We start from the raw sequence: 56,704 nt of genomic DNA, 5'->3' as shown, positions 1-56,704 counted from the left end.
AGTACGGTATTCCGCAGTCACCTGAAGATTTATCTCATCACCGGGCTATTCATTATTTTTCCGGACAAAGCCGGCGTACAGACGAATTGCGTTTTGTAAAGGGAACAGAAACGCTGTCCGTACCCGTCAGGGGGCAGGCAGCCGTCAACGAGACGGGACTCTATATAAAAATGTGCCTCGAAGGATTCGGGCTGGCGCAGCTTGCTGAGAACGTTGTAGCAGAACACCTTCAGAAAGGAACGCTGGTTGAAGTCCTGGCCGACTGGCAGCCGTCGTCTGTTCCTGTCGCATTGCTTTATCCCCATCAGCGTTTTCTTTCACCCGCCGTACGTGCATTTGCAGACTGGATAGATGAAATATTCAGTTGATACGTCTGTCACAGCTCCCCGTTGCATACTAAAAGTCAGCAGTATTCAGGGGACCTGAAAGAACGGCAGACTTTATTTCGCGGATATGAGCATCCCGGAGCAGCGACTTCCCGGAGAAAGGCTGTACCCAGAAATTCACATCTCCGGTTTACGGGGGGACGCCGGCTAAGAGCGCCAGCCACATCCGGGCCCTCTTTTAACTAAAGTGTCTGAGTAAAATATTTTCAAGGATGTGAAAAACGGTCCTGATGCGCTGTGGTACCAGGGTCTGATAGGGCCGGTAAAGATAAAGCTGCCAGGTTTCCAGTTTCAGTTCCGGCAGGACATTCACCAGCCTGCCGTCTTCAAGGTATTCCCTGCAGGCCAGATTACTCGACTGAATCACGGCTTTACCGGTTAACGCAGCCTGAATCTCAGACTGGGAGTCGGTGGTAAAAAACTCCAGGTGCCGGGGAATAAAGGTATTGACGCCGTCGAGCATAAATTCAAACACCTTGCCGGTTTCAGGGTTAAGCAGACCGCTGAAAGGGTAACGCTGACGCAGGTCTTCAAAATTTTTCGGTGCGCCCAGCCTGTCAATGAGCCGGGGAGAAGTCATCAGGGCATGATGAACCAGCGTAATGGGCCTGACGATAAAATTCGGGTTTGGCTCCCGCTCTATACGGATCCCCATATCAATACGGTTCTGGACAGTATCCAGCTTCATCATGTCTAACCGCCAGTCAATAAACAGCTCAGGATAGGGATCGAGAGCGGTCAGAAGCTCATATAACACCTGCTCGTGGCCGGGAAACCGGAATAGCGTGATCCTCACAACACCCTTCATCTCATTGTCATCTCTGGCCGTCTGGAAAAGGGCCTCTGAGTCTTCAAGCAGCCGCATGGCACGGGGCAAGAAAAACTCACCAAAGCTGGTCAGCACAATGGATCGGGTATTGCGCTTAAAAAGCGGTTCGCCAAGCTGATGTTCCAGATCAGCAATCGTGCGTGTCACCACGGATGGAGAAATGGCCAGCCTGACTGCCGCTTCGCGAAAATTCATTGTTTCTGCAGCAGTAACAAAAAATCTCAGGGCATCGACTTTATTCATAATAATTGTGATTTTAGCAATTCTGATTTTCTAAATTAACAATTTTTCAGCAATAAATCCAACCGTATACTTAGCATCTAAGAGTAGTTAATACCTTAAAGAAGGGTGAAATAATCGTGAAAATTAGAAGGTTAGGTAGCCAGGGGCTTCATGTCTCGGAAATGGGGCTGGGGTGCATGGGCATGGACCATGGCTATGGCTATTCAGTTGAGATCCGGGAAAGGACAAAGCTGATAGACAAGGCTGTAGAGCTGGGCTGCAACCTTTTCGACACTGCCCCCATTTACGGATTTGAAAACGAAAAACTGCTGGGGGTAGCGCTCAGCAAACACAGGGACAACGTTGTCATCGCGACCAAATTCGGCGTGACAGGAATGGAAAATAGTGATGGACAGCTGGTGCCGGTATTAGACAGCCGTCCGGCATCTGTCAGAGAGCAACTGGAAGGTTCCCTCAGGCGCCTGAAGACCGACCATATCGACCTGTTTTATCAGCATCGTGTCGACCCAAAAGTTGAGCCGGAAGTGGTGGCAGGATTAATGAAAGAGCTGATCGCGGAGGGCAAAATAAAGTACTGGGGCTTATCCAATGCGCCCGTATCTTACATACGCCGGGCTCATGCCATCTGCCCGGTCACTGCGGTTGAAGACCAGTATTCAATGATGTGGCGTAAACCTGAACAGGATCTGTTTAAGGTCTGCGATGAACTTGATATTGGTTTTATGGCCTACAGCCCGCTGGGTAATGGATTCCTGAGTGGTCAGGTCACAGCTAATACAACCTACGGGGAAGGCGATTACCGGGGCATGATGGGGCGCTTCAAACCAGAGGTGATGGAAAATAACCAGACGCTTCTTAAGCTAATCGCTGAAATTGCAGAAAGAAACAACGCAACTTCAGCACAGATTGTTCTTGCCTGGGAGCTGGCTCAGAAGCCTTACATTGTGCCGATCCCGGGAACAACAAAACTACACCGGCTGGAAGAGAATTTTCACGCCGCAAATGTTCAGCTCAGTGACGCCGAATTAAATGATATCAACGAAGCCTTATCCCGGCTTGAAATTGACGAAACATTCTTCTGAAAAAATAAGAGATCGCTATGAAAACAACAGTATTTGTTACCCATCCCAACATTAATCAGTCCCGGGTAAACTCAGCCCTGGCAAAAGGTGCAGCATCACTGACAGGCGTTGAAGTGCGTTATCTCTATGACCTGTATCCGGATGGCAAAATCGACGTGGCCGCTGAACAGGCTGCCCTGGAGAAGACGGATCGTGTCGTGCTGCAGTTCCCTATGCAGTGGTACAGCACGCCGCCACTTCTGAAACAGTGGCTTGACGATGTACTGACGTACGGCTGGTCACATGGTGGAGAAACACAGGCGCTGCACGACAAGCAACTCATGCTGGCAGTTTCGCTTGGAGGTGCTGAGTCTGCCTATCAGCCTGATGGCGCTGCCGGACATACGGTAGGAGAGTACCTGCTGTCTTTTGAAACCATCTCCGGGTATCTGGGTATGAACTACATCAAGCCGTTCATTACAGGCGGAAGCGCGACGATAACTGACGAAGAAATCGCAGCTCAGGCCGGACGATACAAAACGGTATTAGCCTGATTATCTTCAGGCGATCATCAGTGTATTAAAACGCCTTCAAATGTGCCGTTGCTGATAACGGCACATTTTTCATTTATGGGAAGGAGAAATCGTGTGTCTTTACAGCCAGTCGAACTGAACAAAGCATATCGATTATTGCAGGTCGGCCCAACTACAATGATTTCCGCTAAGCATAATGGTAATGCCAATGTGATGGCCGCTGCCTGGGTGAGTCTGGTGGGGATCAATAAAGTCATGGCGTATATCGGTCCGCAGGCTTATACCCGTGGATTGGTGGAAGAAAGTGGTCTGTTTGCCGTACAGATCCCCGTAGTCAGCCAGATGGAAACCGTTTTGTACGCAGGTGAGCACAGCTACCGTGACAGGCCTGACAAGAATCATAAAATACCGACGTTCTACCTGAAAGAGTTCGATGTTCCGCTGGTAGAGGGTTGTGCTGGCTGGCTTGTATGTAAGGTAATACCCAACGCGGCATATGAGCTGGAACATAATCTGTTTATGGGAGAAATTGCCGGCGCGTGGAGTGACGATCGGGTTTTTCGCAATGGACACTGGATATTTGATGAAGCACCTGACGAATTACGAACCATACATTATGTCGCCGGGGGGCAGTTTTATGCCATCGGCAAAGGAACCCGGTTTGACCATGGGCCGGGCAAAGACTGAGACGCGAGTGCTTTTTGTACTGATACAACAAACTGCAGGGACTTGTTGTTAAAATGCCTTGCTGTTCCCTCATGGCCAGCAGGCGATACCGCCTCTGAGCCAGCAAGGGAAGTCGCTTTTCGGCGCCTGCAGCCTGCCTTCTTATATGCTCCTGTTAGCCCGCAGCACTCATAAATGAACAATGGCATGTCACATGGAAGGATCAGTGTCTTTAATCAGAAAGTGACAGTTTTGTTCTACCCACCGGTTGAGTTCATTCGCTGCCTGCCAGAGGGACGTTCCCAGTTCCGTGAGTGCATATTCGACTTTGGGCGGTACTTCACGAAAGACAGTGCGCGTAACAAGATTCCTGCTTTCAAGTTCCTTAAGATTCTGTGACAGCACCTTTTCTGATATACCCTGAATTTTTCTTCGCAAATCACCCGGCCTTGATGCACCGTCAGAAAGGGCATGAATAATGAGCAATGTCCATTTGCTCACCAGAACCTCGAGAACTTCACGGGCAGGACATGCCTCCCGCAAAACATTACCGGGTTCTTTGTTGTCCAGTGTAAAACAGTCGTTGAATTTTTCCATACTTACCTTGAGGTGGGTACTTGAAGATAAGTTAGTCTAAATCTACTATAGCGCTGAAATCAAGAGATTTGCATGTGCCATGCTGCTGCGGCTTAACCATCGTAATTATTGAAATAACCAGATAATGAGTTGGTAATGCTGAGTTTGTGACACGATAATGTCATACGTTACGAACACTGATAGCCATTAGCCGCCAGCACGAACAAATAATTTTTTTGTGTAATAACGAAAATTTTATCAAATAAGCCGGCTTGCTATATAAGCGCCTGCGCTAATAACAATCAATCCTTATGAATCGGGTTATATCAATGAAATATCATGTACTTTCTGCTTCACTGTTATTTTCACTTCTCTTTACTACTGCTGCACAGGCGAAAACAGCGAGTTATAAACTTGATGAATCGCATACGTCTGTGGTTATTAGCTGGAACCACCTAGGTTTTTCGAACCCGACGGCATCCCTTCATCATGTAGATGGCACAGTTAAGTTCGATCCGGCAACAAAAATTTTATCACTGGTTGATATCAACATTCCTGTAGCCAGTATTGATACCGGCGTTCCAGCACTGAATAAAGAGTTTGGTCAGCCAGATTATTTTGATGCGGAGAAATATCCGGTCGCAAATTTTAAAAGCACCAGCATTGAAATGAATGGTGATAAGTATGACGTACGGGGAAATTTAACCATTAAATCCATAACCCGGCCGGTTATTCTTCATGCAACCCTGAACAAAGCAGGTTTTCAGGCTATGGAGAAGAAAAATGCGGTAGGTTTTAACGCCACCGGTGTGATTAAGAGATCAGACTTTAAAATTGATAAATACGTTCCTTATGTAAGCGATAATATCACACTGACCGTGTCTTCGGAGGCGTATTCAGATTAATAAGATGCGGAGCCGTTAATGCTTCAGAAGCGTGGGCTGATGAAGCATCTTTACTTCCAGTCCAAACTTTTAACAATGTCGCATCCTGTCCGTAATCCTTCGGAAAGCATGCACTAATGAGTCAGCGTGTATTATTGCATGCTGACCCTATCAGTCCAGTCAGAGGGCAAGACGGGGCAAATTACGATGTCAAACAATTCATCTGAGGGCTAATTCATGACAGGTAACTTTTTAGAGCTTGCCAGAAAACGACGCACCATTTATGTACTTGGAAAAGATATTCCTGTCCCGGAGAACGAGCTGATCGGCACTGTCATTGAGGCAGTGAAGCAGGCTCCTTCTGCTTTTAACTCGCAAAGCTCAAGGCTTCTGATTTTACTGGGTGAGCAGCACGCTCGCTTATGGGAACTCACGCGTGAACAGTTACGCAAAATCGTGCCTGCAGAAAGTTTCTCCGGCACCTCAGATAAAATAGACGGGTTTGCAGCGGCTGCCGGCTCAATACTTTTTTTCGAGGATCAGGATGTTGTCAAGTCACTACAGGAGCAGTTTGCGGCCTATGCGGACAATTTCCCGGTATGGTCTGAGCACAGCACAGGTATTGCACAGTATGCTGTCTGGCTGGCGCTGGCTGAAAAAGGAATTGGTGCCAACCTGCAGCATTATAATCCTCTGATCGATGAAGATATTCGCACTGAGTGGAATGTTCCTCCATCATGGAAACTCCGCGCGCATATGAATTTCGGTGCCATCCTTTCACCCGCCAGTGAAAAAGCCTTTATGAGTGATGAAAAGCGATTCATCGTTGCCAAACAGTCATAAGGCTTGTTTATTATATTATTACTGACCGCGATCGCCCTGAGCTTCAGGGCGGCCGCTGAATGTTACGCTCGCCCTGAGCGGCCTTTTCACCGAAAAGTCCGCTCATCGGGATAGTACAGATGGCTCCGGTACCATTAAGACGCTTCAGAACCTCGATGGAAAGCATCCGCCGCAGAGGATCAGCTGGTACCTTGCTGTGTAAACCCATTCAGCCCGGCTGCTGTACAGGTTCCAGGTGCGCATCTCGTCCGGCAGCCATTCCGGTGCAGGCTCCTGCAACTGAGATTGCTGTGGTCATCAGTAATGGCACCGTCCAACCTCCGGACAACTCCTGTACTTTACCCAGCAACAGCGGTCCCATCGCCGCCATCAGATAACCGATACTCTGCGCCATACCTGACAGCGCGGCAGCATCACCAGCGTTTGTAGTGCGCAACCCGATGAAGGTCAGACCCAGCATCATGCTGGCACCCGAGCCGAAGCCGAGGAGTGCAGCCCACAGCATCGCCAGATTTGGCAAATAAAGGATGCCAATAAAGGACACTGCGGTTAACAGGCTGACGCCAGCAGCGGCTAATTTCTGATCGTTAAGACGACGCAGCGTGGCTGCCAGAATCAGGCCGGGAATGGCGGTGGTGAGCTGAAGGATGCCATGTACCTCACCAGCCTGAGCTGAGGAGAGCCCACTGTCTGTCAGAATGGCTGGCAGCCAGCCGACCGCAACATAAAACGGCATCGCATTCAGGCCCATAAACAAGGTGACCTGCCACGCCAGAGACGAGCGCCAGACCGCAACGGTCGCTGCTTTTTTCTCACCTGCTACTGGCAGTTGATGCTTTTTCTTCAACTGCGGCAACCATAAAAGCAACGCAAGGAGCGGTGCAATAACCAACATGGCTAACGCGATGTTCCAGCCCCAGCTCTGCGTTAGAGGAATGACAATGGCAGATCCAATGGCGCCAGCGGCGCCCATGGTGATGGAATATGCTCCCGTCACGGAAGCCACGTTGCCGGAAAAGTCACGTTTGATCAGGCCAGGCAGCAGGACATTGCCCAGGGCAATCCCGATACCAATTAACACTGTTCCGCCATAAAGCGCCCAGACGCTGTCTGTTGAGCGAAGCAGAATCCCCGCTGAAATCACGACCAGGGCACCAAAAAGGGTGCGTTCCAGGCCGTACTTGCGGGAAATCGATGCGCTCAGTGGAGAAAAGGCGGCAAAGGCCAGTAAAGGAAGCGAGTTAAGCAACCCAACGGCTGTGATACTTAGCCCAAAATCATGGCGAATGGACTCTAAAACGGGTGCTATAGCGGTAAAAGGAACACGCAGGTTAATGGCGATAAAAAGGATGCCGGTCACAAGTATGATTGAAGACCACTTGTTCGTAGTGTGGGACATAAGTTTTGCTTTCTCTGAAAAAAGAAAGACTTTAAAGGACGCATGAGTTACAGAATATAGATAACCTGACAACATATAGCTAAATCATGCCAGTTAATAAAAAATCTGTGACCTCGCCGGAAGAGTTTAATGCCGATGATTTCAGTCAGGCCGCTATCGCCCTGCATGTATCATCGTCAGGTGAGTATGCCGGGCAAAGTCCGCACGCTCATCGCAAGGGGCAACTTATTCTCTCTTTGCGCGGTGCAGTGCGCTGTGAGGTTGAGGATGCGCTGTGGCTTGTTCCACCAGGACATGCCGTCTGGGTTCCGGGAGAAATCCCCCACCGTTGCCGGATCACGAAGAATGCAGACACGTGCCTTTTATTCATCGAGCCCGGCACGGCAGCGATGCCGAAAATCTGCTGTACCATAGCGATTACACCTCTGGTTCGCGAGCTTGTTCTGTATCTTGCAGAGCAGGAACATGCTTATTCTCCTGACAGTAAAACCGCCAGGCTTGCAGCGGTGCTGCTGGAGCATATTCCGGATGTGCCGGTTGAAGCACTCCATCTTCCTGTATCAGATCATCCTAAAATCCGGATTATGGCTGAGGCACTTTTTAATGAGCCAGATGACCGGCGAACGTTAAAGCATTGGGCTGCTCATCTGGCCATCAGCGAACGATCTCTGGCCAGGCTGATAAAAGAGGCGACAGGAATGAGCTTTGGTCGCTGGCGTCAGCAGCTGCATTTGATGATTGCCCTGAGCCATCTGTCTGAAGGTCAGCCCGTGCAGCGCGTAGCCGGAACGCTGGGATATGATTCGGTCAGTGCGTTTATTACGATGTTCAGAAAAGCGCTGGGTAAATCACCGACGCAATATTTTTCTTCCCTGGATTAGTGCACAAGCACAGAAGCCGGATTTATTCAAAGAACACCAGCGTCCGCTTCACGCCCTGAGACATTCAACAAGCTTTTTATGGCTTCAGTAAGGGCGAGTGTCGCGCTTCGAGAGCCAGCAAATACTTCGCTTCATCGTACCGAGTTTGGTCTTCCAGCAGCGGTAAATGATCGTTATCCATTTGAAAGCAAGAGCCCGGATTGCAGATTGGTGCGATTTCTCTTTTTCTCGCAGTCCCTGATAATAAAGTCTGGCCCAGTATGATGAGTTAACCGTCTTGGCAGCCCATTCAACAAAAGTCTGCCTGACGAACTTAGCACACTGCCATCGCCAGTGAACCCAGGATTTCTGGCCACTTCGTTCTGTCACCGGTGCAATACCTGCGTAGTTTTGAATTTCTTCAGCGCTGTTGAAGCGGTCGCGGTTATCACCCAGTGCGGCAAGCATCCTTGGACCCATGCACGGTCCCATTCCAGGAAGTGATTTGAACAGTTCTGCATCCGGAAGCGTACCGAATAAGGATTCAATACGTTCGTCGTAGGTTCTGATTAGGTCGCCTGCCAGTTTGATTTGAGATGCGAGTGCTGTTGCCATCAATGCATTTGCCTCTATTACACTTTTATCTGTGGTCAGTGGAATAGCATTGGCAATACTTGCAACCCGCTGTTCGGTATATGCAACAGCAGGACCACCTTTAGCGTTCATAAAATGACGAACAGTATCGCTGCGAGCCCGTTTGAGTTGTTGCAGGCTGGGCCAGCGAATGATTAGCTCGCAGAACAGTGAATTGTCCCGATGGGAGAACCATTCCAGGGGCAGGGGGTAATACTGCTTAAGCGTGTTGATGAGCCGATTTACAAAGCGACGCTTGTCTTCGACCAGCAGTCGGCGCTGCTCAACTAATTGCTGGAGTAACCGGATATCTGCGTTGTCGGGTTCAATGGCTTTTATCTTTTGGGGATAGCGTAGCATTAACTCTAATGCTAGCTCGGCATCCTGCGGGTCATTTTTAGCGCCGCTGGGTGAGAAGGCTTGCCGGTAACGAGCCAGGGACAAAGCGTGGACGGAGAAAACGGTGATAAAGGGATATTTTTGAAGAGCATATACCACGGGGCCCTTCTTCAGCTCGAGAGCTATTGCGATTCTGCCTTTTACCTTCTGGTGTAACTCAGTAAGCCAGATATCAAGCGCTTCTGCCGTATGTTCAATCACATGGAATACGCGTTCACCGTTTTTGAACTGAACACAGACATCGTGTTTTTTATCTGCCCAGTCCAGACCAACATGTGCAGCAAATTGATTAGTCGCAGTCATCACCAACTCCTTTCATCGGGGATTGGTATGCATTCCACGCTCTTCGAAAGAAATATAGTCAGCAGTGTATCTGCATGCCCTGAGTATTCGTTAGCGAACGCGGAGCACCTACTGGTTCGAAAGAGAAGCGGCGATCATCACATGATTCTCGCTCAATATTCGTAACCAGTAAGCGCATACCCTGAATCACTCAAAAGTGTAATTCTCAGGGTTAGAATGACTATAGTTCGCTCATAACTGACCCAATCCGTTTCCGTGGATAGATCTAAATGATAAGCGGACCTCACACTTTCGATTCACGCAGGTCAATTCGGTTAAAGATGCTCATAAACGGCTTAACAATTTCTCCGAGTTGAAGCCAGAAAAATGCCCTACCAGTACAGACTGATACGGCTTTTTTTTGTGGCTTATTCTGTCAGAGGGGTTATCCCATTGTGTAACTGATTTCCTTCCCACAAATATAAGGTGGGGCATACGCTTTCCTGCACATATCCAGATAATCCGACCACCATTGCATCATCGCTTTACGGGAATCGAGATATTCTGCTTTATGGATGTAAGCCGCTCGAACGCTGTTACGCTCCTGATGACTCATCTGCCGTTCAACCGCATCCTGTGCCCACAGGCCAGACTCCATCAGGGCACTACAGGCCATTGCCCGTAATCCGTGGCCGCAGATTTCATTTTTTGTGTCATATCTCATCAGGCGCAACGCCTTGTTGACGGTGTTTTCACACATTGGCTTATACGGATTATGGTCACCGGGGAATATCAGCACGCGATGCCCGGATATTTCCCGTATCTGTTTCAGAATAGCGATGGACTGACGGGAGAGTGGAACGATATGTGGAGTGCGCATTTTTGCACCACGCCCAGAGTAGCGGACACCGGAGATGGCCTCGCGAGTGGCAGGAATGGTCCAGATTCTATTTTTGAAATCGATCTCAGACCAACGGGCGAAACGAAGCTCGCTGGAACGGATGAATAGGTGAAGGGTGAGTAATACGGCCAGGCGGGTTAACTCTCGTCCTTGCTTGTAGTCCTCAATGCGAGCCAACAGTTCCGGTAGCCGCTCCAACTGAAGGGCGGGGTAGTGACGTTTAACGGGCGGGGAGATGATACCCTCCAGATTTGCTGCCGGATTGTTCTCTATCAACTCCTGATGTATGGCATGACGCATGATGTTGCACATATGCTGCCGGGTGCGTGCTGCGACTTCCAGCAGACCTTTTTGCTCAATGCCTTTTAGCAGGTCAATAAAGTGACGAGGTTTTAGTTCTGCTACGGGCAAGTGTCCAATCACAGGGAATATATGATTGTTCATGCTGGCAAGCAGACGGGAGGCGTGGTTCTCTGACCATGTTCGGTTGCTTTTATGCCAGTCCAGTGCCACATACTTGAAAGTTTTGTCTGGCGAGGAAGTGGATCTTTCCGCAGAGCGCTGTTGTGCAGGATTGATATTATGCGCCAGCAATTTACGGATACCATCACGCTGTTGACGAGCATCAGCCAAAGACACATCAGGGTATGCGCCTAAGCCAAGGCGAGATTCTTTTCTATTGATACGATATTTGAGATACCAGAGACGTGAACCGCCTGGATTAACCAGCAGATACAGACCATGGGAATCGGAGACTTTAAAGGGTTTTGCGGATGGTTTTAAGTTGCGGATTTTTGAGTCGTTAAGAGACATTTGGGGGTCACTCCGTCATCGAACCAACTTGACCCCAAATCTGACCACCAAATTCTCCCGATGCGGAGGGAAAACTAAAAATACATCGGGAAGACTTTTCACGCTAACTTATTGAATCTAAATTACATAAGGATTCGCAGAGCGGCATGAAAACAAGAGTTTGGCTCCTCTGACTGGACTCGAACCAGTGACATACGGATTAACAGTCCGCCGTTCTACCGACTGAACTACAGAGGAATCGTGTGAACGGGGCGAATAATAGCGGGGTGATGCGGGCTTGTAAAGTCTGAAAACGCCTTGCCGTTTCGTTTGCTGCAAGATTATTCAACCTGCTGCTTTTTATGGCTTTTATTGATGCTCTGCTGCGCAATGGTTCAGGAGCGACCACAGGCTGCACTCCGCGTGCTTCACGCTGGTGCAAACCTTCTCCGTTCTGGGTCGCCCAACGCAGGGAGGCATTGAGCACCAGCATCATTTTTTCTTATTTTTCCTGTGATTAGTTAACGGCTTCTCTTATTTCGTCGGTCTGGCCCGGATCTTGCTGCCGTTCTGTCAACGCAGTTCAGCGGCATGACGGAGGCAATATGAATTTCAGACGTCTGAAGTATTTTGTGAAAATCGTCGATATCGGCAGCCTGACCCAGGCGGCGGAGGTGCTGCATATTGCGCAGCCGGCGCTCAGCCAGCAGTTGGCCACCCTGGAAGGGGAGCTGAAACAGCAACTGCTGATCCGCACCAAGCGCGGCGTGATGCCGACCGAGGCCGGAAACATCCTGTATGCCCATGCCCAGACCATTTTGCGCCAGTGCGAACAGGCGCAGAGCGCGGTCAACAGCGCCGGACAGGCGATGAGCGGTCAGGTGTCCGTCGGGCTGGCGCCGGGTAGCCTGGCATCACAGTTGGCGCTGCCGCTGTTGCAGGCGGTACGCGATCAGCATCCGGGTATCTTACTCAGTCTGAATGAGAACATCGGATCTACGCTCGCCGGACAGGTTGCCGGTCAAAGTCTGGATATGGCGGTGATCTACGGTGCCAAAATGCCTGCGGGCCTTCAGGCCACCTCGCTGATGCGAGAAGATCTCTATCTGGTGGCGACGCGTGCGGTGCCGAACCCGGGTAACAACGTTGATCTGCTGGACGTTGCGCGCCTGAATCTGTTCCTGCCGCGCGAAGGTGATGTGGTACGCACCCAGGTGGATGAAGCCATGGCGGTGCGCAAGCTGGCCGCCAATGTGATTGGTGAAATCGAGTCCTCCAGCACCTTGAGCGCGGCCATCGCCAGCGGCCTGGGGGCCACCATTTTACCCGAGTCGGTGGCGCGGGCGATGATTGGCCCGGCCAAGGCCTGGATGGCTCGAATCAACGCTCCGTCGCTTAGCGTGCCGCTGTCGCTGTGCATTTCCGCACAGCACTCCCTGTCGGCGCCGGCGTTGGTGGTGAAAGAGATCCTGCTGTCGATCGCCGCCAGCCGCAGTCAGGAAAAACGCGTGTTGGCGTTGGTACAATAAATCACGACAGGCTTTCCCGCTTAATCTCGGCGATGGCGGGAGCCGCCGGCAGCGGTTTTGGCGCCGGTGGCGTCGGGTTTTCCTCTGGCCGCGACAGCGCCAGCGAGAAACCGAAGGTGTTGACGCCGTCGAGACTGTGGACGAAGGCCTCCCCCTGGTGCATCAGCGCAATGGCGCGGACGATGGACAGCCCCAGCCCGTGGTGCATGTCGCTGCGAACGCGCGAAGAGTCGACGCGGTAGAAGCGTTCAAACAGCCGGCTCAGGTGCTCGGGGGCGATGGTTTCGCCCTGGTTGGCAACGGCGACGACGGCAAATCCCCGCTGCTCCTGCAGCAGTACCGAAACGGCGCTGCCCGCGACGGCGTGGCGCGCACTGTTTTCAAGCAGGTTAGCCAGCGCGCGATGGAACAGCCGCCGGTCAACCTGCGCCCGCACTTCTCCGGAAATCTCAATGGTCAAATCGTTTTCCATAAACGAAGGTTCGACGTATTCCGCCGTTTTCATAGATTCTTCCCGCAGCGATACTTCGCTCAGTTGGGTAGCGTATTGTCCGGCCTGAGCGTGGGACAGGAACAGCATGTCGTTGACGATCGAGGTCATGCGTTCCAGCTCTTCCAGGTTCGACTGCAGCAGTTCTTCCAGTTCCTGTACGCTGCGTTCGCGAGCCAGCGCCAACTGGGTTTGACCAATCAGATTGGTGAGCGGGGTGCGCAACTCATGCGCCACGTCGGCGTTAAAGCTCTCCAACTGCCGCCAGGCCACTTCCTGGCGCGCCAGCACGCCATTGAAAGACTCCGCCAGGTTGCGCAGTTCGGCCGGTAAGGTGGCGCTGTCCAGCCGCTGGCCAGTAGTGCCGGGCACCAAGCGGTGCGCCTGTTCACTGAGATTGAGCACCGGTCGCATACCGAAGCGCGAGATGGCGTAGCCCAGCAGTGCCGCCAGCCCAATCCCCAGCAGCGAAATCACCACCAGCGCCTGGGTGAACTCCCTCAGCGTGCCCATATAGGGGGCAGAATCAATCGCCACCACATAGCGCACCTCTGGGCGAGCGCCCAGCGGCGGCAGCGTCGCGATCAGCATATACAGCGGGCAATCGCCGTCAGGATTAGCGGCAGTGGCGAAACCGTCCGGCAGTTTTGACCAGTGGGTGCCCGGCGGGGGAACACCGCCGAAGCGGTAACGCGGATCCTCGCTGATCACCCAGTATTTCACCTGGCTGCCTTCGCTGTTGGACAGGGTATTGAGCTTTTGTTGCACCATTGGCCAGTCGCGAGCGGTCCCTTTGGCTTCGATAAAGGGGGAGACCAGCGAATGGCGAAAGTGCAGCTCGTTGTGCATCTGGTTTTGCAACGAGGTCAGCAGCGAACTGCGCAGAAACAGCGCCAGCACCAGCATGATCAGCGCCATGGTCAGCGCGAACATCAATGCCATCCGGCTGGAAATGGAAATTTTCATCAGGCGATTATCCGTGGCGCATCGCGATGCAGCGGACGATTTTCCAGCACGTAGCCCATGCCACGCACCGTGTGCAGCAGCTTTTGCGGATAGGGGGAGTCGATTTTGGCGCGCAGTCGCTTAATCGCCACTTCAACCACGTTGGCGTCGCTGTCGAAGTTCATGTCCCAAACCTGTTCGGCGATCATCATTTTGGACAGTATCTCCCCCTGATGGCGAGCCAACAGGCTGAGCAGGGCAAATTCTTTGGCGGTCAGATCGATACGCTCCCCGCCGCGGGTCACTCGCCGCGCCAGCAGATCCACGTGCAGATCGTCGATTTGCAGTTGGGTGACGTCAATGCCGTCGCTGGTGCGGCGGCGCAATAACGCCTGGATGCGGGCGACCAGTTCAATCAGCGAGAACGGCTTGGGCAGATAATCATCCGCGCCGTGGCGCAGGCCCTTGACGCGTTCGTCTACCGAACCGCGAGCAGACAGCATCAACACCGGCGTCTGTTTGCTGGCGCGCAGGCCTTCCAATACCGCATAGCCGTCTTTGCCCGGCAGCATCACATCCAGGATCACCGCGTCATAGTCCTGCTGCACCGCCAGGTGCAAGCCCTCAATGCCATCGCCGGCGACGTCTACGGTGTAGCCCAGTTCGCTCAGTGCGCGGTTAACGTAGGACGAGGTTTTTTCTTCGTCCTCAACCAACAGTAATCGCATGGCCACTCCCGTCATTATCACCTGATGATTAATTAATCATGAAACCCGCCACCTTGCCACAAGACATCATGTTCAGTGATGAGTTTATGACAGCCATGCGGTCGTGAAGCTGACGGCTGGCTGACATTTTTGTCAGCTAACGCCGCCGTCGGATAAAAAACGCGTTAACTGACACGAATGTTATCTGCGGGTCACGTTGAGGTCAGTTTGCCGCTCGTACAGTAACCTTTGGCCGCTTTGTGGCGCGCCGCGCAACCCTTGACCCAGCATCTAAAAGGATACGGACTCATGAGCCTCAAAATCGCCTCTCTTGCTGTCGGCGTGGTGGTGGCCGCTACTTCGCTCTCTTTGTGGCTGGTGGTGGCCGCTCGCGATACGCCGCCAACTGCACCGCCGCCACCGCCACGGGTCGGGGTGGTAACGTTGAAAAACGAACCTATACCCCTGACCAGTGAACTGCCGGGACGGGTTGCCGCCTTTCGCAATGCGGAAGTGCGGCCACAGGTCGGGGGCATAGTGCAAAAACGCCTGTTTACCGAAGGGGAACAGGTCAAGGCGCAGCAACCGCTTTACCAAATCGACCCGGGGCTGTTTCAGGCGGAATACGATCGCAGCAATGCGGCCTTGGCGCGAGCGCGGGCACAGCTGCGTACCGCCGCGTTGTTGATTCAACGTTACCGGCCGCTGGCAGAGAGCCGGGCCATCAGTCGTCAGGTGTATGACGACGCAGTAGCCGCTCATCAGCAGGCGGTGGCCGACGTGCAGTCTGCGGAGGCGCAGTTGGAAACGGCACGTATCAATCTGGTTTATACCCGGGTGCTGTCACCCATCGACGGCATTATTGGACGTTCGCTGGTGACCGAAGGGGCGCTGGTGACGGCGCAGCAGGCCGAGGCGGTGGCGGCGGTGCAGCAGATAGATCCGATTTATGTGGACGTGACCCAGTCCAGCGTCCAACTTTTGCGGTTGAGAAATGCGCTGGAAAGCGGCGCGGTTGCGCAGGCCGACGGCCCTCAGTCTGCGGCGGTCACTCTGACACTGGAAGACGGCTCTCGCTATGCCCACGGCGGCAAATTGCAATTTTCAGAAATCACGGTGGATCGCTCCACCGGCTCGGTGGTGCTGCGCGCGGTATTCCCCAATCCGGAACGCAAGCTGCTGCCGGGCATGTTTGTGCGAGCCCGGCTGTTAGAGGGCATGGCCGCGCAAGGGGGGCTGCTGGTGCCGCAGCGGGGCATTACCCGCAACCCGCGCGGTGAAGCGACCGCCCTGGTGGTGAACGAGGCGGGCAAGGTTGAGCTGCGCGAACTGACCACCGAACGGGCGATGGGGGACAGTTGGCTGGTGTCGACCGGGCTGGCGGCGGGCGATCGGGTGATTGTCGAAGGCGTGCAGCAGGTCAGGCCTGGCGCACAGGTCAATGCGGTGGAGTGGGCTCCGGCTGCCACAACGCTGTTAAGCAGCACGCGTAAGGAGCCGGCGCATGGCTAAATTCTTTATCGAGCGCCCGGTGTTTGCCTGGGTGCTGGCCATCATCATGATGCTGTGTGGCCTGCTGTCGATTGCCAATCTGCCGGTGGCGCAGTACCCAAGCATCGCGCCGCCCACCGTCAGCATTCAGGTCAACTATCCCGGTGCCTCGGCGAAGACGGTGCAGGATACGGTGGTGCAGGTGATTGAACAGCAGATGAACGGTCTCGACAATCTGCAATACATTTCCTCCGAAAGTAATTCCGACGGCAGCATGAGCATTGCGTTGACCTTTGCGCAGGGCACCGATGCCGATACCGCTCAGGTACAGGTGCAAAACAAGCTGGCGCTGGCACAGCCGCTGTTGCCGCTGGAGGTACAGCAGCAGGGGATCCGCGTTACCAAGTCCACCGCCAACTTTATGATGGTGATGGCGTTTGTCTCGACGGATGGTCGCATGACCCGGCAGGACCTGGCGGATTACGTCGCCTCCTATGTACAGGATCCGATCAGCCGCACCAACGGCGTGGGAGACTTCCAATTGTTCGGTGCGCCTTATGCGATGCGCATCTGGCTGGATCCTGCTGCGCTGGTGAACTACAGCCTGACCGCCACCGACGTCAGCAATGCGATTCAGGAGCAGAACGTTGAGGTTTCATCCGGTCAGTTGGGGGGACAACCGGCGTTGCCCGGCCAGGAGCTGAATGCCACGGTAATTGGCCCCTCACGCTTGCAGACCCCGGAGGAGTTCGGCCAAATCCTGCTGAAAACCGATCCGGACGGTTCGCGGGTTCGCCTGGCCGACGTGGCGCGCATTGAGCTGGGCGCGCAGAACTACGCGATTGATAGCTACTACAACGGCAATGCGGCGGTCGGGCTGGGCGTGCGTCTGGCAACCGGTGCCAATGCGCTGCAAACCGCGCAGGCGGTGCGTGCCACGCTGGCGGAGCTGAAACCCTTCTTCCCGCCGGGAATGGAAGCCGTGGATGCCTATGACACCATTCCATTCATTAGCCTGTCGATCGAAAACGTGGTGCGTACGCTGGTGGAAGCGGTTGTGCTGGTGTTTGCGGTGATGTACCTGTTTTTGCAGAACTTCCGGGCCACGCTGATCCCGACGCTGGCGGTGCCGGTGGTGCTGCTGGGAACCTTTGGCGTGCTGGCAGCCTTCGGTTACTCGATCAATACGTTGACCATGTTTGGCATGGTGCTGGCGATTGGCCTGCTGGTGGATGACGCCATCGTGGTGGTGGAAAACGTCGAGCGGCTGATGCATGAGGAGGGGCTTTCACCGAAGCAGGCAACCCGTAAATCGATGAGCCAGATCACCGGTGCCTTGATAGGCATCGCCATGGTGCTGTCGGCGGTATTTGTGCCGATGGCGTTTTTTGGCGGTTCAACCGGCGTGATCTACCGGCAGTTCTCCATCACCATTGTTTCCTCGATGGTGCTGTCGGTGATGGTGGCGGTGGTGTTTACCCCGGCGCTGTGCGCTACGCTGCTCAAGCCGGTAAAGCCGGGAGAGCATGCCGCACGCAAAGGTTTCTTTGGCTGGTTTAACCGCCGCGTCGAGTGGGCCAACCGCAGTTACGCGGCTTCGGTAATGCGCGGTCTGGGCCGCCCGCGTCGGCTGATGCTGATTTATCTGGTGATTGCCATTGCCACCGGCTGGCTGTTCACCCGCATTCCGACCTCGTTCCTGCCGCAGGAAGATCAGGGCATGTTGTTCGCGCAGGTACAGGCACCGGCCGGGGCCACCGCAGAACGGACGCAGGCCACCTTGCGCGGTGCCACGGAGTACCTGTTGAAAATGGAGAAGGACAGCGTGCGTTCGGTGTTCGCTATCTCCGGGTTTAACTTCGGCGGGCGCGGGCAGAACGTCGGCACCCTGTTTATTCGCCTGCATGACTGGGACCAACGGCCGGACGCCTCGCAAAAGGCCGACGCGGTCGCCGCCCGCCTCAACGCCATGTTCGCACGCGACTTTCGCGATACCCGTATCTTTGTGGTTTCGCCCCCGGCCGTACGTGAATTGGGCAACGTGGCGGGCTTTAACTTCCAACTGATGGATCGTGGCGGCATTGGGCATCAGCCATTGCTGGCGGCGCGCGACAGGTTCCTTGCCGCTGCCCGGCAGAGCCCGGTGTTGAACAACGTGCGTGCCAACGGCCTGGAGGATGCGCCCCAGTATGAACTGCTGATCGACCGCGAGAAGGCGCGGGCGCTCAGCGTGCCGATCACGGAGATTAACCGCACGCTGTCGCTGGCCTGGGGATCGGGTTATGTGAACGACTTTATCGATCGCGGTCGGGTGAAGCGGGTGTATGTGCAGGGAGATGCCTCGTCACGCATGCTGCCGCAGGATCTGGAACAGTGGTTTGTGCGTAACGACAACGGCGATATGGTGCCGTTCTCCGCCTTTGCCAGCGCCGAATGGACCTACGGTGCGCAGAAACTCAATCGGTACAACGGCGCACCGTCGTTTAACCTGCAGGGCGAACCGGCGGCGGGCTTCAGCTCCGGCGACGCGATGGCTGAAATGGAACGCATTGCCGCCACCATGCCGCCCGGCGTGGGCTACGACTGGACCGGACTGTCGTTTGAAGAACGGTTGTCCGGCGCCCAGGCACCGGCACTCTATGCGATTTCACTGCTGGTGGTCTTCCTGTGTCTGGCGGCGCTGTATGAAAGCTGGAGCGTGCCCAGCGCGGTAATGCTGGTGGTGCCACTCGGGGTGATTGGCGCGGTGGTGGCCACGTTGCTGCGTGGGCTGGCCAACGACGTTTATTTCCAGGTGGGGTTGCTGACCACCGTCGGGCTGGCGGCCAAAAATGCCATTCTGATCGTGGAGTTCGCCAAGGCGCACTTCGAAGCCGGCGCCAGTCCGGTAGAGGCGGCGGTGCAGGCCGCCAGACAGCGGCTGCGGCCGATCCTGATGACCTCGCTGGCGTTTATTCTCGGCGTGGTGCCGCTGGTGATTGCCAGCGGGGCGGGCTCAGGCAGTCAGAATGCCATCGGCACCGGGGTAATCGGCGGCATGCTGACCAGCACCTTCCTGGCCATTTTCTTCGTACCGGCGTTTTTCGTCATCATGCTGCGGCTGTTTCGGGTGAAACGGCTCAGCGAACGCCGCCGGGCGGAGGATGAAGCGGAGATAACTGCCCCGGCGCCGGGAGCTGAGCCATGATAAAACTTTTGGCTATCATGCTGGCCACTGCCACCCTGACGGGCTGCTCGTTGACGCCGGACTATCAACGCCCCGCTGCGCCGGTAGCGCCAGCCTATCCGGATTATGGCGTCGCGCAGGTCGACGGAACGGCAGCGGCTATCGGTTGGCGTGAGTTTTACCGCGATCCGCTGCTGCAAACGCTGATTACGCAGGCCCTGACGAATAACCGTGACTTGCGCATTGCGGCGCTGAACGTGGAGGCGGCTCGCGCCAGCTACCGCATTCAACGGGCAGATACGCTGCCCACCCTGGCGGCGCAGGGCAGTGGTTCGGTACAGCGTACCCCGGGCAGTCTGTCCGCAGGCGGGCAGTCTGCGGTGGGGCGCAGCTATCAGGTCGGGGGAGCGCTGTCGTGGGAGCTGGATCTGTTCGGGCGGCTTCGCAGCCTCAACCAGCAGGCGTTGGAATTGTATTTGGCACAGGATGAAACCCGGGCCGCCGCGCAACTGGCGCTGATCGCCGAAACCGCCAACGCTTATCTTTCGCTACGCGCCGATAGCGAACTTCTGGCGCTGGCGCAGGAAACGCTGAGCTCACAGCAGGCGGCCTTTGGGCTGGTGGAACAAAGCTTCCAGCTCGGTGTGGCGACCGAACTGGATCGCAGCCAGGCGGAGGTTGGGGTACGGACGGCGCAGCGTGATTTGGCTCAGTATCGGCGTCAGGTTCGACAGGATACCAATGCCCTGACGCTGTTGGTTGGGCAGCCGTTGGGCTCGGCGATGAGTTCGCGTCTGGCGCAGGCCAGCACCTTGCCGGACGACCTGTTGCCGGAAACCATCCCGGCCGGGCTGCCGGCAGATTTGCTGACCCGGCGGCCGGATATCCGAGCGGCAGAGCATCAGCTACGTGCCGCGAATGCCAATATCGGCGCGGCGCGGGCGGCGTTCTTTCCGACCCTCAGCCTGACCGGTTTCGGCGGCACGGCCAGCGCCGGCCTGGACGGTTTATTTTCTGCCGGTTCCGGTGCCTGGAGTTTTGTGCCGCAGCTCTCGCTGCCTATCTTCTCCGGCGGCTCTTTGCGTGCGGGATTGGATCTGGCGGAGGTGCAAAAACGCATTGAGGTGGCGCGTTATGAGCAGGCGATACAACAGGGATTTCGCGAAACCGCCGATGCGCTGGCCGGTCGCGACACGCTGGATGAGCAAATCCGGGCGCAAACGCAGTTGGTGGCGGCCAATCAACGTGCTTACGCCCTGTCGCAGCAGCGTTTTCAGCAGGGCGTGGATAACTACCTGACCGTGCTGGATTCCCAGCGTTCCCTGTATGCGGCGCAGCAGGTGTTGGTCGATACGCGCCTGGCGCGATTGACCAATCTCGTCGATCTTTACCGCGCGTTGGGCGGCGGGTGGCGCGAGTAAGGGCTTTGCCAACAGGCGCGGCCTTCACCGCGCCTGACGTGGTTGCCGGTTAGCTGAGCTGGTAACGGCTGTCCGGCTGTGCGGCCGCCGGTAAATCCGTTTCGTCGTTCATTTCGCGCAGGTTGATCTCAATCGCGTTGCACATGGCATTCAGCGGCAGGTCATTGGCGGCGGTGCCGAACGGATCTTCCAGTTCCTCTGCCAGCGAGTCCAGCGAGATGAAGGTGTAGGAGATAAACACCGACACCAGCGGCGTCATGTAATGCAGATCCGGCACCAGTGCGAAAGGCAGCAGGGTGCAGAACAGGTAGACCGTACGATGAACGATCAGGCTGTAGGCAAAGGGGATCGGCGTATTGGCGATGCGTTCGCAGCCGCCGAGGATTTCCGACAGCCGGTTGAGGTTTTGGTCGATGCTGTGAAACAGCATGTCCGACAGCTGTGCCGATTGTCGTTTTTCGCCCAGCCATTGGCCCATCATCAACAGCAGCCGGTTGCAGGGGGACATGCTGTTTTCTATCGCTCGCAGATCGACGTTGGGCAGCAGCCGTTGCAGGTCGGCGCTGCTATCGGTGCCGCGCAGCTGGTGTTTCAGGCAGTAGCTGAACGCGATCAGCAGGGCGGCAAACTCGCGCGCCGCCTGATCCTGCTGCGGTAGCAGACTCTTGATCTGGCGCAGCAGCGAGCGCTCAACGATCAGCAGGCTGCCCCACAGCAACCGCGCCTCGGTGAAACGCGCATAGCTGACGCTGTTGCGGAAGCCGAGAAAGATAGCGATCGCCACGCCCAGCAGGCTGAAAGGCGCCAGGGTCAGTTTGACCCCCAGATGTTCGTACCATTGAAAACACAGCACGGCGACGATGGACATCGCCACGTTAAGGCTGAGGCGAAACAGAATTTTGGATAGCACTGAACCGTGCCAGACGAAGAGCCGCCTGAACCAGTGTTGCTGAGGTCTGACAATCATATGTGTGGTGATGTCTGGGGAATGAGAGCCGCTGTTGTAACAGATTTGCGGTCGGTACATCAACGATCTGAGTATGAAAAGTTAAAAAGCCCGCCGAAGCGGGCCCAGATCCTTCGTCATCAGCGGAACGGCGGCTCGTTAAAGGTACGCAGCTTGCGGGAATGCAGGCGATCGCCCTCGGCGCGCAGCAGGTCGATAGCGCAGATACCGATCTGCAGGTGTTCCGAAATGGCCCCTTCATAAAAGCGGTTGGCCTGGCCGGGCAGCTTGATTTCACCGTGCAGCGGTTTGTCGGACACGCACAACAGCGTGCCGTAAGGCACCCGGAAACGGTAGCCCTGAGCGGCGATGGTGGCGCTTTCCATATCTACCGCGACGGCGCGGCTGAGGTTAAAGCGCAGCGCCGACGCGGAATAGCGCAGCTCCCAGTTGCGATCGTCGGTGGTGACTACGGTGCCGGTGCGCAGGCGTTGTTTTACCTCTTCGCCGGGCATGCCGCTGACCATTTTGGTGGCGTCATACAGCGCACGCTGTACTTCGGCAATGCTGGGGATCGGGATATCTGGTGGCAGCACCGAATCCAGCACGTGGTCGTCCCGCAGGTAGGCGTGCGCCAGCACGTAGTCGCCAATCGACTGGCTTTCGCGCAGGCCGCCGCAGTGGCCGATCATCAACCAGGCGCTGGGGCGCAGCACCGCCAGATGGTCGCAGATGGTTTTGGCGTTGGAGGGGCCGACGCCGATATTGATCAGCGTGATGCCCTGGCCGGTGCGAGAGATCAGGTGGTAGGCCGGCATCTGGTGGTTTTTCCAGGCCAGGTCGGAGACCGCCTGATCCGGTGCGGTGGTTTCTGGCGTGATATAGATGCCGCCGGCGCTCGACAGCGCAATATAAGGACTGGCCGGATCGGCTATTTCGGCGCAGGCCCAGCGGACAAACTCATCCACATAGCGGGTGTAGTTGGTGAACAGCACGAAGGGCTGAAAATGCTCCACCGGGGTGCCGGTGTAGTGCCGCAGCCGCGCCAGCGAAAAGTCGGCGCGCAGGGCGTCGAAGTGCGAAAGCGGGAAGGTGCTGGTGGCGTGAAACAGGCCATCGGCAGTCTCATCGCCAATTTGCGCCAGCTCGGTGGTGGGGAAATGCTGCGCCAGGCTGGCGCTCATCGACCGATCCAGCATCAGGTTTGAACCGTCGATCACGTAAGGGAAAGGTATTTCCTGCTGTGACGGTCGCACTTCGATATGCGCATCGTACTCCCCGGCCAGCATGGTCAACTGTTCGGTCAGATAATGGCGGAACAGGTGCGGGCGGGTGATGGTGGTGGTATAGCAACCGGTGTGGGTGAAACGGCCATAGGCGCGGGTTTTGGTTTGACCGGGCGATTTCCCGTCCCAGCTGACGCGCAGCTCAGGGTAAACAAATAGCCCTGCCGCGCGGGTCTGCGCATCGGGTAGGCTGCCATGGCTGATAAAGTCACCGACCGCCTGGCGCAGCGCCTCAACCGAGGCGACATACAGCGCTTCCAGTTGTTCGACTGCCTGAGCGGGGGTGAGGCCGGTGCCGGATTGCTGACTGCTCATACTCTCTCCTTGGTTCTCCCGGCTATGCGGCGGGGAGGCATACGGATGCCGATATCAATTCACAGCAACAGGTTAGCCGAAGATGGGCGCAAAAGCTTTGGAGAAACGGCAGGGGGCGAATAAATTCGCCCCGAATAACGCGGGCGCCGCATGCAGCGCGATGTCAGGAAGCGGGGGCAGCCTGTTCCACTTTCAGCGAGACCAGGCCAATACCCAGTTTCTTCGGTACAAAACCGCCGCTGGCACCTTCTTGTGGCTCCGTGGGGGCCGGCGGCGTGATGCTGATGTTTCTGACTCCGGCAGGGTTGTCGAAGCGCAGCGTCACGGTGGTGTCCTGTTCGCTGAGCGTCACAAACTGTTCCTGATTGCCGACGCGCACCGAGATAGGTTCGCCGACGTTTTTACCGTAGGCGCGGGCGCGCAGCACCAGATCGAATGCTGATGGCAGGGGATCGACGTAATCAATATTCACCGTCGGCGCCAGGTTGGCGTCTGACCAACGGCCCCAGTCTTCGACGCTGGAAACGCCGGTGATCGCCTTCACCTGTTCCGGCATGCCCGGCAGCATAAAGGCGATGGCGTCCGCGTGGTATTTAACGGCGGCGTCGTCGACTTTCAGCTTGTCGACGGCGCTTTGGTAGGTGGCGATGCTATCGTTTGGCGGACGCTCAAAGTCTATTTTGCCGCGATAGCTGCCCCCTTTGGCCTGCACGATGTGCGGTGGGGCGGCCAGGCTGCCCGACGCGACGCAGGTGTCGGTGCTCAACGCCAGTTCTGGCGACCACACCCGACCGATTTCATAACATTTGTCGACCCAGACGAATTTCTCGCCTGCGCCCAGCCCGGCAAGCTGTTTTTTCAGCGGTGTGGACAGGTAGACGTTAAACATCGGCTCAATTTTGTTGTCCGTCACCTTCAGAATAAACGGCACCTTAAAGGTGATGCCGGAGAAGGTAAAGCGGTTGCCCCGATCGTCGAGACTGTAGTTTGTGATGCTGTTCGGGAAGCCCCATTGCTTGACCACCGCCGGTTTCCAGGCGTTGATTTTTTCGTCGATATTCAAAAACAACGTCGCCAGCGTTGGGCTGGACAGGCTGCTGCGACCGAGGCCAATGTAGTTATCGCCACCCATCACGTCCAGCACGGTAGCCCCGTTGTCCAGCGTGCTGCGCTTCTCGTTATGCAGCGCGGTCTGCGGGCGGGTGCCGTCGATAATAAAGAACAGGTTGCGGCGTTTCTGCTTGGTCAGGATGTCATAGGCGGTATTGTTCATCGCCAGATGGTCCGAAGACACCACGATAACGGTATTTTTGAAGTAGTCGGACGCCTTGATTTTGTCGATCAGCGCGGCGATATGCTGTTGGCTGCAGGCCACTGCGCTCAGCGACCGATTCTCTTTATTCTGCCAACGGAACGACTTTTTGCTGCAGCTGGCGGAGATAAAGCCGTCCGGGTGATGGGTGTCCACGGTCAAGGCGAACAGCGAGAACTTTTTGTTCTGCTTCGACAGCTCGACGAACTTGTCGAACACCACGTCCAGCACGGTATCATCGTACCAGCCCCAGTCATTTTTGTAGCCCGGGTCGCTGACCTGTCCGCGTAATTCCTTAAAGCCGTAGGCATGGTCAAAACCGTGCGATTTCAGGAAGGTGTCCTTGCCGGCGAAGGCCAGCTCGGCGCCCTGATAAAAGTAGTTGTCGTACCCGGCGGATTTCAGCACGTCGCCCAGGCAGACGTTTTCCGGGTAAAAGGTGGATACCGCGCTGGAGGCGTTGCCGTCAAAGGGGGCAAACAATGGGATACCGCACTGTGAGGACACCATACCGGCGATGGTGTAACCGGTGCCGGGCAGCTGTTGGGTATTGCTGAAGTCGATGCTGTTTTCGCGGTGCTGGTTCAGTTCGTCGGTCAGGCCGGGGAAGGTTTGTTGGTCGAAGTAGGTTCTCTCCAGGCTTTCAGCATAGATATACACCAGGTTCGGCGCTTTGCCCTGTACGGTTTTCTTCGGCGCTTTGTAATAGGTGTCAAAGTCGGCGGTATCGCCGCTAATCTGGCTCTTCACCAACAGCGAGATGTCCTGAAAGGCGGGAGTAGTGCCGACGGAAAACAGCGCCAGCAGCACGGCGAGCACGCTGTAAACCACGCTGCTGCTTTTCGCTTTGCGCCGTACCAGACTCCAGGTCAGCAGGGTGAAGATCAGCGCCAGCACCGCCAGCAGGCCAACAAACGGCAGCAAGTATTTACCGACGCCGGCGCCCTTCAGGCTGCTGGTGAGGGTGTAGATCACCGCATCGGTAATGCCGTCACCGGTAAAGTAGTTGCTGGCGATCAGCACCACGTTGAGGATCAGATAGCTGCCCAGCAGCGTCAACAGGGTGGCCAGCCACCAGCGGTTGGCGGCGGCACGGGTGCGGTAGATTAAAATTGAGGCTAAAAAAAGTGCAAACGAGATTAATGCTGAAACCATCCACCGTACCCTGTCTGATTAAAAAGGAAATCTTAACTGCCCTGGCAAACGCCGCCGACCCAAGCACGACGCGAAAGAGGAAGGGTATAGCGCATTGAAAGCGCCAGGGTCAATGCGTGTTTGCGCTGCCCTTGCGTGGCAGAGTGCGATTGGTCGTTTTTGTGACAATAGTGTGACATAAATCACGCCAGCGAGGCGAAAAGCGGCTGAATGTTGCTCATCCGAGGTTTGGCTCTAGCCTTAACGGAGAGCGTTGACGAAACACCTACACCCTTTTTTCAGGAGAAAGTCATGCATAGCATTCCCGCCGCCGTACTCGATGATTTGGCCCCGCAGGGGATCCTGCGTGCGGCCATCAATCTGGGCAATCCGGTGTTGGCGCAGAGGGGGCCTGACGGCGAACCTCAGGGGGTATCCGTGACGCTGGCCGGCGCGCTGGCCCGCGAGTTGGGCGTGGCGCTGGAGTTGGTGACCTATGATGCCGCAGGCAAGGTTTTTGCCGCGTTGGAAACCGGAGACTGGAACATCGCCTTTATGGCCATCGAACCGGTGCGGGCGGCGCAGATCGCGTTCAGTGCGCCTTATGCGATCATTGAGGGGACCTACCTGGTGGCCCAGGCGTCTCCCTGGCAACAGGTTGCCGAACTTGATCGGCCCGAGGTGCGCATTGCCGTAGGCCAGGGAGCGGCTTACGACCTGTATCTGTCGCGAACCTTAAAGCAGGCGCAACTGGTGCGTGCCGATACCTCCGCCGACGCGATCGCCTTGTTCCTCGAACAGGGGTTGGATGCGGCTGCGGGCGTGCGTCAACCGTTGCTGGCTGCCGCAGCGCAAAACCCGGGGTATCGGGTGCTGGCCGGGCATTTCACTGCCATCCAGCAGGCCATGGCGGTTCCGCGACAAAAAGCGTCGGGGGCGGCCTATGTGCGTGATTTTGTGGAGCGGTGCAAGGCGAGTGGCCTGGTGCTGCAGGCTTTGCAGCGCAGCGGTCAGGGTGACGTTACCGTCGCGCCTTCTGCCTGAGGGGGAATGGCAGGGGCGCGGCATACTGCGCCCCTGATAAAGCGAATAACCTTTAATTCAGCTCCACCGCGTATTGCTCCACCGGCGTGATTTTTTTGATCAGCTTGTTGTCGAACAGGAATTGTTCGTAGGCTTGATAGCGCGCTTTATTCAGCTTCGCCGGATCGGTTGCGAACAGCGGCAGGCTGACTTGCCAGGCCTGTTTGTTCAGCTCGGTATTGAGTTCCGGATGGGCTTTGGCGAACGCCAGCCAGCTTTCCTGCGGATGGGCGTGCAGATAGTCGCTGCCTTTTTTCAGCGCCGCGAGGAATTTTTTGATTTTCGGCTCTGCCAGCGAATCGCGATTGGCGACGATAATCAGCTCGTCGTAGCTCGGCACACCGTAGTCTTCCACGTTAAACACCACCGGATCTTTGCCCTGCAGTTTCAGCTCCAGCGCTTCAATGTTGCGATAGCCGCCGATTACCGCATCAACCTGGCCCGCCAGCAGGGCGCTGGTCAGTTGGAAATTAACGTTAATCAGTTTGGTTTCATTGGGGTTGAGATGTTCATGCTCAAGCATGGTCGCCAAGGTGGCTTGTTCGATGCCGCTGACCGAATAGCCGATTTTTTTACCCTTAAGTCCTGCCGGGGTGGTGATGCTTTTATCCAGCGTCATCACGGTATTAAGCGGCGAGTTAATCAGGGTGCCTACGCGCACCAGCGGCAGGCCCTGATCGGCAAAAAAGTGCAGCTGAGGCTGGTAGGTGATGGCCAAATCGGCCTGTTTTGCCGCCACCAGGCGCGGCGGCAGCGCCGGGTCGGAAGGGGGCACAATCTTGACGTCCAACCCTTCGGCCTTGAAGGCGCCGATCTGCTCGGCCACCATGATGGGCGCGTGGTCGGGGTTAATATACCAGTCGAGCACCAGCGTCAGTTTTTCCGCGGCATTGGCCTGGCTTGCCAGCGTGGCGCCGAGCAGCAGCCCGCAGACGGTATTTTTAAGCATGGTTGTTACCCTTGTTGTTGTGAGGCGATCAATCATTTTCCGGTGCCCAGTCGATCAGGCGCAGCAATAGCGCGTCTACCGTCACCCATAGCAAGACGGTCATCAGCACCAAAATAAACAGCGCGGCAAAGCAGATGTCGGTCTGCATGCGCGCGTTGGCGTTAAGCATGACGTAACCCAGGCCTTCCGCCGAGCCAACCCATTCGCCGATGATGGCGCCGATAGGGGCGACGGCGGCGGCCATCCGCAGCCCGGAACCGAAAGCCGGTAGCGCTGCCATCAGCCGCACGTGACGCAGTTGGGCCCAGGGAGAAGCACGTAGGGTACGGGCCAGATCGAGATAATCGTTATTGACCCGGCGTAGCCCATCGAAGAAGGCGGAAGTCACCGGGAAGAAAATCACCAGCACCGCCATCACCACTTTGGCGCTCATGCCAAAGCCGAACCACAGCACCAACAGCGGCGCCAGCGCAAACACCGGTATCGCCTGGCTGGTCAGCACCAACGGCATCAACCAACGCTGCAGGCGCGGCGAAAAGATCATGCACAGCGCCAGCGTGGCACCGAGTAAAACCCCGGCCAGCAAACCGCAGGCGATCTCCGAGGCGGTGATCAGCGTGTGATAAGCGAGGTACGCCCGGTTGTCCCACAGCGCCTGTGCCACCGCCGAGGGGGAGGGCAACAGGAAGGCGGGGATATCGCCCAGCGTGACCAGTGCCCACAGCAGCAACAGGCCGGCGAACACCGTCAGGCTGCGACGCATCCGCGACAGACGGCTTTCAGGGAGGGTTTTCATCCGGCGGCCCTCACCAGTTGCAGCAGCAACTCGCTCTGGCTTTTCAGCAGTTGAGGATTGTCCGGCGCTCGCGGCGGTAAGCCCTCGATAACATGACTGTCGTCCAGCCCCGCCGGATAACGGGACAGCACCAGCAGGCGGTGGCTTAGGCGGCAGGCCTCCATGGGGTCGTGGGTGATCAGCAGCACGGTATGCTGCGCCAGCAGTTCGGCGGCCAGCTGCTGGATCATGGCGCGGGTGATGGTATCCAGCGCAGAGAAGGGTTCATCCATCAACACAATCGGCTGGCGCTCATACAGCGTGCGGGCAATAGCGGCACGTTGACGCATGCCACCGGACAGCGCGGCAGGCAAGCTGCGGCCATAGCCGTTCAAGCCCACGCGTTCCCGCAGATGTTCCGCCCAGGCGAGGTCGACCTTTTCGCCGCGCAGCCGCGCACCGAGGCTAATATTTTCGTCAATTGTCAGCCAGGGATAGAGCAGATCCTTTTGCCCCATATAGGCGATACGTCCGGTTATCGGCAGGCCATCGCTGCCGATAACCGTACCGGAGGTGGGTTTCGCCAGCCCGGCGATGATCTTCAGCAGGCTGGTTTTCCCCGCGCCGCTGGCACCGAGCAGGGCAACGAAGCTGCCGCCGGCGATATCGAAATTCAGACCATCGAAAATCACCTGCTGACCAAAGCGCAGGGTCAGATCCCGTACCTGAATACCGGGCCGTGCATTGCCGTGCTGCGTGTCGCCGAGGCTCATTGGGCATTCAACCCCATCTGCCAGAAGGCGGATTCCAGGCGGGTGGCGGTGGTGAAAATCGCCGACAGTTCGTTCAGGCGGCTTGGGGCACCCCGCTGGAGGCCAACGTTTTCCAGCAGGTCGAGGGAGGCTTGTACGCCGCTCAGATAGGCGGGATCACCATAGTTGCGGATCCACGAGGCATAGGGATTGCCTTCCATCACGGTGTTGGGATCGTTAAGCAGGCGCAGGCCGATTTCGGCATAGCCGGCGACGCAGGGCATTAACGCTGCCAGCAGATCCAGAGCATCTCCGGCGTGGCCGATATCGAGCACATAGCGGGTGTAATTGAGGGTTTCCGGCGCTTCGGGTTCGGCGGCTATCTGCGGTTCGCTCAATCCCCAGTCGGCACAATAGGCCAGGTGCAGGGGCAGTTCGGCGACAATCGCATTGAGCGAAGCGGTAGCGGCACGCATTTCCGGCAGGGTGCGCAGTTTGCTGACCAGCAGGGCATAGGCGCGGGCAAAGTGGATCAAAAACAGATAATCCTGCGTCAGGTAGCGGCGAAAAGCGGGTTCCGGCAGCGTACCGGCGGCCAGTTGCTGAATAAAGGGGTGTGCCACATAGTCCTGCCAGTGACCGCCGGCCTGTTGGCGCAGCTTTCCGTAAAGACCGTTATCGAATAAGGGAGTAAACATGGGACCTCCAAAAGTGAGTGGAGATCCGGGCGCGCTGAGGTGAGGTATGAACAGGTAACCGCCGTGAGGGGATTGCCGACCGTCCCTTCGCTGGCATGACCCAGATCAGGTTCAAAGGGTTCGGCTTGCGCCATCTCAGCCCGTAACAGGACACCCCTCGGAGGAGCCTGTTATACGATATTTACTTTTTGATTACAATGCTCAGGCAGTGTGGCGTCGTGGCGTAAAAGGATCCGTTTAGTGCGATCGGCCACGATATTTCTGGCCGGAAGGGGGCGATTTTTGTCACTGTAATCCGGTCATTAATGAATCTAAGGATCACCCCATGAAGAAAATCGGCTTCCTTTCTTTCGGCCACTGGACGCCTTCGTCGCAGTCGGGCACCCGTTCGGCGGCAGATGCGCTGCTGCAATCCATTGATCTTGCCGTGGCGGCAGAAGAGCTGGGGGCGGATGGGGCTTATTTTCGCGTACACCACTTTGCCCGCCAGCTTGCCTCGCCATTCCCGCTGCTGGCAGCCATCGGCGCCAAAACCCAGCGTATTGAGATCGGCACCGGCGTGATCGACATGCGCTATGAAAATCCGCTTTATATGGTTGAAGATGCCTGCGCCGCCGACCTGATTTCCGGCGGGCGGCTGCAACTGGACGTCTAGGAATTTCAAACCTCCAGAGGCCGCTCTGGAACGTCAACTGTGGGGCTAAAATCCTTATAATTCGCCGGCGGGCGGCATAAAGGTGATAGATTTTCAATACGTTAGCTTGCTTTTTGTACGGATTTCCTGAATGCAGGCGGATCTTTCCTGCATCAACCAACGTAACGCATTCGTGCTATCTCTCCGGCATTCGAGACCAGCACCGCCAATCGAGTTGCACCAAGCGCACGGCTGAATTCCATCCGGGCACCGCACAGCAGGCAACTGTAAGGATCTGTCTTCAGCAATCTCTGGCTCAACGAGCGATGAGTGATCGTCACTACTTTTATCTCTTCTTCCTGGCCCAACGCCTTTTTTACCCGTGGAAGTTGTCTGCTCACCACACGGTTAGCCAAAAATCCGAAGTAGCGGATCATGCGGAAGTGTTTCTCAGGTATATGTTTTATCAACCTTAATATCAACTCATGCTGACCTAACGTCAGACTTTCATGCTGCCCGGTACGGTGATCAAGAAAACGCAGCGTGATCCGGCTTTCGCCATCGTAATGGGCCAGACGGGCCCCCGATACCGGCAGCTTTTTCAGATAGCGGCCCAGGTAATTTGCTGTCTGACGAGCGTGCTTTGTCGGTTTCGCAAAATAAACGTGCCAATAGGTCTCGCCTTTTTCATTTTTCCCCTGGCTGAGCACGAAACGTTTCCACTCGTCGTAGTCCCGAATGTGCACCAGCGCCATCGGCAGCGAGAGAGAGTCCCAGGCCTTCAGTAAAAACTGGCGCACATTCCATATCCAGCGTGCCCTGACCTTCGGCAGAGCAAACGCCATCGCCTTCCAGGCTCCGTGCTCATTAAGGCCGCCAGTGGTCCATGACAGGTGAATATGGCAATTCCAGTTGAGTTGGCGACCGTAGGTGTGCAACGCCCCGAAGATGCCGATGATCAGCCCCTTCTTCTGGGCTGCATACAGCAGGTTGTCGGCGGCCAGGGCAAACAGAGCACCAAGGAGCCAGCGGTTGCTCTCAAACAGCGGCCACAAGGTATCGGGCAGGGTGAAAGTCCCGTGCTGGCACGGCGTATCCGGCAGACGTGCCATCATGGTGGCAATCCACAGGTCAGTGGCCTTTTTCCCGCATGTCGGGCATCCGCGGCCGTTGCAGCTCTGGTGAACAAACCGGTGGTGTGTGCAATCAGCGTTACTGCAATGAAATTCGCGGGAACCCATCAGTGGCGTACCGCAAGCCAGCATTTTGGTAATAACCTCGACTTCGACCGACCGTACTGGATGGTTGTCCATGATGTCGGCCCAGGCACCGTTGCGCTGGAAGAGCGCCTTCATGGGCCTCGGCTGAAAGGTGTTGTCACCAGACCGGGCCATCGGCATGCATCGCGGCTTCGGTTTCATAGAGGTCGAATCGGCGGCAGTCATGGCAGAAGGCGACGAAATGGTAGGGAGAATCGGGGAACAGACGGTAAAAGGTTTCCCAGAAGCACTGGGTGCAGGAAGGGTTATTACCGTCAACAAATTCTTTGAAAACAGTTTGATAAGAGTACTGGTTTTGGCGGGCGACGTCTTTTAGCGCCTGCTTAACCATTTTTGTATGAATTTGCTGATGTTCGGGGGAATGGGACACTGCGCTTACCTGCGGTTGAGTCGTTTCAGAACGTCACCATTTTGCCATACATCGATTTGCAGCCGCTAGGCTGCTTCGTTCGCATCAGCCGCGGTTCTCCCGAACAGGTGATTGATGGCTGGCGTTATTTTGGTTATACGCCTGCCGAAGGCGAGACCGAAGCCGATATGGCGCGCCGCCATACCGACGTCCTGTTGGAAGCGCTGCGTGGCGAAGGCTTTGCTGAACCTAACCCGCAACCGATGTTCCCGAACCCGCCGGGCTTGCTACGGGTAGAACCTTTCTCCGCCGGGCTGCGCGATCGCATCTGGTGGGGCGCCAGCTCAAACGCCACGGCGATCTGGGCGGCGAAGCTGGGCATGAATCTGCAAAGCTCGACGCTGAAAAACGACGAAACCGGCGAGCCCTTCCACGTGCAGCAGGCCAAGCAGATCCGCGCTTATCGCGATGCCTGGAAGGCCGCGGGTCATGCACGTCAGCCGCGGGTGTCGGTCAGCCGCAGCATCTTTGCGCTGATGAACCAGCAGGATCGCAGCTATTTCGGCAACAGCGGTCAGGACAGCGATCAGGTGGGGTATATCGATCAGCAGACTCGCGCGGTATTCGGCCGTAGCTATGCCGCCGAGCCGGAACTGCTGATCAAGCAGTTGGCGCAGGACGAAGCGATTGCCGAAGCCGATACCTTGCTGCTGACCGTGCCCAACCAGTTGGGCGTTGACTACAATGCCCACGTGATTGAGTCGATCCTGACTCATGTCGCGCCGGCGCTGGGCTGGCGCTGATGAGAGAAAACGCTTCTCAAACCGGGAAGCGTTATTGACTTATTTTGTCTATTTTGTATTTTAAGGCCATGCATACATTTCTGATTATCGTCCCCGAAGGGGGCATGCTGTTCGAATCGGCGGGGATCGCCGACATCCTGATGCAGGCCAACCGCTTGCGGCCCGATGACGCGCCGCTCTACCAGATGGCGATAGTCACCACGCAAACCCACCGGGTAGTGCATGGCTCGTCCGGTTTGAATCTGTTGGCCGATCATCGCCTGGCGGATCTCGACCCTGAGGTGGCACGCGATACCATTATCGTTACCGGCAAAGGGGCGACCGAGGAAGAAAGCGCCTTTGTGGTGGATTGGCTCCGCCGTGCGGCCCCCAAGGCGCGGCGCGTGGCGTCCGTTTGCGGTGGGGCGATGCTGCTGGCCGAAGCCGGTCTGCTGGACGGCCGCCGGGCAACCACCCATTGGCGGCTGCTGGAAACCTTGCAGGCCCGTTTCCCCAAAGTGAAGGTCGAAAATGGGCCGATCTACGTGCAGGATGGTGCGGTCTGGACCTCTGGCGGCGTCAGCTCCGGGTTTGATCTCACACTGGCGCTGGTGGAGGACGATTACGGTTTCGTGCAGGCCCGCGAAGTGGCGCAGGATTTGGTGATGTTTTTGCGCCGCCCCGGCGGGCAGGCGCAGTTCAGCCGTTACCCACTGAATCAGGCCAAAACACCGGGCCCGATCCGCGATCTGCAGAGCTGGATCCTGGAGAATCTGGCCGAGGATCTTTCCGTTGAGAAACTGGCCGAACGGGTTGCCATGAGCCCGCGCAACTTTACGCGCGTGTTCACGCGTGAAACCGGTATTTCACCCGCCAAATTTGTCGAAGAAGGGCGCTTGTACATCGCCCGCCAGCGTCTGGAACAGAGCTCACAAGGCATTGAACAAATCGCCACCAGCAGCGGTTTCGGCAATGCGCTCAATCTGCGCCGCGTTTTCGAACGGCATCTGCAACTGACCCCAACCGAATACCGCGATCGCTTCCATTCACGCACTTTGGCGTAAATTGATCTACAAACGTCATTTACGACATGCTCCCTGCGGCTTAAATTTACACCAGAGCCAATAACGAAGGAGTAGATCATGGTCAAAGTAGGCATTAATGGATTCGGCAGAATCGGCAGGAATGTTTTGCGCGCTGCATTAGGTCGCAGCGACTTTGAAGTTGTGGCGATCAATGATTTGACCGACAGCAAAACCCTGGCGCATCTGCTGAAATACGATTCGCTCTCGGGCCGGCTGGCGGCCAGCATCGAGGCCGGTGAAAACCAGCTGCTGCTGGACGGCAGGCCGATTCATGTCTTCTCTGAAAGAGATCCGGGCGCCATTCCATGGAAAAGTGTGGGCGTTGACGTGGTGATCGAAGCGACCGGTTTTTTTGCCGACAAAGCCAAGGCGGAAGTGCACATCACCCGTGGTGGCGCCAAGCGAGTGATTATCTCTGCGCCGGCAAAAGACGACGACATTACGATAGTGATGGGCGTTAACCAGGATCAGTACGATCCGGCCAAGCATCGGGTGGTCAGCAACGGCAGTTGTACCACCAACGGTTTGGCGCCCGCCGCGCAGGTGCTGCATCAAGCCTTTGGTATTGAGTACGGCCTGATGAACACCACCCATGCCTACACCAACAGCCAGGCGCTGCACGATCAGCCGGAAAAAGATTTACGGGGCGCCCGCGCCGCCGCGGAGTCGATTGTGCCTTACTCCAGCGGCGCGGCCAAAGCGCTCGGCAAGGTGATCCCGAGCCTGGATGGCCGCCTGACCGGTTATTCGCTGCGAGTGCCGGTGCCGGTGGTCTCTATCGTCGACCTGACGGTCACGCTGAAACGCGAAGTGACTAGCGAAGAAATCAATGCCGCTTTCCGCCAGGCTGCGGAGTCAGGGCCACTGAAGGGCATTCTCGGTTACAGCGATGAGCCTTTGGTGTCGAGCGATTATAAAGGCGATCCGCGCTCGTCGATTATTGATGGGCTTTCCACGCTGGTGATCGGCGGCAAGTTGGTCAAGGTGCTTGCCTGGTACGACAACGAGTGGGGGTTCTCTAACCGCCTGGTCGATCTGGCGGTACTGATGGAAAAACGCGGGTTGTAAATACCTCGCGGTCGAATATGTTCGTCCTTTCACTCAGGCAATAGCCCCCATCAGGGGGCTATTAAGGTCGTTGACAAAGTGCTGTGTTGTTTAATGGTAGGGGCGCTGCATGCTGCGCCCAATAGCATAATCAATGGGTTAAATCGGGTCGAACATGTTCGACCCCTACCGGTTTAGCCTTTTCGAGTGTTTGTCAGTAGTCTGAATAGACCCCTCCAGGGGGCTATTCAACGTCAATTCAGAGCTGTGCAATACGCATTAACTCTTCTTTCGCCCCAGGGGCCACCGCCAGCACCGGCCCGCCGCGCAGTAAACGTTCCCCTTCGGTATTGAACGGGTGGGTCCAGCCACCGGCTTCGTTCACCAGACAGTAACCTGCCAGACAGTCCCAGGCGTGCATGTAGGGTTCGTAATAGCCCACCAGCCGTCCTGCCGCCACCCAGGCCAACATCATGGCGCCGGAACCGTTGCGGAAGAAACTGCCGCCCACGGCGGTGATTGCGGCGGCAATTTCGCCGACGCGTTCCGGTTTAACATAGCTGTTGGCACCAAAACCGGTGACGTGGTTTTGCATGGTGCGCTTAGGATCCACCCGCAGTGGTTTGCCGTTGAGGGTAGCCCCCGCGCCGCGCGCGGCCTTAAAACACTCCTGCTGGCAGGGGGCAACAATTACGCCGATCACCGGCTCGCCCTGATGGATCACCGCCACGGACACGCACCAGTTCGGCATGCCGTTAACGAATGGGCTGGTGCCGTCGATCGGATCCACCACCCAGGTGTAACCGGAATCGCCGGGTTGCAGGCCAAACTCTTCGCCCAGAAAACCGTCTTGCGGGAATTGGCGGGTGATGTGTTCACGGATCAGCAGTTCAACCTCGCGATCGGCAATCGAAACCACGTCTTGCGCATCGCGTTTGGTTTCAATCACCAGGCTCTCGCGGCGGTTAAAATAATCCAGCGCCTTGGCTCCGGCTTCGCGGGCCGCCTGTTCTGCCAGCGTCAGGCGCTGAGTAATCTGTTCGTTCATCTTCATTCCTTAACGTTGTTAGGATCACTGGGCAATCAGTGCCAGACCCTGAGTTTTGAAGTCAATGGCCACGCGGGTGGTCGGTGCCAATTGGCGTTCCATCTGCACATCGACAATAAACAGCGCGCCGAGATCGGTTTTTACTTCATATTCGATATGGTCCCCAAGCCAGGTGCTATGGGTGACTTCGCCGTTCAAGGCGCCGCTTTGCTCCGGTAGTAGGGTGATAAACTGCGGGCGTACCGACAGTTGCGCTGCGCCGGGACGCGCCTTGCCACCGGGTACCCGGTACTGGCGGCTGCCGAGGGTGATCAGCGCTTCGCCGCCGACCACTTGTTGTATGTCACAGGGCAGGATATTGGCCTCGCCCATAAAGTCGGCGATAAACACCGACGCCGGCGAATGGTAAAGCTCCTGCGGCGCGCCCTGTTGGGCAATATGCCCTTCTTTCATGACGATAATCTTATCGGAGACCGCCAGGGCTTCTTCCTGATCGTGGGTCACATAGACCGCCGTGAAGCCGAGGCGCTGCTGCAAATCGCGGATCTCGGTGCGGACGCGGCGACGCAGCCGCTCGTCGAGGTTGGATAAGGGTTCGTCGAGCAGCAGCACCTGCGGTTCCAACACCAGGGCACGCGCCACGGCGATGCGCTGTTGCTGGCCGCCGGAGAGCTCAGAGGGCAGGCGTTGGCCCATGCTTTCCAGACCGACCAATTTCAGCCCTTCACGTGCCCGATCCTGTGCCTCTTTGCGCGACAGGCCGCTGGCGAGCAGGCCGTACATCACGTTATCCAGCGAGTTCATGTGCGGGAACAGCGCGTAGGATTGAAACACCATCGCGACGTCGCGCTCGTTGGCGGGCAGATGCGTGACCACCTTGCCGCCAATCAGAATACGGCCTGAGGTCGGGTGTTCCAGACCGGCCAGCAGGCGCAGGGTGGTGGTCTTGCCGCAGCCGGAAGGGCCAAGCAGCGTCACCAGCGTGCCGGGCTCGACGGTGAGTGAAAGCCCGGGCAAGGCGGTGAAATCGGCAAACTGTTTGGTGACGTTCTCAAACACCACCGAGCCGGAACGAATGGCAGTCATACGGCATTCTCCTGATGTAAGGCCGGTGGTGGCGTCACCGGCGGTGTGGTAATGCGGATGGCGCGGCGCAGGCGACGTTCGCCCACCAGCAGCTGGAAAGTGAGGATCACCGCCAGCATCACCACGATAAGCACGGAGGAGTAGGCGATGGCCACGCCGTACTCCCCGTTTTCGACCAGCCCGACGATGTAGGAGGTGGCCATGTTGTACTGGGCGCTGACCAGGAAAATCACCGCGCTGATGGAGGTGATCGCGCGCACAAAGGCGTAGACCAGTGCCGCGCTGATGGCCGGTTTCAACAGCGGCAGGATCACTTTGCGCAGGGTGCGGAAACTGCTGGCGCGCAGGGTCAGCGAGGCTTCATCCAGGCTGCGATCCAACTGACTCATGGCGGCGATCCCACCCCGAACGCCGACCGGCATATTGCGGAACACAAAGCAGGCGACCAGGATCAGGGCGGTGCCGGTGATTTCCAGCGGCGGCAGGTTGTAGGCCATGATGTAACTGACGCCGATCACCGTGCCGGGGATGGCAAAGCTGAGCATCAACATAAACTCGAAGGTCTGGCGGCCGGCAAACTTCTGCCGCACGATCAGCCAGGCGGTGAGCAAGCCGACGATGGCCGTGAGCGGGGCGGCGATCAGCGCGATTTCCAACGTGGTCCAGAACGAGTTCCAGGCGACGCCGGTCCAGACGATCTGGCCGCTGTTCCAGTGGAAACCGAAGGCGCGAGCGTAATGGCCCAGCGTCAGGCTGCTGTCGAGTCCCCATGACTGCACGAAGCCGCCGATCAGGATCATGCCGTAGATGACCAGCGTGAACAGGCCCCAGGGGATCACCAACGCGTACACGCCGTAGCGCAAGCCCCGCGGCAATCCACAGTGGGTGCCGGAATCCCCTTTGCCGGTAACGGTGGCGAAGCTTTTCCCTGCCAACCACAGGCGCTGCAAAATAAAGGCGCTGAGGGTAAAGCACAGCAGGATAATCGCCAGCACGGCGGCGCGGCTCGGATCGTTTTGCGCGCCGACCACCGAGAAGAAGATTTCGGTCGACAGCACGCCGTGGCTGCCGCCCAGCACCATCGGGTTACCGAAGTCCGCCATGCTTTCGATAAAGCTGATCAGGAAGGCGTTGGCCAACCCGGGCGCCATCAGCGGCAGGGAAACGTAGCGGAAAGTGCGCCAGCGGTTGGCGCGCAGCGTTTGCGAAGCTTCTTCCAGCGAGGGGCTGACGCCTTCCACCACGCCAATCAACACCAGAAAGGCAATCGGGGTAAAGGAGAGCACCTGAGCAATCCAGATACCGGTCAGGCCATAAAGCCAGCGGCCGGGTTCAATGCCGAACACCCCGGCGAGCAGCTCGGTCACCACCCCGGCACGGCCAAACAGCAGCATCAGCGCCAGACCGATCACGAACGGCGGCGTAATGATCGGCAGCACCGTCAACATGCGCAGCCCTTTTTTGAACGGCAGCGGCGTACGAGTGGCGGCCAGGGCAAAAGCCAGGCCGAGCAGCGTGGATCCGCTGGCGGTCATCAGCGCCAACGTCAGGGTGCGCCAGGCGGTACCGCAGCTGCCGCCCTTCAGGCAGCTCAGGCTCCAAATGGCTGGATCCTGCATATTGGCGATCAGGCCGTCGGGCTTGAACGATCCGTCCACGTCCTGCACCGAGGCGACAAACATGCTCAGCACCGGGTAAAGCACGAAAGTGGTGACTAGCGCGACCAGCAGCACAATGGCGGCGACCACAAAGGCATCGCCCTTCAGCACGCCGCGTTCGGCCAACGCGAAAGAGAACAGCAGCAAAAATGTGGTGATCAGTAAAATAGCGCCGGCGCCAAAAGCGGGCTGGCCGTCGCTGAGTGCGCCGAACAGGTGTTCGCTCCACTGCCAGTTCCAGCCGCTGTAACCAATGGCATGGCCTTCAAACAGCAGAAAGACCACGCCGACCAGGCTGGCAGCGATCAGCAACTGCGAGCGAAAACGGCCAATTTTCAGCAGGCGAGCCAGTGCGCAAACCAGCAGCATCAGCAGGGCAATCGCCAGCCAGGGGCGTTGAAACGTCAGTATTTGCCACAGAGCGGGTGCACTCGCCTGATCCTGCCACAGCGTAGTTAGCCAGCCAAAGTCGAAGAACCCGGCTTCCTGGCTGTACCAGGGCAGCAACAACAGTGCCAGTGCGCCCAGCACGAGGGCCCCGTCAAGGCGGCGGTTTTGAGCATTCATCTTAACCTCGAGAGTTCATATGTCCTTCACCGCGCCCTGCATGGGCGAGCGTGACCTCGCCCGGTTTATTACAGAGCGCATCGCATGCGGGAGGGAAGGGCTTGAATTACTGGGCGCTGGCGCCGATCTCTTTATCCCAACGGCTGAGCAGGGCCTTGCGTTTTTCTGTCGCACCGTAGGTTTTAAAGTCGTAGTCGATCAGCTTGATGTTTTCGAAGCGCGGTGCGTATTCGGAAATAGCCGCGTTGCGATTTGACGGCAACTGGAAGGATTTGGCGTCTTTCATGTGCGATTGGGCGTCGGCGCTGAGCGCCCAGTCGTACCACACCTTGGCTTCCTTGAGGTTGCGCGCGCCTTTCACGATCGACATGGAGCCAATTTCAAACCCGGTCCCTTCGCAAGGTGCAACCGCCTTGATCGGGAAGCCATCGACCTGCATCGCGACGGCATCGTGCATAAAGACGATGCCGACGGTGGTTTCGCCGCGTGCCGCCGCTTTTACCGGTGCCGAGCCGGATTTGGTGTACTGCGAAATGTTGGCGTTAAGCTTTTTCAGGTAGTCGAAGGCCGGCTCTTCCCCCATGATTTGCACCAGCGTGGCGAGGGTGTTGTACGCGGTGCCGGAAGAGTTCGGGTTGGCCATTTGGATTTCGCCTTTGTAAGCCGGATCCAGCAGATCGCTCCAGCAGGCGGGCACCTTGAGTTTTTTCTCTGCCAGCAGTTTGGTGTTGTAGCCCCAGCCCAGAGCCCCGGCGTAGACGCCAACGGTACGGTAGCCGGCACTTTCGGCCTGTTTACGCGCCCAGTCGTGCTGCTGATCCAGCAGCGGTGACTGATAAGGCTGGGTTAACCCCTCGTCGGCGGCCTGCATATGCGGATCGCCGGTGCCTGCCCACCAAATATCGGTGCGCGGGTTGCGGGCTTCGGTACGAATACGTGCATAGGCTTCCCCGGCGGAGAGGCGCACCATACTGACTTTGATATCCGGGTGCTGTTTCTCAAACAGATTGGTCATTTGCTCACAGACCACCACGTCGGCGGAGCAGATCATATTCAGTTTCCCGGCAGCCTGAGCTGGCAGGGCAGAGAGTGCTGTGCCGGCGGCGAGGACCGCCATCAGAGTAACGCGTTGCATGGTGTTCTCCTTGGTTGTGTAGGGTGGCGATACGTTGTCGCCTATTCTTTTTGCACGTGTGTGCAAATAACTAGAGGATAAAAATTGTGCTGTCAATCGCGTGATGAAACAATTCAACCTACTCGTCACAAAAATGAAACAAATTGACCGCTAAAAGTTTGCACAGCTTTGCAAAATGCGGCAAACTTTTCTCAGAGCGCGTAACGGATGGAAGTGAAGATGGCGATGGACAAGGCGATGATCAGTGCGAAAGACGTAGCGGAACTGGCCGGGGTCTCCCGTTCGGCGGTCTCGCGGACTTATACGCCCGGCGCTAGCGTGTCGGCGACAACCCGCGAAAGGGTGATGCGAGCGGCCGAAGAGCTGGGTTATCACGTTAACCATTTGGCACGGGGACTGGTGCGCAACCGCAGCGGCATTGTCTGCCTGATCGTTTCGGAGCTGGCGACGCCTTATCGGGCCAGCCTGGTGCGATTGCTGACCCAGCATCTGCAGGATGCGGGAAAAATCGCCATGTTGATTAACACCGATCGCTCCGATGACAGCGTGTCCCAGGCATTGCAGCAGGCGATTAACTTCCGCGCAGATGCTTCTTTTGTACTCTCCGGCATGCCGGACAGCGGCATCGCCCGCCTGTGCCACAAACACGGACAGCGGCTGGTGCTGATCAACCGTAACGATACCTTGCCCGGCTCGCTCAGCATCCGGCTGGATAACGAAGAGGCGGCCGGCAGGGTGGTGATGGCGTTTGCCCGTGCGGGCTGCCGACGCATTGCCTTCGCCAACTCATTGGCCGGTACGCCAAGCCTGATGGCGCGTGAGCGCGGTTTTCTGCAGGCGGCGGAAGCTGCGGGGCTGGAGGTGAGCGTCGAGCGTTTTGGCACCACCTCTTATGAGAGCGGCCAGATCCTGGCGCACCGCTTGCTGACCCGGCGTGAGCGCCCTGACGCGGTATTCTGCGTCACCGATTTGCTGGCCTGCGGTTTTATGGACGAGGCGCGCCATCGTTTTGGGCTACGCATTCCGGAAGATCTATGCGTCGCGGGCTACGACGATATTCCGCAGGCGGCGTGGTCCTCTTATAACCTCACCACCTTTACCCAGCCGGTGGCGTTATTTGCTCAGGATGCGGTTTCCTGGCTGATGGCGGAAGAGCAGAAGGAAGAGAATACGATGCCGACGCTGGGCCAGGAGATACCGGGTGAAACCCGGCTGTATCATGCCGATTTCGTCTGGCGCGGCACCATTCGCGGTGCCTGACACAAACCCGTTACCCATTCGGGCTTGTCATCTGCCGATCGTTCTACAATGTTCTCCGTATGCGAAGGGTAGCTAGAACGTGTTTGATCGAAGCGAGATTGTATTCAAAAGGGCTCTGACAGTCTGCTTTGTGCCAGAAGCAGACCTTTCTAAAGCAATTGTGTGTCAACAAAGTGGGCGCAGGTCACGGGCTTATTTCATCGCAGGGATGTTATGGTAAATTGCTTGTCAGTTTGAATGCAGCCTAATCAAACAACCAGGGAAAGGAGAGTAATCGGTATGACGATTTTAGTGACGATACAGGCTCAACTCATTGTTGGAGAAGCGCAGGTGATAAAAAGCCTGGCTCCTGAGGGTATGCTGGCCGCCGTATTTGAAGACGACGGCCAGACCGGGTATTTCTACGCGCTTGATGAGTCCGTTGAAGGAAACCCGATTCAGGATGCAGTGTATATCTACAATGTCGAGGATATTTCAGACGGCCACATTCCTTCTGACGTTAAAATCGGCTGGTCAGAAGACAGTCAGAAGTGCGTGCTCCTTATCAACGGATATCCGCATGGAGCGTTCGATTTCGTTGGGAAAAATGGGTACTGCAGAAGTGGATTTCCTCCCCCGATAAACAAGGTATGGTCTGTGTCCGGCCATGAGTGGAGCGATTCGGTGGATGACTTTTTCCGGTGAGTTACGGCGGGCTTAACGCCTGCCGTTATTATCTATCCATATTGAAAATGTCACTCTGAAGGGGGCGGACGATTTCCTGGACTTTCAGGAGATAAACTATGTATTCAGAATGTCCGCTTTTCGCTCATAGCGGACCTGACAGCCAACTAGTCTGACAGCTTCGTGCCAGAAGCGGGAGTTGATTCTCTGAATTAATACTTGTGTTATGGCAATTCCGGGTTCCCAATAGGTTTCCCCGGAAATGAGATTAAAGCGGTACGAAGGCTTCAACAACATGCTGGAAAACGTAAGGGTCAGAAAGTAGTTCAAATTCTTCGTCGTCCGGGTAGGTGACCGCCACATGATAGTTTTCTCCGGCAAATGCCTTCACCGACTTTAGATCCTGCCAGTAAGTAGCCAGAAAAAAATGTTCCCAGCCCCCCTGAGTTTCCCTGCGAACGAACGCGCCTTTGTTCCCTGATATGCTCCTTGAATGTTCTATTCCTGTTTTCTCAAGGTGCTTTGCAAAGCTTTCTGCATGTTCAAGTGGAACACAACCGTGCCAGGTCCTTACAATCATTAGCTTTCCCTCTTGTGATGGTAAAAATATAACCATACCACTGGAAGGTACTTCTTGGTGTAATTCACGAAGAGTATTCCCTCGTGAATGAATGTTATCGAACACTCCTCACTCCGGTTTATCATTCTGCTCCTTCCTCAAAGCTGCCCATCAACGCCGGTCTGCTTTAAAAACAGGCTTGGCGGGGGATGCTTTCCGTTTTGTCAGCGGATCCCTTAAACTACCTCGCGCAGGTCACAACCTATGGGCTATGACCATGCACGGCCGTAATTCTGGGTTTTTAAACGGGTGAGTTAGCGCCATTGCCGGAATGTTCATCGGTGTCTGTTGATAAAATCCCTCGATCCGATTCGCGCTGACGCGCCAGGTGCCCCGACGAACCAAGAGGGAGGGCAGCTATTCATACCAAGGAAGTAAGATGTTTTTGCCAGATTCAAGCTTTACAAAAACCGTATATCAATCGTCATTTGCAGAATGAGTCGTCAGCTGTTTGTTGCTCTGGATGGGCCCAAGGGCGCCGGTAAAACCACACTGTTGGAAGCCATTACGAAAAGACTAAGGGCAGACCACAAGAAGGTGATCCGACTTTGTGAGAAAAAAAGCGATCCCTACAGGGCGGAAACCATGGCCCTTGTTAACAAACTCGCCAGAAATCCCACTCTGGATTTGGAACTGGAGGTCTGTGCGCGCTTTGCGGAGAGCCGTGCATGGATTTCCCAGCATGTGCTGACTAAACAGCCACCGGACAGCATTATCTTGATGGATCGCTGGTATCCCTCGGATGCCGCGTTTCGTCGGATGCTTCCATTTGCCGAGATTTTACAGCTCAACATTGAACGAAACGTGCGAGCGCCAGACCTGCATGTCGGGGTTGTTACTGCGCCTGAGATCTCATGGGCGAGGGCCGCGGCTCGGCCGCGTGGGCTAAGCAGTACGGTGATTCATAAGCTGGAAGAGCACGTTGCTTGTACCCATGCGTTCGAGAGAGAAATTGCAAACCACGGCTGGTTTTTATGCCGTAATGAAGGCCTGCTCGAAGACGCAACGATGCAGGTGATTTCTGAGATCTACAAAGTGTCTGGATGCCCATAGTCATCGGTGGGCAGAGCTTGCGCCACTCTTCAACTCTGTGTGAGCCTCAGAAAAGCTATACTGCTTCTTGGCCGAAAGCACTGAACACCGTTAACGCGGCATCGTTATGGATAAAATCGGATTCTGTCGAAGATTCAGCAAACCCGAACAGCAAAAAGCCCGCTTAAGTTTCCTTAAGCGGGCTTCTCTAATATGGCTCCTCTGACTGGACTCGAACCAGTGACATACGGATTAACAGTCCGCCGTTCTACCGACTGAACTACAGAGGAATTGTCTGAACGGGGCGCATCATATCCAGCCACCTGGAGTGTGTCAACGCTAAATTAGCCGATTCGGTGCGACTGCTCAGCATCTGAGCAATGCGGCCGACTTAAGGCAGTTCCGCACCGCTATCGGCCTGAAGCCGTTGTAAACGCGCCAGCGGATCCTGCTTATAGAAGCGGGTGAAATGTTGGTACAGCGCTGGAAAGCGGTTGGCCAACAGCTCGGGTGCGCTGAAAAAATACTCCGACAGTACGGCGAAGCACTCGGCTGGATCGGAGGCGGCGTAAGCGTCCATGCTGGCGGCTTCTTCGCCCACCATGTCGATCTCGTCCTGCAGATTTTCCATTGCTGCGTGCAAGTCATGTTCCCAGGCGGCAATGTCGCGCAGCGGAAGAGGGGGCACACCGGTGGCGCTGCCGCCGTTGCGCATATCCAGCTTGTGGACGGCTTCGTGGATCACCAGGTTAAAGCCGGAAAGATCGAACGAGTCCTGCACGTCCTGCCAGTTAAGCACGATCGGCCCCTGTTCCCAGCTTTGACCGGACTGCACCACCGGCCCGGTGTGCACCAGGCCGAAGTCGTCCTGCCATTCGTCCTCTACCACAAAGGGCGTCGGGTAGAGCAGGATCTCATTGAAACCGTCGAGGCATTCGGCACCCAGCTCAAGCACCGGCAGGGCGAACAGCAGGGCGATGCGTGCCTGCATCTGTGACGTCAACTGCAGCCCCTGCAAGGGGACGATGCTTTTTTGCTGTAAAATCTGCCCGGCAACGGCAATCAGCCGCTGTTGTTCCTGCTCATCCAAAGGAGAAAGCAGAGGGATTGCCAGCGCGTCTTGCCACTGGGCAAGCGTTTCCGCCTGCGGTTGTTGCGTTTTCCACGGCCATTTAATCATCGCGTTGCTCGTAAAATCGTCACTTGAACATTCGGCTGGAGGCTAACTCTGTAAAAATGCCGCAAAAAGGGGCATGATAGCAAGCACTTGAAGGAGAGATGCCGGAGCGGCTGAACGGACCAGTCTCGAAAACTGGAGTAGGGGCAACTCTACCGGGGGTTCAAATCCCCCTCTCTCCGCCATTATTCAATCACTTACAGATGATTTTGTCTGTGATCCACGCCTCACCCGTCCTCACGCGATAAAAAAACACCGCTGCCGTTATTCTTAATGATCCGTTACCCGAAACTCTTTGCGATATAAGGACGGGGACGTTTTGAACTGCCGTTGAAAATGCCTGCGCATTGACAGCGCAGTGGCGAAACCTGCAGCCTGTGCGATGCGTTCAACCGGCTGGTCAGTTTTCTCCAGGAAGCGCTGCGCCATCGCCAGTCGTTGGTTCAACAGCCACTGCATCACGCTGGTACCGGTGGTTTGCTGAAAACGGCGGGTAAAGCTGCGGCGGCTCATGCAGGCTCTTTCCGCCAGTTGGTCCAGCGTCAGCGGCTGCTGCAGATTTTCTGTCGCCCAATTCAGCGTTTGCATAAATCTGTCCCCTCCGGCGGTGTTATACACCGGCTGCTCGATAAACTGCGCCTGGCCCCCTTGTCTATGCGGCGGCACCACCAACTGCCGGGCTACCGCATTGGCTGTCTCTGCGCCACAACGCTTGCGTACCAGATGCAGGCAGCAGTCGATGCTGGCGGCGGTTCCTGCCGAAGTGACGATATCGTCGTTATCCACGTACAGCACGTTCTTGTCTACGGAGACCTGCGGATAGCGCTGCAGGAAGTCCGACATCCACCGCCAATGGGTGGTTGCCGGTCGTCCATTGAGCAGCCCGGCTGCCGCCAGAACAAATGCCCCCATGCACAACCCGACCAGAGTGGCTCCGCGCGCATGGGCACTGAGCAAGGCATCGATTAACGGTGTCGGTGGCAGGACTTCGGGATCGCTCCAGCTCGGCACTATCACCATATCGGCTTGTGCCAGCGCCGCCAGCCCATATTCCGCGATAATCGAGAAGCCGGCGTTGGTTTTCAATGGCCCAGGCTCGGTGGCGCAAATCAATAATTGATACGCCGGTTCGCCCTTGCCGTTTAACGCCTTCTCAAAGACCGCGCAGGGGACCGAAAGGTGAAACGGGATGATATTGTTAAAAACCACGATACCCACTTTAAGTGGCGACATACGGCTTCCTTTGATGGTTAAACGCCGGCAGGAAATTTGGCCTGATGGTATCGCTTTTGGGTGTTGCGCTATCTGTTATCACGCCCCCAAAACCCACAGAATTTATCCCGACCCTGGCAGGATATTGCCTGCTGTTTTCTGCTCTAACAAGGATAAATGAGAATGAAAAAACTGATGGCTTGCAGCGCATTGACGCTCTCGATGGTGGCTTCCAGCCTGGCTTTTTCCGCCGACACGCCAGCCGCAACGACCATTCGTACCCTGAGTGGTGCCCAGCCAACGCAATCCTTATCAGCCAATGCCACGGCGCTGTTAGTGATTGATTATCAAAATGAATATTTTATAGGCAAAATGCCGATTCCCGACGGCGTTAAGGCGTTGAAAAATACGCAGCGCTTAGTCAGTTTCGCCCATCAGCATAAGATGCCGGTGTTTTTTGTGCGTCATCTTGGCCCGGCGAATGGCCCTCTGTTTGCCGAAGGGAGCAAGTTCGCCGAATTCCATCCTGACCTGCAACCCTCTGGCAGCGATCGTGTTATTACCAAAGCCACCCCCAGCTCGTTTGTCGGTACCGATCTGGATCGTCAACTTAAGCAGGCCGGTATCAAGCAGCTGGTGATCAGCGGTTTGATGACCCATATGTGTGTTTCATCAACGGCGCGCGATGCGGTACCGCTGGGGTATACGGTGATTATTCCTGAAGATGCCACCGCCACCCGCGATCTGGCTACCTGGGACAACCAAATTGTCGACCACGCCGTGCTGCAACGTGCCGCGCTGGCCGGGGTAGCCGATGTGTTTGCCGAAATCAAAACTACCGATCAGGTATTGGCGCTGCCGGTGAATTGAGCGGCTTAATGGAGTGCCGCTGTGCTCAAACAGACAGCGGCATTGCGGCTTCTGCGTGGGAGGGGAATGGAGCTGGGGGACTACGAATGAAACGCGTTACGCGAAGATATAGTTTTTTCTCCAAGGTCAGATATACTCCTCAAAATTGGTTATCCGTCGTACATAACGCCGCGATCAGAAGCTTGGGTTGGGCAATGTTTTTGCTCCGACGCTGCTCTGTGCGCTCAAACAGTTTCTCTTCGTAGGCCTTAATAACAGGTGCGAACGCCGATGACGAATATTACGCCTTCCATCAAGCTGAGAAGTTTTCTCCAGATGGCCCCTTATCTGGCCATGCGAGGGGTATCGTCGTTGGAGTTCTTTCAACGCCTTGGCATTTCCCCAAACATTTTCCAAAACCCCGATATCTGGATCCCGCGATCGGCCTGTTTTCGTATTGCCAATGAAATGGCTGCCATCACGCAGGATCCTTTTGGTGGCGCCTATGTGGGGCACCTGACCGAAATTCGTTCGCTTGGCGTTTGGGGCGAAATGATCATGAACTCAACGAATATCGCCCAGGCCTGTGCGCTGGCGGCAACCCACGCGGCCATGCTGCATCAGGGGGGAGAAGTAAACATTGTCACCGAAGGCCGTACGACGAAACTCATCCACCAATTCACCGGGCAATATGAAGCCGATCCGCGGCAATTTATCCTCGGCAGTTTGGCGGTGCTCAGAAAAGTTCCGCTGATGTCCGGCGAGCCTTCTTCCATCCGTGTTCACATCAAGTCCTCGAGGGAAAGAGGGGACGACGCGCTTGAAGAGTGCCTGGGGCCGAATCTGGTGATGAATTCGAACTACAACATGATTGAGTTCGACCGCGATTTGCTCGAGATCCCGCTGAAAAATATCCGTGATGAGGCTTGGAAAACCACTGAAGCCTTGCGGACGACGGTTGAAACGGCAGGCGCGTTAATCAAACGGATCGCCGATCCGGAGCAGCCTAAACTTACCGTTATTTCCAAAAGCATCAGGCTGTCACCGAGAACCCTGCAGCGTCGTCTCAAGTATTGCGGTGTCGAATTCGAAGCCCTGCGTGATGAAACCCGTCGCTGCGAAGCTCTGCAGCTCATGGCCAGCGGCAAATACTCGGCGACTGAAATTGCCTATATGGTCGGTTACAGCGATCAGGCGCACTTTACTCGCGCTTTTAAACGCTGGACCGGAAGCACGCCGTCGTTTTACCGCTCAGCCTCAAAGAAAGGGTGAGCGTCAACTTACTCGCAGCCACAAACACGCCAAAGATTTCTCCCTCATTTTAATGCCTCCTGGGGTCATCCGACTCTGGGTGCTTTGCGTCACCAGCAATTTCTCCCAATCGATAACGCTCAGCAACAATAAAGCCCATCTCCACTGAATTTTGCGTCCCTTATGCCTGCCGGCTTTATCTTTGGCGTCAAATGGCAAGTCTCTTTCGAGGCGTTCTTATACAGTCCGCTAAGACAATTCCTAGCGTCGCTGGCGATGTGTTCAGAGATCGCAAAATAAGAAAGGATTGGCATTGGGAAACTGTATTAATTCATACCATCAGGGGGGTTACATGACTTATCTATCCACGGCCAGCGTGGTCGCACTCACATTGGCAACATTGGCAAGTGCGAACGCTCAATCCGTCACGGGCGAAGTGATGCCGGTGGGCGTCGATAATTTTATCCGTGCCGAGTCCGATCTCTATATGGGCAATATGGTGCAGGAGGGCGGCCTGGGACGGTTTGTGCATAGTCGCGAACCCGTTGCCATTGACGCGCAAAGTGTCATCCGCATGAATCGGGATACGCTTTATTCGAGTGCGGTATTCGATCTTGATGCCGGCCCGGTCACCATCAGCTTGCCTGAAGCGGGTAAAAGATTCATGTCGATGCTGGTGGTCAATGAAGATCACTACGTACCCGCCGTCTTTTACGGCGCCGGCAGCCGTACTTTAACCAAAGATGCGGTCGGCACTCGCTATGTTTTTGTCGCGATCCGTACGCTGGTCGATCCCTCCGATCGCAAAGACCTTGAGCAGGTACATGTACTGCAGGATGCCATCAAGGTCAGTCAGGCACGGGCAGGGGAATTCGTCGTACCGAAATGGGATCCGGTGAGTCAGAAAAAGATGCGCGATGCCCTATTGGTACTCGGTGCTACGCTCCCTAACTATAACCAGGCTTTTGGTACCAAGAGCTCGGTTGATCCTATTCAGCATTTGATTGCCACAGCTTCCGGCTGGGGCGGCAATCCGAGCAAGGACGCCATCTATCTCGGCGGCGTGATGCCGAAAAATGATGGGAAAACCGTTTATCGGCTCAAGGTCGGGCAGGTTCCGGTTAAAAGTTTCTGGTCCGTGAGCGTTTATAACGCCGCCGGTTATTTTGAAAAGAACCCCTATGATGCTTATTCGTTAAATAACCTCACCGCTAAAAAAAGTGATGATGGCTCGATCATGATCCAATTTGGGGGCTGCGACGGCAAGATCGCCAACTGTTTGCCGACAATGCCAGGCTGGAATTATACCGTCAGGCTTTATCAGCCTGATAACGAAATTCTTAACGGTAAATGGCATTTCCCACAGCCGCAGTGATCCGTTTTATTTAGTCGAGGCGGCCAGCTTGCATGGTCGAAAATAATCGCCCCCGGTAGCGGTGGATTTATAACGTGGCTGGTGGCAAATATTCATGATTTGGCTGTTTTGGCGCGGCAGAGAATTCCGTCCTGATCCGAATAACACGGTGGGGAAATTACTGCGAGGCAATGAGAGTGCCATTCCCCCTGCGGCATAAACCGAATCTGGAGGCAACAATGAAAAAATCATGTCATCCCTTATATCTGATCGCGCCGTTAGCCGGTCTGTTGTATTCCGGCATTGCGGCGGCGAATGACACGGGCCCGGTGATTACGGACCCCCATTTTAAGCTGGCGCCAGGCTACCTGGAACTCGCCAGCCTACCAGTGCATTTAGCCTTGCTGGGGGCACCGCCAAAACCGGACTCTGCGGCCTTCGCACGCGATGAAGAAGCCCGGCGGGCCGCATTGGCTTTACGCGGCAGCGCTCGTGAAAAGCTGGCCGCGACGGATGCCGAGTTGACGTTCCCGGCCCCGGCTCAGGCGTTTTCGTGCGCGCTGGGCACTGACATCAACCAGAAAAATACCCCGCACCTCTACTCTATGATGCAGCGCGTATTGACGGATGCCGGTGGCTCAACCTATGCCGGAAAGAATGCCTATAACCGTACTCGCCCGTTTGTGCAGCACAGCGAGGGAACCTGCCGCAAGGACATGGAGCCCCTGTTGAAAAATGACGGTTCCTGGCCGTCCGGGCACTCGGCGGCAGGCTGGGCGTGGGGATTGGTGTTGGCCGAAATCCAGCCGGCACGGGCGACAGAGCTGTTGGCCCGCGGTTTGGCCTTTGGCCAAAGCCGTGTGATTTGTGATGCACATTGGCAAAGTGACGTGGACGCGGGCCGCATCATGGGCGCCGCCACGGTAGCCGTTCTGCATGGCAATCCCGCTTTTATGGCAGATTTGGCTGCCGCGAAGCGCGAGGTGCAGGAGGCAACCAGGGCGAGCCTGAAACCTACCGAATCCTGCGCGGCTGAACGTGTTGCGCTCTCCCTGAGTATGCATTGAGAGGGCCATGGTCATGATGAACGGTGACAATCGATCACACAGGTGTGCCGGACGCTTCCTGCCCGCTGCGTTATTAGTTTCTGGCGTTATCAGCTTCCCGGCAGAGGCGGTTCAACCGTTATCTGCGGGCTATCAGGCGGCGGACGAATGGCAGTTCACATTCGCGCCTTATGTATGGGCCGCAGGGATCCGGGGAGATATCGGCCACCGGTCGACCGGAACGCAGTTTATGAAAACGGATTTCTCCGACATCGCCCGCGATCTCGATGTGGCGGTGATGGGCATGGGGGAGGCGCGTAAAGGGCGTTACAGCCTGCTGGTGGACTTGATGTACATCGATACCACGACCCGTAACGATTTACCCGATGGCGCGCCGGCAGATCGCCTGAAAGTGGATAACAGGACGGTGTCCGGGTTCCTGGGCGGGGGATATACCCTGCTGGAAAAAGGCGGTGGTCGCCTTGATGCCGCGGGCGGTGCCAGGGTCTGGTACAGCAGCACCCGGTTAACTTTCCAGGGGGGAGATGCCGGCGGGATATCGGGTAGCGATCGAGCGACCTGGATAGATGCGGTCGCGGGATTGCGCGGGCACTATGCGCTGACGCCGACAGTCTGGCTGTCGGCCTGGGGATTGGCCGGGGGTGGGCAGTCCCGATTGGACTGGGATGTGGCAGGATTGGTGGGATGGGAATTTATGTCGGGTTTCTCTGCGGTGGCCGGTTACCGGGCGATGGGGGTCGACTATCGTCATGACGGCTTCGTGTATGACGTGGTGCAGCAGGGGCCAATATTGGGGGTGAGCGGCAGATTTTAACAGGGGAAATATAACGATCTCTCTAAAGGCTTGTCAGCCTGAGTGCCGCCAAAAATAATTAATACTGCTCAGAGAGTGGAATAAAAAACCTTAATTTAAAAATAATATCACTGTGCCACTGGCAGCGTGAATTGCGTTGTGATTTTAAATTGGCAGCTTGAGTAATTTTTTATCATTGAATTGTTTTGCAAGCCACTTTCACATGTTTAGTGGCTTTTGGGCTGGCTTCTATTTACAGGCAGAGAATAAGGGTGGCTATTTAAGAAACTGCTAGCAAGGTGAAAACCATTATTAATGGGGTTGGGTAAACTCGGATTTTAATTTTCCACTTTTAAAACAATAACCGGATGAGGCGTGTCCGGCGCTTATTTTCGCTTGCCGGAATAGAGGGCGACCAGACCGCGAAACAGACGAGTATTTAAGGAAGAATGACATTATGGCAATTAGCAAAAGAAAGCGGGTCCATGCTTTTTGGTTGATGGCTGCGCTACCGCTGTGTGCAAAGGCAGCTGCGCCGGTGGAGCAGGCGGTCAGTACCTCTGTTGCGCCACATTCGGCTGCAAGCGAGGCGATCCCTACCTTTGCGTTGGGGGCCGGGGTGGTGGTCAGCCCGCTGTATGAAGGCTCCTCGCGTTACGCGGTTTTCCCTTCACTGGTGGCGAAAGCCGTGATGCCGACGGAGAACTGGGGCACGTTTACGGCTGCATTTCCTGAAGGACTGCGGTGGGATCTGCCGAACCTGTCGACGTTCGGCGTAGCGCTGTTGGTGGGTTATGATCCTGGCCGCAAGGAAAAAATCCGTACCCTGGGGGGGCACAACAGCTACCTGAAGGGGATGGGGGATCTGGACAACTCAGCGATGGTGGGGGCGGAAGCCTACTGGGGGCTCTCCGCCAGCCGATTGTTTGTTCGCGGCTGGCAAGCGACCCGCAGCCGTGAATACGGTGGCGAGGATCTGGGGCACACGGCGTATCTTGAAGCGGGGGCTTCCAGCGCATTGCCGCTGTCTTCTGCGCTGACGCTGGACTCCGCGCTATACGGCACCTGGGGTGATAAGGACGACATGATGGCTCACTTCGGGGTGACAGGCGAACAGGCGGCACGTACCGATTTTCGTGAGTATCACACCGGTGGGGGCATGCGGGATGTGACGCTCAAAACCGGTCTGACCTGGCAACTGCAGCCTCACCTGGCGTTGCAGGGCGGGATGAAGCTCTATGCCCTGACCGCAGGGGCACGCCGCAGCCCGTTGACCGATAACAGCGTCGGCGCAGGCTTTTACCTGAATGCCCTGTATCAATTCTGATTCTGTCTTTGGTTGAATCCTGTCCCTCGCCACCTTCAGGGTGGGCTGGGGGACAGGCCCTAGTGGTGTTTATCGAAGCGGTAAACCAAGGCTAAAGCTATCAGCAGCAACAACAGCGGTGGGGCCAGCGTCGTGAGTGGAACATTGAGCGAAAACAGCAGCCCGAGGTTGAGGATAATCTGGTAGATAATGTAGGTCAGCAACCCCACGATCACCCCTACGGCTAAACGGCTGCCTAGCCCGGGGGCTCGAGGAATACTGAAGGTGAAGGGGATGGCCAATAAAATCATCGCCAGGACCAACAGAGGGCGGCCCAATTTTTGCCATAGCGCGATCCGGTACTCGGTGCTAGGTTGCTGCGAACTTTGCAGGTAGGTGATGTACTGCTTCAACTGTTTGATGGAGAAGCTGTCGGCAGGCAAGGTCAGCCCTTTGAGGTTCATTCCGGCAAAAAGGGATTGCCAGAGCAAAGTATCCTGGGTTTGTACGCTCTCTTTTTTGTTGTCCCATTTTTTCTGCATAACTTTATGCAGCGTCCACAGTCCGTTATCGGCCGTGGTGGCCGTCTCCGCATACACATAGGACTCCAGCGTGAGGTCGTCTTGGTAGCGGAATATCTCAATTCCGACGGGTTGGCTATGCTCGTCCAGAGATTTCACGGTAACAAATTCATTGCCCTTTCGGGCCCACAGAGCGTTACCCGCATCCGTGGCATTGCCGGTTTTTGCCAGGGCGCCGTCTTTAAGCTGCAATGCGCGTTGTTGCAGAGGGGAAGCGACCCATTCATCGAGTGCGCCTAACGACAAGTTGATAAACAGGCCGGCGTAGAGCGTTACCAGAGCAATGCGGAAAATTGAAAAACCGGCGGTGCGGATTGCCGTTAATTCCAGGCTTTTCGACATTTGGCCCAGCCCGATGATGCCGCCAAGCAGCGCGATAAAAGGCCCCAGATCCACCAGGCTTCGGGGCAATGTCATCAACACTACCAGTAATGCCTGGTTCCAATGGTAGCCGTTAGGGGTGACGTCCTCGAGTTCGTTGATCAGATTGAAGGTGGTAAACAACGGGATTAACAATCCGGCCGCGGCGGCAAAGCCGATAAAGAGATTACGGATCAAATAACGGCTGAAGATGTTCATCGCAAGGGCTTCCGCAGCAGGGAAAAATCGCGCGCAATCAGGATCAGCATCCCAGCCAGCATGAGTATCGGCACCAGCCAGACGCCCGGCGTGGTGGGGAGGGTCCCGTTAGCGACCAATGTCCGACAGATATTCCCGCCATAAAAAATGGCGGTAAACAGCACGGTCAGGGGCAGCAAGGTGGCATAACGCCCCTGACGGGGTTTGATGCGGCTAAAGGGGATCGCCAATAACACCATCAGCAAAGTGGTGACGCCGCGGCTTTCCCGCCATTGTAATTCTGCCCGGTCCGCGGGATCCGATGAGCGCGACAGTTCCCCCAGCGAGGCTGATTTACGCTTCACTTCCAGGCTTTCGATAAAGGGCTTCAGTGATATCTTGAAGTTATTGTAATTCTGCATGTTGTCGTCGGTACCTTTGCGCTCCAGCACATAGGCCGTGCCCGTTTTCAGTATCACGGAGGGGCTTGAAGGCGAAGGATCTATGACCTCGACGGAATGAGCCCGATAGAGGCTGGTATTATTGGCCGAACGTGAATAAATCAATGCATCCGTCAGGTGGTTTGAGGCCGGGTCAATGCGTGAGGCCATGATCATTCGGCCGCTGCCATTAACGTTAAACTTGTTCGCCTGCAGATGGCTGACATCCAGCACCGATTGCGACTGGCGTTCCAACTGATAAATGTTGCCGTACGCCCAGGGTCTGCCATACAGGGACAACAAGGTGACAAACAGGGCCAGCGGAATGGCGAGTACCAACACCGCTTTGTACAGCCGCCACGGGCTGGCGCCTGAGGCGTGAATGGCGGTGATTTCGGAATCGCTGTAGAGCTGCCCCAGCGCCACCGCGACGGAAACATAGAGGCCTACCGGCAGTAGCATCTCCAGGGCAATCAATATTTTATAGCAGACAACGTCGAATACGATGTGCAGCGCCAGTGTGCCGTTGGCGGCCTCGGTGAGATAGCGTTGGGCCGAATAACTGGCAAACATGAAAATCAGAAAACCCACGATGATCATCACCAATCGGCGGATTTCAACCATGATATAGCGCTCAATCAACACCATAAGTTATAGACGTCCCTTATTATCAAACGCATGTTTTGCAGAGGAAGACCGGCTTTCAGCCCGTTTTTCATCATGATTGATCATGGTTAATCAGCTTTTGCAGCAGGGCGATGACCTGGTTAACCTCATCAGGGGTCAGAGCACCGTCTTTTGCCCATTGGACGCGGCCTTGTTTATCCAGCACCAAAATGGTTGAGCTCTCTTCTGGCAGTTGCCAGGCTTGACGTACCAGCCCATCGCTATCGACGATAAATTGCGCCCAGGGATAATGCCTTTTGTTTTTCTCAATTTTGCCGCGGACGAAAAAACCGGTACCGGGGATCGCATCGTCAGTATTGACGATGGTGGTGGGCTGAAAACGGTCGTTTGGAAAGTTGGCCTCTTTGACGGCGGTAATCAGCATCGAGTTCTTCTTTTTGGCCGAGGTACGGCCGGCGATGCACTGGATCACCCGCACTTTGCCTGCCAGTTCTGCACTGTCCCATTTCTTGTAGCTGAAAGTGTCATTTTCAAGCAGCAACTCACCCCGATCGGCGATGACAACCGGTACGACAGGCTTACCCTGAACAAAATTATGCGCGGATGCCATCAGCGGCAACAGCAGCAGTGACAAGGGCAGTAACCTGCGTAGCATCATCAAAATAACCCTAATTTATCAATGGCTGCGGCGGGGGAGCGGTAATCTCCCCCCAGTAACAGTTACATAGGATAGCGCTCGAGAAGTAACTCCAGGCGTTGGCGGATATCGACATCCAGCATTGTGGGTTCGTCATAGGATTTCCCCCCCGCCAGCTTGTCCGCCACCATCACATCGTGGCGATCTCCCATTAGCCCGTTAATCGCGGCCAGGAATCTGGAGATCTGCAGAGCCTCGCGGTTGCCTGGATCTATCGACCTCAGCGTGTCATAAAAAGAGACTTGCTGGCTGACGATTTTC

At 56.1% G+C, this 56,704-nt stretch carries 49 protein-coding genes, 3 tRNA genes, 3 pseudogenes and 1 riboswitch (2 of these 56 cut by a window edge); of the genes and pseudogenes, 26 read left to right on the top strand and 29 right to left on the bottom strand.

Going from position 1 to position 56,704, the window contains the following annotated elements; translation table 11 throughout:
- Positions 1-368, top strand: partial view of a LysR family transcriptional regulator gene (locus tag H0S68_RS15655; RefSeq protein WP_048762594.1) — the final stretch only. The gene continues 520 nt to the left of window position 1, outside the view; the window shows 368 of its 888 coding nt (coding positions 521-888); its start codon lies beyond the left edge, outside the window; it ends in the stop codon at positions 366-368.
- 196 nt (positions 369-564) lie between these two features.
- On the opposite strand, the gene H0S68_RS15650 is transcribed toward H0S68_RS15655, so the two are convergent.
- The gene (locus tag H0S68_RS15650; protein ID WP_197826475.1) at positions 565-1,458 is read right to left on the bottom strand and encodes a LysR family transcriptional regulator; all 894 of its coding nucleotides are present in this window, start codon (positions 1,456-1,458) and stop codon (positions 565-567) included.
- Positions 1,459-1,574: 116 nt separating this feature from the next.
- Here H0S68_RS15650 and H0S68_RS15645 point away from each other — a divergent pair, with 116 nt between their 5' ends.
- From H0S68_RS15645 to H0S68_RS15635, 3 genes are all read left to right on the top strand, one after another.
- The gene (locus H0S68_RS15645) at positions 1,575-2,540 is read left to right on the top strand and encodes an aldo/keto reductase (RefSeq protein WP_082144865.1); all 966 of its coding nucleotides are present in this window, start codon (positions 1,575-1,577) and stop codon (positions 2,538-2,540) included.
- 17 nt (positions 2,541-2,557) lie between these two features.
- On the top strand, positions 2,558-3,073 hold the full coding sequence (locus tag H0S68_RS15640) for an NAD(P)H-dependent oxidoreductase (RefSeq protein ID WP_014229928.1): 516 nt from the start codon (positions 2,558-2,560) through the stop codon (positions 3,071-3,073).
- 93 nt (positions 3,074-3,166) lie between these two features.
- On the top strand, positions 3,167-3,739 hold the full coding sequence (locus tag H0S68_RS15635; RefSeq protein ID WP_014229927.1) for a flavin reductase family protein: 573 nt from the start codon (positions 3,167-3,169) through the stop codon (positions 3,737-3,739).
- Positions 3,740-3,928: 189 nt separating this feature from the next.
- On the opposite strand, the gene H0S68_RS15630 is transcribed toward H0S68_RS15635, so the two are convergent.
- Positions 3,929-4,315 (bottom strand): winged helix-turn-helix transcriptional regulator, encoded by a 387-nt coding sequence (locus tag H0S68_RS15630; protein WP_014229926.1) that lies wholly within the window; start codon positions 4,313-4,315, stop codon positions 3,929-3,931.
- A 308-nt stretch (positions 4,316-4,623) separates the two neighbouring features.
- Here H0S68_RS15630 and H0S68_RS15625 point away from each other — a divergent pair, with 308 nt between their 5' ends.
- Positions 4,624-5,199, top strand: a complete 576-nt coding sequence (locus H0S68_RS15625) for a YceI family protein (protein ID WP_048762607.1) — start codon at positions 4,624-4,626, stop codon at positions 5,197-5,199.
- Between the two features lie 216 nt (positions 5,200-5,415).
- Entirely contained in the window at positions 5,416-6,021 is a 606-nt protein-coding gene (locus H0S68_RS15620; protein ID WP_048762596.1) for a nitroreductase family protein, read from the top strand.
- A gap of 208 nt (positions 6,022-6,229) precedes the next feature.
- On the opposite strand, the gene H0S68_RS15615 is transcribed toward H0S68_RS15620, so the two are convergent.
- Positions 6,230-7,420 (bottom strand): CynX/NimT family MFS transporter, encoded by a 1,191-nt coding sequence (locus tag H0S68_RS15615; RefSeq protein WP_014229922.1) that lies wholly within the window; start codon positions 7,418-7,420, stop codon positions 6,230-6,232.
- 86 nt (positions 7,421-7,506) lie between these two features.
- Between H0S68_RS15615 and H0S68_RS15610 the strand changes: the two genes are divergently transcribed.
- Positions 7,507-8,301, top strand: coding sequence for an AraC family transcriptional regulator (locus H0S68_RS15610; RefSeq protein ID WP_041165282.1), 795 nt, complete (start codon positions 7,507-7,509; stop codon positions 8,299-8,301).
- Positions 8,302-8,377: 76 nt separating this feature from the next.
- Here the strand turns inward: H0S68_RS15610 and H0S68_RS15605 are convergent.
- The 3 genes and pseudogenes from H0S68_RS15605 to H0S68_RS15595 form a co-directional block, all read right to left on the bottom strand.
- Positions 8,378-9,615, bottom strand: a pseudogene (locus H0S68_RS15605) (IS110 family transposase).
- A gap of 424 nt (positions 9,616-10,039) precedes the next feature.
- On the bottom strand, positions 10,040-11,308 hold the full coding sequence (locus tag H0S68_RS15600) for a tyrosine-type recombinase/integrase (RefSeq protein ID WP_014229917.1): 1,269 nt from the start codon (positions 11,306-11,308) through the stop codon (positions 10,040-10,042).
- 161 nt (positions 11,309-11,469) lie between these two features.
- A tRNA-Asn gene (locus tag H0S68_RS15595) sits at positions 11,470-11,545 on the bottom strand.
- Between the two features lie 347 nt (positions 11,546-11,892).
- On the opposite strand from H0S68_RS15595, the gene nac reads away from it, so the two are divergent.
- A complete protein-coding gene (gene nac / locus H0S68_RS15590; protein WP_129940846.1) occupies positions 11,893-12,816 on the top strand; it encodes a nitrogen assimilation transcriptional regulator NAC in 924 nt (307 codons plus the stop codon).
- A gap of 1 nt (position 12,817) precedes the next feature.
- On the opposite strand, the gene H0S68_RS15585 is transcribed toward nac, so the two are convergent.
- Both H0S68_RS15585 and H0S68_RS15580 read right to left on the bottom strand, forming a co-directional pair.
- The gene (locus H0S68_RS15585; RefSeq protein ID WP_410529468.1) at positions 12,818-14,275 is read right to left on the bottom strand and encodes a heavy metal sensor histidine kinase; all 1,458 of its coding nucleotides are present in this window, start codon (positions 14,273-14,275) and stop codon (positions 12,818-12,820) included.
- Positions 14,272-14,979, bottom strand: a complete 708-nt coding sequence (locus H0S68_RS15580; RefSeq protein ID WP_020827675.1) for a heavy metal response regulator transcription factor — start codon at positions 14,977-14,979, stop codon at positions 14,272-14,274. The genes H0S68_RS15585 and H0S68_RS15580 overlap by 4 nt, the downstream gene beginning before the upstream one ends.
- Positions 14,980-15,267: 288 nt before the next feature.
- On the opposite strand from H0S68_RS15580, the gene H0S68_RS15575 reads away from it, so the two are divergent.
- From H0S68_RS15575 to H0S68_RS15565, 3 genes are read left to right on the top strand one after another with little or no spacing between them, the layout of a single operon-like run.
- Positions 15,268-16,470: an efflux RND transporter periplasmic adaptor subunit gene (locus H0S68_RS15575; protein ID WP_217331407.1), complete on the top strand. Its 1,203-nt coding sequence runs from the start codon at positions 15,268-15,270 to the stop codon at positions 16,468-16,470.
- Positions 16,463-19,636, top strand: a complete 3,174-nt coding sequence (locus H0S68_RS15570) for an efflux RND transporter permease subunit (protein ID WP_115058495.1) — start codon at positions 16,463-16,465, stop codon at positions 19,634-19,636. Before H0S68_RS15575 ends, H0S68_RS15570 begins: the two co-directional genes overlap by 8 nt.
- Positions 19,633-21,036 (top strand): efflux transporter outer membrane subunit, encoded by a 1,404-nt coding sequence (locus H0S68_RS15565; protein ID WP_410528830.1) that lies wholly within the window; start codon positions 19,633-19,635, stop codon positions 21,034-21,036. The genes H0S68_RS15570 and H0S68_RS15565 overlap by 4 nt, the downstream gene beginning before the upstream one ends.
- A 49-nt stretch (positions 21,037-21,085) precedes the next feature.
- On the opposite strand, the gene H0S68_RS15560 is transcribed toward H0S68_RS15565, so the two are convergent.
- The 3 genes from H0S68_RS15560 to opgB form a co-directional block, all read right to left on the bottom strand.
- Positions 21,086-22,003: a bestrophin family protein gene (locus tag H0S68_RS15560; RefSeq protein WP_130016400.1), complete on the bottom strand. Its 918-nt coding sequence runs from the start codon at positions 22,001-22,003 to the stop codon at positions 21,086-21,088.
- Between the two features lie 119 nt (positions 22,004-22,122).
- Positions 22,123-23,583 (bottom strand): AMP nucleosidase, encoded by a 1,461-nt coding sequence (locus tag H0S68_RS15555; protein ID WP_046373160.1) that lies wholly within the window; start codon positions 23,581-23,583, stop codon positions 22,123-22,125.
- A gap of 163 nt (positions 23,584-23,746) precedes the next feature.
- A complete protein-coding gene (gene opgB / locus H0S68_RS15550; RefSeq protein WP_410528829.1) occupies positions 23,747-26,050 on the bottom strand; it encodes a phosphatidylglycerol--membrane-oligosaccharide glycerophosphotransferase in 2,304 nt (767 codons plus the stop codon).
- A gap of 291 nt (positions 26,051-26,341) precedes the next feature.
- Between opgB and H0S68_RS15545 the strand changes: the two genes are divergently transcribed.
- A complete protein-coding gene (locus tag H0S68_RS15545; protein WP_128865313.1) occupies positions 26,342-27,073 on the top strand; it encodes an ABC transporter substrate-binding protein in 732 nt (243 codons plus the stop codon).
- Between the two features lie 52 nt (positions 27,074-27,125).
- Here H0S68_RS15545 and H0S68_RS15540 read toward each other — a convergent pair whose 3' ends face one another.
- From H0S68_RS15540 to H0S68_RS15525, 4 genes are read right to left on the bottom strand one after another with little or no spacing between them, the layout of a single operon-like run.
- Complete coding sequence (locus H0S68_RS15540) at positions 27,126-28,061, bottom strand: ABC transporter substrate-binding protein (RefSeq protein WP_048762340.1); 936 nt, start codon at positions 28,059-28,061, stop codon at positions 27,126-27,128.
- Positions 28,062-28,089: 28 nt separating this feature from the next.
- The gene (locus tag H0S68_RS15535; protein ID WP_046373164.1) at positions 28,090-28,857 is read right to left on the bottom strand and encodes an ABC transporter permease; all 768 of its coding nucleotides are present in this window, start codon (positions 28,855-28,857) and stop codon (positions 28,090-28,092) included.
- Positions 28,854-29,609: an ABC transporter ATP-binding protein gene (locus H0S68_RS15530; RefSeq protein ID WP_115058501.1), complete on the bottom strand. Its 756-nt coding sequence runs from the start codon at positions 29,607-29,609 to the stop codon at positions 28,854-28,856. Before H0S68_RS15530 ends, H0S68_RS15535 begins: the two co-directional genes overlap by 4 nt.
- Positions 29,606-30,286 (bottom strand): TenA family protein, encoded by a 681-nt coding sequence (locus tag H0S68_RS15525; RefSeq protein ID WP_020827664.1) that lies wholly within the window; start codon positions 30,284-30,286, stop codon positions 29,606-29,608. The genes H0S68_RS15530 and H0S68_RS15525 overlap by 4 nt, the downstream gene beginning before the upstream one ends.
- A gap of 65 nt (positions 30,287-30,351) precedes the next feature.
- A riboswitch (TPP riboswitch) is annotated at positions 30,352-30,454 on the bottom strand.
- Positions 30,455-30,611: 157 nt separating this feature from the next.
- Between H0S68_RS15525 and H0S68_RS15520 the strand changes: the two are divergent.
- Positions 30,612-30,938, top strand: a pseudogene (locus tag H0S68_RS15520) (LLM class flavin-dependent oxidoreductase); the annotation flags it as partial.
- Positions 30,939-31,093: 155 nt separating this feature from the next.
- Here H0S68_RS15520 and H0S68_RS15515 read toward each other — a convergent pair.
- A complete protein-coding gene (locus H0S68_RS15515; protein ID WP_410529467.1) occupies positions 31,094-32,314 on the bottom strand; it encodes an IS91 family transposase in 1,221 nt (406 codons plus the stop codon).
- The gene (locus H0S68_RS15510) at positions 32,298-32,531 is read right to left on the bottom strand and encodes a hypothetical protein (RefSeq protein ID WP_410529466.1); all 234 of its coding nucleotides are present in this window, start codon (positions 32,529-32,531) and stop codon (positions 32,298-32,300) included. Before H0S68_RS15510 ends, H0S68_RS15515 begins: the two co-directional genes overlap by 17 nt.
- A 122-nt stretch (positions 32,532-32,653) precedes the next feature.
- On the opposite strand from H0S68_RS15510, the pseudogene H0S68_RS15505 reads away from it, so the two are divergent.
- The 3 genes and pseudogenes from H0S68_RS15505 to gap form a co-directional block, all read left to right on the top strand.
- A pseudogene (locus H0S68_RS15505) lies at positions 32,654-33,352 on the top strand (LLM class flavin-dependent oxidoreductase); the annotation flags it as partial.
- Between the two features lie 68 nt (positions 33,353-33,420).
- Positions 33,421-34,395, top strand: a complete 975-nt coding sequence (locus tag H0S68_RS15500) for a GlxA family transcriptional regulator (RefSeq protein WP_130016397.1) — start codon at positions 33,421-33,423, stop codon at positions 34,393-34,395.
- Between the two features lie 78 nt (positions 34,396-34,473).
- The gene (gene gap / locus H0S68_RS15495; protein WP_410528828.1) at positions 34,474-35,484 is read left to right on the top strand and encodes a type I glyceraldehyde-3-phosphate dehydrogenase; all 1,011 of its coding nucleotides are present in this window, start codon (positions 34,474-34,476) and stop codon (positions 35,482-35,484) included.
- 238 nt (positions 35,485-35,722) lie between these two features.
- Here the strand turns inward: gap and H0S68_RS15490 are convergent, their stop codons facing one another.
- The 4 genes from H0S68_RS15490 to H0S68_RS15475 all read right to left on the bottom strand — a co-directional run bounded on the left by H0S68_RS15490 (position 35,723) and on the right by H0S68_RS15475 (position 40,957).
- Positions 35,723-36,511: an inositol monophosphatase family protein gene (locus H0S68_RS15490; RefSeq protein WP_065424731.1), complete on the bottom strand. Its 789-nt coding sequence runs from the start codon at positions 36,509-36,511 to the stop codon at positions 35,723-35,725.
- A 24-nt stretch (positions 36,512-36,535) separates the two neighbouring features.
- Positions 36,536-37,597 carry an ABC transporter ATP-binding protein gene (locus tag H0S68_RS15485; protein ID WP_410528827.1) on the bottom strand — a complete coding sequence of 354 codons (1,062 nt, stop codon included), beginning with the start codon at positions 37,595-37,597 and terminating at the stop codon, positions 36,536-36,538.
- Entirely contained in the window at positions 37,594-39,822 is a 2,229-nt protein-coding gene (locus H0S68_RS15480; RefSeq protein ID WP_020827658.1) for an ABC transporter permease, read from the bottom strand. The genes H0S68_RS15485 and H0S68_RS15480 overlap by 4 nt, the downstream gene beginning before the upstream one ends.
- Before the next feature lie 106 nt (positions 39,823-39,928).
- Positions 39,929-40,957 carry an ABC transporter substrate-binding protein gene (locus H0S68_RS15475; protein ID WP_020827657.1) on the bottom strand — a complete coding sequence of 343 codons (1,029 nt, stop codon included), beginning with the start codon at positions 40,955-40,957 and terminating at the stop codon, positions 39,929-39,931.
- A 219-nt stretch (positions 40,958-41,176) separates the two neighbouring features.
- On the opposite strand from H0S68_RS15475, the gene H0S68_RS15470 reads away from it, so the two are divergent.
- Positions 41,177-42,217 (top strand): LacI family DNA-binding transcriptional regulator, encoded by a 1,041-nt coding sequence (locus tag H0S68_RS15470; protein WP_046373171.1) that lies wholly within the window; start codon positions 41,177-41,179, stop codon positions 42,215-42,217.
- Between the two features lie 279 nt (positions 42,218-42,496).
- Entirely contained in the window at positions 42,497-42,901 is a 405-nt protein-coding gene (locus H0S68_RS15465) for a DUF2251 domain-containing protein (RefSeq protein ID WP_142814933.1), read from the top strand.
- Positions 42,902-43,148: 247 nt separating this feature from the next.
- On the opposite strand, the gene H0S68_RS15460 is transcribed toward H0S68_RS15465, so the two are convergent.
- A complete protein-coding gene (locus H0S68_RS15460) occupies positions 43,149-43,460 on the bottom strand; it encodes a hypothetical protein (protein WP_116690198.1) in 312 nt (103 codons plus the stop codon).
- A gap of 474 nt (positions 43,461-43,934) precedes the next feature.
- Here H0S68_RS15460 and H0S68_RS15455 point away from each other — a divergent pair, with 474 nt between their 5' ends.
- Complete coding sequence (locus H0S68_RS15455) at positions 43,935-44,552, top strand: dTMP kinase (protein WP_410528826.1); 618 nt, start codon at positions 43,935-43,937, stop codon at positions 44,550-44,552.
- 193 nt (positions 44,553-44,745) lie between these two features.
- Here H0S68_RS15455 and H0S68_RS15450 read toward each other — a convergent pair.
- Positions 44,746-44,821, bottom strand: a tRNA-Asn gene (locus tag H0S68_RS15450).
- Between the two features lie 101 nt (positions 44,822-44,922).
- The gene (mtfA, locus tag H0S68_RS15445; RefSeq protein ID WP_409325760.1) at positions 44,923-45,711 is read right to left on the bottom strand and encodes a DgsA anti-repressor MtfA; all 789 of its coding nucleotides are present in this window, start codon (positions 45,709-45,711) and stop codon (positions 44,923-44,925) included.
- Positions 45,712-45,803: 92 nt separating this feature from the next.
- Here mtfA and H0S68_RS15440 point away from each other — a divergent pair.
- Positions 45,804-45,893, top strand: a tRNA-Ser gene (locus H0S68_RS15440).
- 85 nt (positions 45,894-45,978) lie between these two features.
- On the opposite strand, the gene H0S68_RS15435 is transcribed toward H0S68_RS15440, so the two are convergent.
- Positions 45,979-46,941 (bottom strand): GlxA family transcriptional regulator, encoded by a 963-nt coding sequence (locus tag H0S68_RS15435; protein ID WP_142814935.1) that lies wholly within the window; start codon positions 46,939-46,941, stop codon positions 45,979-45,981.
- A gap of 162 nt (positions 46,942-47,103) precedes the next feature.
- On the opposite strand from H0S68_RS15435, the gene H0S68_RS15430 reads away from it, so the two are divergent.
- The 6 genes from H0S68_RS15430 (at position 47,104) to H0S68_RS15405 (ending at position 53,561) form a co-directional block, all read left to right on the top strand.
- A complete protein-coding gene (locus H0S68_RS15430) occupies positions 47,104-47,790 on the top strand; it encodes a cysteine hydrolase family protein (protein ID WP_201896244.1) in 687 nt (228 codons plus the stop codon).
- 270 nt (positions 47,791-48,060) lie between these two features.
- A complete protein-coding gene (locus tag H0S68_RS15425; protein WP_041414736.1) occupies positions 48,061-49,041 on the top strand; it encodes an AraC family transcriptional regulator in 981 nt (326 codons plus the stop codon).
- Between the two features lie 331 nt (positions 49,042-49,372).
- Positions 49,373-50,395, top strand: coding sequence for a DUF1254 domain-containing protein (locus H0S68_RS15420; RefSeq protein ID WP_410528825.1), 1,023 nt, complete (start codon positions 49,373-49,375; stop codon positions 50,393-50,395).
- A 218-nt stretch (positions 50,396-50,613) separates the two neighbouring features.
- On the top strand, positions 50,614-51,441 hold the full coding sequence (locus H0S68_RS15415; protein WP_410528824.1) for an acid phosphatase: 828 nt from the start codon (positions 50,614-50,616) through the stop codon (positions 51,439-51,441).
- A 229-nt stretch (positions 51,442-51,670) separates the two neighbouring features.
- On the top strand, positions 51,671-52,255 hold the full coding sequence (locus tag H0S68_RS15410; RefSeq protein WP_230090324.1) for a hypothetical protein: 585 nt from the start codon (positions 51,671-51,673) through the stop codon (positions 52,253-52,255).
- A 436-nt stretch (positions 52,256-52,691) separates the two neighbouring features.
- Entirely contained in the window at positions 52,692-53,561 is an 870-nt protein-coding gene (locus tag H0S68_RS15405; protein ID WP_020827642.1) for a MipA/OmpV family protein, read from the top strand.
- A 59-nt stretch (positions 53,562-53,620) separates the two neighbouring features.
- Here the strand turns inward: H0S68_RS15405 and lptG are convergent, their stop codons facing one another.
- From lptG to H0S68_RS15385, 4 genes are all read right to left on the bottom strand, one after another.
- Positions 53,621-54,700, bottom strand: coding sequence for an LPS export ABC transporter permease LptG (gene lptG / locus H0S68_RS15400; protein ID WP_128865326.1), 1,080 nt, complete (start codon positions 54,698-54,700; stop codon positions 53,621-53,623).
- Positions 54,697-55,767 carry an LPS export ABC transporter permease LptF gene (gene lptF / locus H0S68_RS15395; protein WP_020827640.1) on the bottom strand — a complete coding sequence of 357 codons (1,071 nt, stop codon included), beginning with the start codon at positions 55,765-55,767 and terminating at the stop codon, positions 54,697-54,699. The genes lptG and lptF overlap by 4 nt, the downstream gene beginning before the upstream one ends.
- A gap of 70 nt (positions 55,768-55,837) precedes the next feature.
- Positions 55,838-56,404 (bottom strand): YtfJ family protein, encoded by a 567-nt coding sequence (locus H0S68_RS15390; protein ID WP_046373182.1) that lies wholly within the window; start codon positions 56,402-56,404, stop codon positions 55,838-55,840.
- Between the two features lie 62 nt (positions 56,405-56,466).
- Positions 56,467-56,704 carry the end of a hypothetical protein gene (locus H0S68_RS15385; RefSeq protein WP_082144857.1) on the bottom strand. 599 nt of this gene lie beyond the right edge of the window, so only the last 238 of its 837 coding nucleotides appear in the window; its start codon lies beyond the right edge, outside the window; the stop codon is at positions 56,467-56,469.

The organism is Serratia sp. AXJ-M (assembly GCF_046531865.1).
In the GTDB taxonomy this organism is placed as follows: domain Bacteria; phylum Pseudomonadota; class Gammaproteobacteria; order Enterobacterales; family Enterobacteriaceae; genus Serratia; species Serratia liquefaciens.
This window is presented reverse-complemented; position numbering and strand designations above follow the sequence as displayed.

Bases quoted from the DNA above. Each gene is read 5' to 3' on its own strand.
- H0S68_RS15650 (WP_197826475.1), bottom strand. From the start codon at position 1,458: ATGAATAAAGTCGATGCCCTGAGATTTTTTGTTACTGCTGCAGAAACA.
- H0S68_RS15640 (WP_014229928.1), top strand. From the start codon at position 2,558: ATGAAAACAACAGTATTTGTTACCCATCCCAACATTAATCAGTCCCGG.
- H0S68_RS15630 (WP_014229926.1), bottom strand. From the start codon at position 4,315: ATGGAAAAATTCAACGACTGTTTTACACTGGACAACAAAGAACCCGGT.
- H0S68_RS15625 (WP_048762607.1), top strand. From the start codon at position 4,624: ATGAAATATCATGTACTTTCTGCTTCACTGTTATTTTCACTTCTCTTT.
- H0S68_RS15620 (WP_048762596.1), top strand. From the start codon at position 5,416: ATGACAGGTAACTTTTTAGAGCTTGCCAGAAAACGACGCACCATTTAT.
- H0S68_RS15615 (WP_014229922.1), bottom strand. From the start codon at position 7,420: ATGTCCCACACTACGAACAAGTGGTCTTCAATCATACTTGTGACCGGC.
- H0S68_RS15610 (WP_041165282.1), top strand. From the start codon at position 7,507: ATGCCAGTTAATAAAAAATCTGTGACCTCGCCGGAAGAGTTTAATGCC.
- H0S68_RS15600 (WP_014229917.1), bottom strand. From the start codon at position 11,308: ATGTCTCTTAACGACTCAAAAATCCGCAACTTAAAACCATCCGCAAAA.
- nac (WP_129940846.1), top strand. From the start codon at position 11,893: ATGAATTTCAGACGTCTGAAGTATTTTGTGAAAATCGTCGATATCGGC.
- H0S68_RS15580 (WP_020827675.1), bottom strand. From the start codon at position 14,979: ATGCGATTACTGTTGGTTGAGGACGAAGAAAAAACCTCGTCCTACGTT.
- H0S68_RS15575 (WP_217331407.1), top strand. From the start codon at position 15,268: ATGAGCCTCAAAATCGCCTCTCTTGCTGTCGGCGTGGTGGTGGCCGCT.
- H0S68_RS15570 (WP_115058495.1), top strand. From the start codon at position 16,463: ATGGCTAAATTCTTTATCGAGCGCCCGGTGTTTGCCTGGGTGCTGGCC.
- H0S68_RS15565 (WP_410528830.1), top strand. From the start codon at position 19,633: ATGATAAAACTTTTGGCTATCATGCTGGCCACTGCCACCCTGACGGGC.
- H0S68_RS15560 (WP_130016400.1), bottom strand. From the start codon at position 22,003: ATGATTGTCAGACCTCAGCAACACTGGTTCAGGCGGCTCTTCGTCTGG.
- H0S68_RS15555 (WP_046373160.1), bottom strand. From the start codon at position 23,583: ATGAGCAGTCAGCAATCCGGCACCGGCCTCACCCCCGCTCAGGCAGTC.
- opgB (WP_410528829.1), bottom strand. From the start codon at position 26,050: ATGGTTTCAGCATTAATCTCGTTTGCACTTTTTTTAGCCTCAATTTTA.
- H0S68_RS15545 (WP_128865313.1), top strand. From the start codon at position 26,342: ATGCATAGCATTCCCGCCGCCGTACTCGATGATTTGGCCCCGCAGGGG.
- H0S68_RS15540 (WP_048762340.1), bottom strand. From the start codon at position 28,061: ATGCTTAAAAATACCGTCTGCGGGCTGCTGCTCGGCGCCACGCTGGCA.
- H0S68_RS15535 (WP_046373164.1), bottom strand. From the start codon at position 28,857: ATGAAAACCCTCCCTGAAAGCCGTCTGTCGCGGATGCGTCGCAGCCTG.
- H0S68_RS15530 (WP_115058501.1), bottom strand. From the start codon at position 29,609: ATGAGCCTCGGCGACACGCAGCACGGCAATGCACGGCCCGGTATTCAG.
- H0S68_RS15525 (WP_020827664.1), bottom strand. From the start codon at position 30,286: ATGTTTACTCCCTTATTCGATAACGGTCTTTACGGAAAGCTGCGCCAA.
- H0S68_RS15515 (WP_410529467.1), bottom strand. From the start codon at position 32,314: ATGGCCCGGTCTGGTGACAACACCTTTCAGCCGAGGCCCATGAAGGCG.
- H0S68_RS15510 (WP_410529466.1), bottom strand. From the start codon at position 32,531: ATGGTTAAGCAGGCGCTAAAAGACGTCGCCCGCCAAAACCAGTACTCT.
- H0S68_RS15500 (WP_130016397.1), top strand. From the start codon at position 33,421: ATGCATACATTTCTGATTATCGTCCCCGAAGGGGGCATGCTGTTCGAA.
- gap (WP_410528828.1), top strand. From the start codon at position 34,474: ATGGTCAAAGTAGGCATTAATGGATTCGGCAGAATCGGCAGGAATGTT.
- H0S68_RS15490 (WP_065424731.1), bottom strand. From the start codon at position 36,511: ATGAACGAACAGATTACTCAGCGCCTGACGCTGGCAGAACAGGCGGCC.
- H0S68_RS15485 (WP_410528827.1), bottom strand. From the start codon at position 37,597: ATGACTGCCATTCGTTCCGGCTCGGTGGTGTTTGAGAACGTCACCAAA.
- H0S68_RS15480 (WP_020827658.1), bottom strand. From the start codon at position 39,822: ATGAATGCTCAAAACCGCCGCCTTGACGGGGCCCTCGTGCTGGGCGCA.
- H0S68_RS15475 (WP_020827657.1), bottom strand. From the start codon at position 40,957: ATGCAACGCGTTACTCTGATGGCGGTCCTCGCCGCCGGCACAGCACTC.
- H0S68_RS15470 (WP_046373171.1), top strand. From the start codon at position 41,177: ATGGCGATGGACAAGGCGATGATCAGTGCGAAAGACGTAGCGGAACTG.
- H0S68_RS15465 (WP_142814933.1), top strand. From the start codon at position 42,497: ATGACGATTTTAGTGACGATACAGGCTCAACTCATTGTTGGAGAAGCG.
- H0S68_RS15460 (WP_116690198.1), bottom strand. From the start codon at position 43,460: ATGATTGTAAGGACCTGGCACGGTTGTGTTCCACTTGAACATGCAGAA.
- H0S68_RS15455 (WP_410528826.1), top strand. From the start codon at position 43,935: ATGAGTCGTCAGCTGTTTGTTGCTCTGGATGGGCCCAAGGGCGCCGGT.
- mtfA (WP_409325760.1), bottom strand. From the start codon at position 45,711: ATGATTAAATGGCCGTGGAAAACGCAACAACCGCAGGCGGAAACGCTT.
- H0S68_RS15435 (WP_142814935.1), bottom strand. From the start codon at position 46,941: ATGTCGCCACTTAAAGTGGGTATCGTGGTTTTTAACAATATCATCCCG.
- H0S68_RS15430 (WP_201896244.1), top strand. From the start codon at position 47,104: ATGAAAAAACTGATGGCTTGCAGCGCATTGACGCTCTCGATGGTGGCT.
- H0S68_RS15425 (WP_041414736.1), top strand. From the start codon at position 48,061: ATGACGAATATTACGCCTTCCATCAAGCTGAGAAGTTTTCTCCAGATG.
- H0S68_RS15420 (WP_410528825.1), top strand. From the start codon at position 49,373: ATGACTTATCTATCCACGGCCAGCGTGGTCGCACTCACATTGGCAACA.
- H0S68_RS15415 (WP_410528824.1), top strand. From the start codon at position 50,614: ATGAAAAAATCATGTCATCCCTTATATCTGATCGCGCCGTTAGCCGGT.
- H0S68_RS15410 (WP_230090324.1), top strand. From the start codon at position 51,671: ATGAAAACGGATTTCTCCGACATCGCCCGCGATCTCGATGTGGCGGTG.
- H0S68_RS15405 (WP_020827642.1), top strand. From the start codon at position 52,692: ATGGCAATTAGCAAAAGAAAGCGGGTCCATGCTTTTTGGTTGATGGCT.
- lptG (WP_128865326.1), bottom strand. From the start codon at position 54,700: ATGAACATCTTCAGCCGTTATTTGATCCGTAATCTCTTTATCGGCTTT.
- lptF (WP_020827640.1), bottom strand. From the start codon at position 55,767: ATGGTGTTGATTGAGCGCTATATCATGGTTGAAATCCGCCGATTGGTG.
- H0S68_RS15390 (WP_046373182.1), bottom strand. From the start codon at position 56,404: ATGATGCTACGCAGGTTACTGCCCTTGTCACTGCTGCTGTTGCCGCTG.